Source organism: Kordia aestuariivivens (genome assembly GCF_014397005.1).
Classification (GTDB): Bacteria; Bacteroidota; Bacteroidia; order Flavobacteriales; family Flavobacteriaceae; genus Kordia; species Kordia aestuariivivens.
Genome location: NZ_JACGWS010000013.1, coordinates 57672 through 115342 on the forward strand (window position 1 = coordinate 57672; position 57671 = coordinate 115342).

60 protein-coding genes and 1 pseudogene (1 of these 61 only partly in view) are annotated in these 57671 nt (G+C 36.1%); 25 read left to right on the forward strand and 36 right to left on the reverse strand.

Going from position 1 to position 57671, the window contains the following annotated elements:
- The 4 genes from H2O64_RS18640 to H2O64_RS18655 all read right to left on the reverse strand — a co-directional run.
- On the reverse strand, nucleotides 1-1786 hold the 5' portion of the coding sequence (locus H2O64_RS18640) for a T9SS type A sorting domain-containing protein (protein ID WP_187563739.1). The gene continues 1082 nt to the left of window position 1, outside the view; only the first 1786 of its 2868 coding nucleotides appear in the window; it begins with the start codon at nucleotides 1784-1786; its stop codon lies beyond the left edge, outside the window.
- Nucleotides 1787-2438: 652 nt separating this feature from the next.
- Nucleotides 2439-4511: an alpha-ketoacid dehydrogenase subunit alpha/beta gene (locus tag H2O64_RS18645; RefSeq protein ID WP_187563740.1), complete on the reverse strand. Its 2073-nt coding sequence runs from the start codon at nucleotides 4509-4511 to the stop codon at nucleotides 2439-2441.
- Nucleotides 4512-4747: 236 nt separating this feature from the next.
- Nucleotides 4748-5806: a branched-chain amino acid aminotransferase gene (locus H2O64_RS18650; RefSeq protein ID WP_187563741.1), complete on the reverse strand. Its 1059-nt coding sequence runs from the start codon at nucleotides 5804-5806 to the stop codon at nucleotides 4748-4750.
- Between the two features lie 178 nt (nucleotides 5807-5984).
- Complete coding sequence (locus tag H2O64_RS18655; RefSeq protein WP_187563742.1) at nucleotides 5985-7277, reverse strand: dihydrolipoamide acetyltransferase family protein; 1293 nt, start codon at nucleotides 7275-7277, stop codon at nucleotides 5985-5987.
- 176 nt (nucleotides 7278-7453) lie between these two features.
- On the opposite strand from H2O64_RS18655, the gene H2O64_RS18660 reads away from it, so the two are divergent.
- The 4 genes from H2O64_RS18660 (at nucleotide 7454) to H2O64_RS18675 (ending at nucleotide 10147) form a co-directional block, all read left to right on the forward strand.
- Complete coding sequence (locus H2O64_RS18660) at nucleotides 7454-7921, forward strand: Lrp/AsnC family transcriptional regulator (RefSeq protein ID WP_187563743.1); 468 nt, start codon at nucleotides 7454-7456, stop codon at nucleotides 7919-7921.
- A 181-nt stretch (nucleotides 7922-8102) separates the two neighbouring features.
- A complete protein-coding gene (locus tag H2O64_RS18665) occupies nucleotides 8103-8513 on the forward strand; it encodes a VOC family protein (protein WP_187563744.1) in 411 nt (136 codons plus the stop codon).
- 58 nt (nucleotides 8514-8571) lie between these two features.
- The gene (locus H2O64_RS18670; protein WP_187563745.1) at nucleotides 8572-9525 is read left to right on the forward strand and encodes an ATP-grasp domain-containing protein; all 954 of its coding nucleotides are present in this window, start codon (nucleotides 8572-8574) and stop codon (nucleotides 9523-9525) included.
- 121 nt (nucleotides 9526-9646) lie between these two features.
- Nucleotides 9647-10147, forward strand: a complete 501-nt coding sequence (locus tag H2O64_RS18675; protein ID WP_187563746.1) for a hypothetical protein — start codon at nucleotides 9647-9649, stop codon at nucleotides 10145-10147.
- A gap of 18 nt (nucleotides 10148-10165) precedes the next feature.
- Here the strand turns inward: H2O64_RS18675 and H2O64_RS18680 are convergent, their stop codons facing one another.
- From H2O64_RS18680 to H2O64_RS18760, 17 genes are all read right to left on the reverse strand, one after another.
- A complete protein-coding gene (locus tag H2O64_RS18680; protein WP_187563747.1) occupies nucleotides 10166-10762 on the reverse strand; it encodes an acyltransferase in 597 nt (198 codons plus the stop codon).
- A gap of 86 nt (nucleotides 10763-10848) precedes the next feature.
- A complete protein-coding gene (locus H2O64_RS18685; RefSeq protein WP_187563748.1) occupies nucleotides 10849-11601 on the reverse strand; it encodes an enoyl-CoA hydratase/isomerase family protein in 753 nt (250 codons plus the stop codon).
- 100 nt (nucleotides 11602-11701) lie between these two features.
- Nucleotides 11702-11992 (reverse strand): GIY-YIG nuclease family protein, encoded by a 291-nt coding sequence (locus H2O64_RS18690; RefSeq protein WP_187563749.1) that lies wholly within the window; start codon nucleotides 11990-11992, stop codon nucleotides 11702-11704.
- 110 nt (nucleotides 11993-12102) lie between these two features.
- On the reverse strand, nucleotides 12103-14595 hold the full coding sequence (paaZ, locus tag H2O64_RS18695; RefSeq protein ID WP_187563750.1) for a phenylacetic acid degradation bifunctional protein PaaZ: 2493 nt from the start codon (nucleotides 14593-14595) through the stop codon (nucleotides 12103-12105).
- Nucleotides 14596-14878: 283 nt separating this feature from the next.
- Nucleotides 14879-16087 (reverse strand): acetyl-CoA C-acyltransferase, encoded by a 1209-nt coding sequence (locus H2O64_RS18700; RefSeq protein WP_187563751.1) that lies wholly within the window; start codon nucleotides 16085-16087, stop codon nucleotides 14879-14881.
- A 91-nt stretch (nucleotides 16088-16178) separates the two neighbouring features.
- Nucleotides 16179-16541, reverse strand: coding sequence for a four helix bundle protein (locus tag H2O64_RS18705; RefSeq protein ID WP_187563752.1), 363 nt, complete (start codon nucleotides 16539-16541; stop codon nucleotides 16179-16181).
- Between the two features lie 36 nt (nucleotides 16542-16577).
- Entirely contained in the window at nucleotides 16578-16982 is a 405-nt protein-coding gene (locus H2O64_RS18710; RefSeq protein ID WP_187563753.1) for a PaaI family thioesterase, read from the reverse strand.
- Nucleotides 16983-17035: 53 nt separating this feature from the next.
- Complete coding sequence (locus H2O64_RS18715) at nucleotides 17036-17296, reverse strand: hypothetical protein (protein ID WP_187563754.1); 261 nt, start codon at nucleotides 17294-17296, stop codon at nucleotides 17036-17038.
- Nucleotides 17297-17355: 59 nt separating this feature from the next.
- Nucleotides 17356-18528, reverse strand: coding sequence for a 3-hydroxyacyl-CoA dehydrogenase NAD-binding domain-containing protein (locus H2O64_RS18720; protein ID WP_187563755.1), 1173 nt, complete (start codon nucleotides 18526-18528; stop codon nucleotides 17356-17358).
- 84 nt (nucleotides 18529-18612) lie between these two features.
- Nucleotides 18613-19398, reverse strand: coding sequence for an enoyl-CoA hydratase-related protein (locus tag H2O64_RS18725; protein ID WP_187563756.1), 786 nt, complete (start codon nucleotides 19396-19398; stop codon nucleotides 18613-18615).
- A gap of 54 nt (nucleotides 19399-19452) precedes the next feature.
- Nucleotides 19453-19953 carry a 1,2-phenylacetyl-CoA epoxidase subunit PaaD gene (gene paaD / locus H2O64_RS18730; RefSeq protein ID WP_187563757.1) on the reverse strand — a complete coding sequence of 167 codons (501 nt, stop codon included), beginning with the start codon at nucleotides 19951-19953 and terminating at the stop codon, nucleotides 19453-19455.
- Nucleotides 19954-20031: 78 nt separating this feature from the next.
- On the reverse strand, nucleotides 20032-20784 hold the full coding sequence (paaC, locus tag H2O64_RS18735; protein ID WP_187563758.1) for a 1,2-phenylacetyl-CoA epoxidase subunit PaaC: 753 nt from the start codon (nucleotides 20782-20784) through the stop codon (nucleotides 20032-20034).
- Between the two features lie 189 nt (nucleotides 20785-20973).
- The gene (paaB, locus tag H2O64_RS18740) at nucleotides 20974-21258 is read right to left on the reverse strand and encodes a 1,2-phenylacetyl-CoA epoxidase subunit PaaB (protein WP_187563759.1); all 285 of its coding nucleotides are present in this window, start codon (nucleotides 21256-21258) and stop codon (nucleotides 20974-20976) included.
- 98 nt (nucleotides 21259-21356) lie between these two features.
- Complete coding sequence (gene paaA, locus H2O64_RS18745; protein WP_187563760.1) at nucleotides 21357-22313, reverse strand: 1,2-phenylacetyl-CoA epoxidase subunit PaaA; 957 nt, start codon at nucleotides 22311-22313, stop codon at nucleotides 21357-21359.
- 198 nt (nucleotides 22314-22511) lie between these two features.
- Complete coding sequence (gene paaE, locus H2O64_RS18750) at nucleotides 22512-23585, reverse strand: 1,2-phenylacetyl-CoA epoxidase subunit PaaE (protein WP_187563761.1); 1074 nt, start codon at nucleotides 23583-23585, stop codon at nucleotides 22512-22514.
- Nucleotides 23586-23730: 145 nt separating this feature from the next.
- On the reverse strand, nucleotides 23731-23910 hold the full coding sequence (locus H2O64_RS18755) for a hypothetical protein (protein WP_187563762.1): 180 nt from the start codon (nucleotides 23908-23910) through the stop codon (nucleotides 23731-23733).
- A gap of 121 nt (nucleotides 23911-24031) precedes the next feature.
- Nucleotides 24032-24607 carry a TetR/AcrR family transcriptional regulator gene (locus H2O64_RS18760; RefSeq protein WP_187563763.1) on the reverse strand — a complete coding sequence of 192 codons (576 nt, stop codon included), beginning with the start codon at nucleotides 24605-24607 and terminating at the stop codon, nucleotides 24032-24034.
- Between the two features lie 111 nt (nucleotides 24608-24718).
- Here H2O64_RS18760 and H2O64_RS18765 point away from each other — a divergent pair, with 111 nt between their 5' ends.
- Entirely contained in the window at nucleotides 24719-26458 is a 1740-nt protein-coding gene (locus tag H2O64_RS18765) for an aromatic amino acid hydroxylase (RefSeq protein WP_187563764.1), read from the forward strand.
- Nucleotide 26459: 1 nt separating this feature from the next.
- Here H2O64_RS18765 and H2O64_RS18770 read toward each other — a convergent pair whose 3' ends face one another.
- From H2O64_RS18770 to alaS, 6 genes are all read right to left on the reverse strand, one after another.
- Nucleotides 26460-26657: a GldL-related protein gene (locus H2O64_RS18770; protein WP_187563765.1), complete on the reverse strand. Its 198-nt coding sequence runs from the start codon at nucleotides 26655-26657 to the stop codon at nucleotides 26460-26462.
- Nucleotides 26658-26986: 329 nt separating this feature from the next.
- Nucleotides 26987-27169, reverse strand: coding sequence for a hypothetical protein (locus H2O64_RS18775; protein ID WP_187563766.1), 183 nt, complete (start codon nucleotides 27167-27169; stop codon nucleotides 26987-26989).
- 167 nt (nucleotides 27170-27336) lie between these two features.
- Complete coding sequence (locus H2O64_RS18780; RefSeq protein WP_187563767.1) at nucleotides 27337-27522, reverse strand: hypothetical protein; 186 nt, start codon at nucleotides 27520-27522, stop codon at nucleotides 27337-27339.
- Nucleotides 27523-27636: 114 nt separating this feature from the next.
- Nucleotides 27637-28590 carry a GSCFA domain-containing protein gene (locus H2O64_RS18785; RefSeq protein ID WP_187563768.1) on the reverse strand — a complete coding sequence of 318 codons (954 nt, stop codon included), beginning with the start codon at nucleotides 28588-28590 and terminating at the stop codon, nucleotides 27637-27639.
- 5 nt (nucleotides 28591-28595) lie between these two features.
- A complete protein-coding gene (locus H2O64_RS18790) occupies nucleotides 28596-28994 on the reverse strand; it encodes a hypothetical protein (RefSeq protein ID WP_187563769.1) in 399 nt (132 codons plus the stop codon).
- A gap of 31 nt (nucleotides 28995-29025) precedes the next feature.
- Nucleotides 29026-31638 carry an alanine--tRNA ligase gene (gene alaS / locus H2O64_RS18795; protein ID WP_187563770.1) on the reverse strand — a complete coding sequence of 871 codons (2613 nt, stop codon included), beginning with the start codon at nucleotides 31636-31638 and terminating at the stop codon, nucleotides 29026-29028.
- A gap of 175 nt (nucleotides 31639-31813) precedes the next feature.
- Between alaS and H2O64_RS18800 the strand changes: the two genes are divergently transcribed.
- From H2O64_RS18800 to H2O64_RS18820, 5 genes are read left to right on the forward strand one after another with little or no spacing between them, the layout of a single operon-like run.
- The gene (locus H2O64_RS18800; protein ID WP_187563771.1) at nucleotides 31814-32788 is read left to right on the forward strand and encodes a M23 family metallopeptidase; all 975 of its coding nucleotides are present in this window, start codon (nucleotides 31814-31816) and stop codon (nucleotides 32786-32788) included.
- A complete protein-coding gene (locus H2O64_RS18805; RefSeq protein ID WP_187563772.1) occupies nucleotides 32788-33117 on the forward strand; it encodes a MerR family transcriptional regulator in 330 nt (109 codons plus the stop codon). The genes H2O64_RS18800 and H2O64_RS18805 overlap by 1 nt, the downstream gene beginning before the upstream one ends.
- Before the next feature lie 49 nt (nucleotides 33118-33166).
- Nucleotides 33167-33757: a LemA family protein gene (locus H2O64_RS18810; protein WP_187563773.1), complete on the forward strand. Its 591-nt coding sequence runs from the start codon at nucleotides 33167-33169 to the stop codon at nucleotides 33755-33757.
- Between the two features lie 9 nt (nucleotides 33758-33766).
- Complete coding sequence (locus H2O64_RS18815; protein ID WP_187563774.1) at nucleotides 33767-34207, forward strand: TPM domain-containing protein; 441 nt, start codon at nucleotides 33767-33769, stop codon at nucleotides 34205-34207.
- Nucleotides 34207-35025: a TPM domain-containing protein gene (locus H2O64_RS18820; protein WP_187563775.1), complete on the forward strand. Its 819-nt coding sequence runs from the start codon at nucleotides 34207-34209 to the stop codon at nucleotides 35023-35025. Before H2O64_RS18815 ends, H2O64_RS18820 begins: the two co-directional genes overlap by 1 nt.
- Before the next feature lie 129 nt (nucleotides 35026-35154).
- Here H2O64_RS18820 and H2O64_RS18825 read toward each other — a convergent pair whose 3' ends face one another.
- From H2O64_RS18825 to der, 7 genes and pseudogenes are all read right to left on the reverse strand, one after another.
- On the reverse strand, nucleotides 35155-37542 hold the full coding sequence (locus H2O64_RS18825) for a T9SS type B sorting domain-containing protein (RefSeq protein WP_235982942.1): 2388 nt from the start codon (nucleotides 37540-37542) through the stop codon (nucleotides 35155-35157).
- 166 nt (nucleotides 37543-37708) lie between these two features.
- A pseudogene (locus tag H2O64_RS18830) lies at nucleotides 37709-38314 on the reverse strand (alpha/beta hydrolase); the annotation flags it as partial.
- An 18-nt stretch (nucleotides 38315-38332) separates the two neighbouring features.
- A complete protein-coding gene (locus tag H2O64_RS18835) occupies nucleotides 38333-38605 on the reverse strand; it encodes a hypothetical protein (RefSeq protein ID WP_187563778.1) in 273 nt (90 codons plus the stop codon).
- Nucleotides 38606-38626: 21 nt separating this feature from the next.
- Complete coding sequence (locus tag H2O64_RS18840) at nucleotides 38627-39172, reverse strand: hypothetical protein (RefSeq protein WP_187563779.1); 546 nt, start codon at nucleotides 39170-39172, stop codon at nucleotides 38627-38629.
- A 185-nt stretch (nucleotides 39173-39357) separates the two neighbouring features.
- On the reverse strand, nucleotides 39358-42120 hold the full coding sequence (locus H2O64_RS18845; protein ID WP_215907193.1) for an outer membrane beta-barrel protein: 2763 nt from the start codon (nucleotides 42118-42120) through the stop codon (nucleotides 39358-39360).
- A gap of 283 nt (nucleotides 42121-42403) precedes the next feature.
- Nucleotides 42404-43021, reverse strand: coding sequence for a hypothetical protein (locus H2O64_RS18850; RefSeq protein WP_187563780.1), 618 nt, complete (start codon nucleotides 43019-43021; stop codon nucleotides 42404-42406).
- A gap of 1 nt (nucleotide 43022) precedes the next feature.
- Complete coding sequence (der, locus tag H2O64_RS18855) at nucleotides 43023-44327, reverse strand: ribosome biogenesis GTPase Der (RefSeq protein ID WP_187563781.1); 1305 nt, start codon at nucleotides 44325-44327, stop codon at nucleotides 43023-43025.
- A gap of 192 nt (nucleotides 44328-44519) precedes the next feature.
- Between der and H2O64_RS18860 the strand changes: the two genes are divergently transcribed.
- Both H2O64_RS18860 and H2O64_RS18865 read left to right on the forward strand, forming a co-directional pair.
- Entirely contained in the window at nucleotides 44520-45077 is a 558-nt protein-coding gene (locus tag H2O64_RS18860; protein ID WP_317173846.1) for a GTP-binding protein, read from the forward strand.
- A 132-nt stretch (nucleotides 45078-45209) separates the two neighbouring features.
- Nucleotides 45210-45470 carry a hypothetical protein gene (locus H2O64_RS18865; protein WP_187563782.1) on the forward strand — a complete coding sequence of 87 codons (261 nt, stop codon included), beginning with the start codon at nucleotides 45210-45212 and terminating at the stop codon, nucleotides 45468-45470.
- Between the two features lie 72 nt (nucleotides 45471-45542).
- Here H2O64_RS18865 and era read toward each other — a convergent pair whose 3' ends face one another.
- Nucleotides 45543-46424, reverse strand: a complete 882-nt coding sequence (gene era, locus H2O64_RS18870; RefSeq protein WP_187563784.1) for a GTPase Era — start codon at nucleotides 46422-46424, stop codon at nucleotides 45543-45545.
- Nucleotides 46425-46683: 259 nt separating this feature from the next.
- On the opposite strand from era, the gene H2O64_RS18875 reads away from it, so the two are divergent.
- From H2O64_RS18875 to H2O64_RS18925, 11 genes are all read left to right on the forward strand, one after another.
- Nucleotides 46684-47352 carry a TetR/AcrR family transcriptional regulator gene (locus tag H2O64_RS18875; protein WP_187563785.1) on the forward strand — a complete coding sequence of 223 codons (669 nt, stop codon included), beginning with the start codon at nucleotides 46684-46686 and terminating at the stop codon, nucleotides 47350-47352.
- Between the two features lie 6 nt (nucleotides 47353-47358).
- Nucleotides 47359-47679, forward strand: a complete 321-nt coding sequence (locus H2O64_RS18880; protein ID WP_187563786.1) for a hypothetical protein — start codon at nucleotides 47359-47361, stop codon at nucleotides 47677-47679.
- Between the two features lie 174 nt (nucleotides 47680-47853).
- Nucleotides 47854-49449: a SulP family inorganic anion transporter gene (locus tag H2O64_RS18885; RefSeq protein ID WP_187563787.1), complete on the forward strand. Its 1596-nt coding sequence runs from the start codon at nucleotides 47854-47856 to the stop codon at nucleotides 49447-49449.
- Between the two features lie 28 nt (nucleotides 49450-49477).
- Nucleotides 49478-50296, forward strand: coding sequence for a universal stress protein (locus H2O64_RS18890; protein ID WP_187563788.1), 819 nt, complete (start codon nucleotides 49478-49480; stop codon nucleotides 50294-50296).
- A gap of 11 nt (nucleotides 50297-50307) precedes the next feature.
- Complete coding sequence (locus tag H2O64_RS18895; protein ID WP_187563789.1) at nucleotides 50308-50934, forward strand: carbonic anhydrase family protein; 627 nt, start codon at nucleotides 50308-50310, stop codon at nucleotides 50932-50934.
- Between the two features lie 47 nt (nucleotides 50935-50981).
- The gene (locus tag H2O64_RS18900; RefSeq protein WP_235982944.1) at nucleotides 50982-51632 is read left to right on the forward strand and encodes a DUF2490 domain-containing protein; all 651 of its coding nucleotides are present in this window, start codon (nucleotides 50982-50984) and stop codon (nucleotides 51630-51632) included.
- Nucleotides 51633-51979: 347 nt separating this feature from the next.
- The gene (locus tag H2O64_RS18905; RefSeq protein ID WP_187563791.1) at nucleotides 51980-52141 is read left to right on the forward strand and encodes a Lacal_2735 family protein; all 162 of its coding nucleotides are present in this window, start codon (nucleotides 51980-51982) and stop codon (nucleotides 52139-52141) included.
- Between the two features lie 134 nt (nucleotides 52142-52275).
- On the forward strand, nucleotides 52276-52911 hold the full coding sequence (locus H2O64_RS18910; RefSeq protein WP_187563792.1) for a Crp/Fnr family transcriptional regulator: 636 nt from the start codon (nucleotides 52276-52278) through the stop codon (nucleotides 52909-52911).
- A 71-nt stretch (nucleotides 52912-52982) separates the two neighbouring features.
- Nucleotides 52983-53780, forward strand: coding sequence for a sulfite exporter TauE/SafE family protein (locus H2O64_RS18915; RefSeq protein ID WP_187563793.1), 798 nt, complete (start codon nucleotides 52983-52985; stop codon nucleotides 53778-53780).
- Between the two features lie 171 nt (nucleotides 53781-53951).
- Entirely contained in the window at nucleotides 53952-55358 is a 1407-nt protein-coding gene (locus H2O64_RS18920) for an MBL fold metallo-hydrolase (protein WP_187563794.1), read from the forward strand.
- A 90-nt stretch (nucleotides 55359-55448) separates the two neighbouring features.
- Nucleotides 55449-55793 carry a rhodanese-like domain-containing protein gene (locus H2O64_RS18925; RefSeq protein WP_187563795.1) on the forward strand — a complete coding sequence of 115 codons (345 nt, stop codon included), beginning with the start codon at nucleotides 55449-55451 and terminating at the stop codon, nucleotides 55791-55793.
- 165 nt (nucleotides 55794-55958) lie between these two features.
- Here H2O64_RS18925 and H2O64_RS18930 read toward each other — a convergent pair whose 3' ends face one another.
- Nucleotides 55959-56540 carry a class I SAM-dependent methyltransferase gene (locus H2O64_RS18930; protein WP_187563796.1) on the reverse strand — a complete coding sequence of 194 codons (582 nt, stop codon included), beginning with the start codon at nucleotides 56538-56540 and terminating at the stop codon, nucleotides 55959-55961.
- A gap of 140 nt (nucleotides 56541-56680) precedes the next feature.
- On the opposite strand from H2O64_RS18930, the gene H2O64_RS18935 reads away from it, so the two are divergent.
- Both H2O64_RS18935 and H2O64_RS18940 read left to right on the forward strand, forming a co-directional pair.
- The gene (locus H2O64_RS18935; protein ID WP_187563797.1) at nucleotides 56681-57238 is read left to right on the forward strand and encodes a YeeE/YedE family protein; all 558 of its coding nucleotides are present in this window, start codon (nucleotides 56681-56683) and stop codon (nucleotides 57236-57238) included.
- A gap of 3 nt (nucleotides 57239-57241) precedes the next feature.
- The gene (locus H2O64_RS18940; RefSeq protein ID WP_187563798.1) at nucleotides 57242-57658 is read left to right on the forward strand and encodes a DUF6691 family protein; all 417 of its coding nucleotides are present in this window, start codon (nucleotides 57242-57244) and stop codon (nucleotides 57656-57658) included.
- Nucleotides 57659-57671: the final 13 nt, after the last annotated feature.

Genomic DNA, 57671 nt, shown 5'->3' on the forward strand with positions numbered 1-57671 from the left:
CTGTTCCTGTTACAGTTCCTCCGCCAGTTACATCAACTAGTTCAACATTCCATAAGGTAGCTGAACCTGATTCAGTCCATCCTAAATCAGCACTAGCATTTGTAATGTTTGTAGCTGTTAACATTGATGGATCTGGACATGTTGGTAATTCTTCTACTGAAACATCATCAATAGCGATGTCATCATAGAAACTTCCTGAATCCGCAATAGAGAAACGTACTTGTGCGGCTCCTGTAAATGTTAATCCACTTAAGTCAACTATTTTTTGTTCCCATCCATCTGCGATAGTGTTTGTATTGTATGTTCCAACTACATTCCATGCAGCTCCATCCCAAACACTAGCTGTTAAGGTAGCATTAGGACGACCTAGTCCTTCATTATTACTAATTTCATAAAAAATAAGTGCTGGTGTAGTTAATCCAGAAACATCTATAAAAGGTGATGTTAATTCAGCATTTGCTGCATCTGGCACAGAATCATCTACTACTGCGTAGAAATTACCTGAAGGCGTGCTTCCTGAAAGTACGCCACCGTTCCCAACATGGTTAGGTCCTGCAGTATTAAATTCCCAATCATCATCTCCTCCAAGTGTCCAACAAGCTGGCAATGCGCCTCCATTTTCGAAATCTTCCGAATATGGTGCAATAAATGCATTACATAATGTTGTAAATGCAAATGGTCCAGTCCATGTAGACGTCCCATTTACAGTACAATCGGCTCTTACATAGAATTCATAATTATTATTATCTGTCAAGCCAGAAGCACCATATGGATTTGCAACTCCAGAAGCTGTAGGTGTTCCTGTTGCAGTTCCTCCACCAGTGATGTCTACGATTTCAACATCCCAAAGTGTTTCTGCTCCTCCAGCAGTCCATCCAAGGTCTGCAGTAGTTTGTAAAATATTTGTAACATTTAATGCCGTTGGTTGTGGACAGGCAGGTAACGTTGTAAATGCAAAAGGTCCAACCCATGTAGAAGTACTTACTGCACATTGAGCTTGTACATAAAATTCATAATTATTAGAAGGCGTTAATCCTGTAGCCATATATGGATTTTCAACGCCAGAAGCAGTCGCAGTTCCTGTTACAACTCCTCCACCAGTAATGTCTACTAACTCAACATTCCATAATGAAGCACTTCCTGTTTCTGTCCATCCTAAATCTGCTGAAAAACCGTCAATGTTAGTTGCAGTTAATGCCGATGGATCTGGACATGCCGGTGGCGCCGCAGAAACAATTGTTGGTGAAGTTATACACCAACCCCATTGCCATCCACCAGTATCGTCATACGTAATACGATATTGGAAGCCTGACAACTGTGTTGCAGTATATGCTGAAATATTAATTATAGGTGTTGTGTATGTTACTGTTCCAGCACATGTTTGAAAATCTGTATTTATAGAGTTATTTCCAAACGTTTGTACTGCAGACCAAGTCATTGCATCCGCATCATATATTTCTATATTTAATACATCTCCAAGTGCTCTGTATACAAAGTCACCACTAATGGTAATCCATACTTCTCCAGCAGTACTTGCAGCCGTCAAATCGATTACTGGTGATGTCGCTTGAAGATCATCTGCAGAACCGTTACCGGCTGCATCATCGTCAAAACCAAATGTAGCGTCTATGGTTGGATCTCCGAGTAATCCTCCAGCTGTATAGGTACCAGATAAAGTCCAGTTAGCATTAGGCCAACTTGCCGCTTGGTTTAGTGTTTGTGAGACACCAATATAGGTGCCTAACAAGAATACAATCATGAAAAGTTTAAGTGTAATTTTTTTCATCAATAGTTTGATTAGTTATTAGTAAAAATCGCATTCAATGTACAACCTTATACTTGCTATACATGAATATTAATTCGTTATTAGTATTGATTACGTATATAAACCTACATTTCCTTTTTTCTTTCTTACGAATGTGTAATCTTTACTTAGAAAGTCTGTTTTTTTGTAGTGATTTGCACTACTTTTATTTAGATCGCTTTGCTCTTAGATTGTTGGACGCGGCTTTGCCTTTTTGATCGCTTCGTTCTTGGATTCGGCTTTGCCTCTTGGTATGTTGGATCGCTTTGCTCTTGGACTGCTTCGCAGTTAGACGCTATACATGTCGGATGTCATTCCTGCGGAGGCAGGAATCTATTATAAAACATCTTATCTTATACATAAAAAGGTATCTCGACTGCGCTCGATGTGACAAATTCAATACCTCATCATTCTAAATTTTCACACAAAGTACAGACAGGAATCTCTCATAAAAACACCTTAATCTTATATATAACAAAAAAAGCCAGCGAAATGAACTTCGCTGGCTTGATTGGATTTATATAAAAATGAATCTCGACTTTAGTTTATCTTGAGTAATCGTCGAAAGGCTCGATGTGACAACTTGAATCTGTGGATTCCCATCTTCATGGGAATGACACCTGTATACATAAATTTAATAATTCATCAACTCCTCAATCTTAGCTTTTACTTTTTCCGTGGATGGAATCATAGTTTGCTCCAAGGTACTATTTAGTGGAATAGCTGGCATGTTTTCTGAACCAATAATCATTACGGGCGCATCTAAGTATTTGAAGCATTTTTCCTGAATCATACCACACAAAGCTCTTGCAAACGAATTGTTTACTGGCTCTTCCGTGACTACTAAACATTTCCCTGTTTTCTTTACAGAGGTTATAATAGCTTCTTCATCTAGTGGAAATAAGGTTCGCAAATCAATGATTTCAATATTTTTACGTTGTCCTTGTGAAGCATTCATTGCCCAATGCGTTCCCATTCCGTAGGTAATGATTGTCATGGTTTCTTTTTCGTCTTGCTTCCAGATTTCTTGTAACACATTCGCCTTTCCAAACGGTAATGCATAATCCTCAGATGGTTCAATAGATGTTGCTCCTTTGGTTCCAGGTACTTTTGACCAATACAATCCTTTGTGTTCTAAAATCACCACAGGATTTGGATCGTGATAGGCAGCTTTCATCAAACCTTTTAAGTCAGCTCCATTACTTGGATATGCAATTTTGATTCCTCTAATGTTTGTTAAAACAGATTCTACCGACGATGAATGATACGGTCCGCCACTTCCATACGCACCAATTGGTACACGCAAAATCATGGAAACTGGCCATTTTCCGTTCGATAAATAACACGAACGACTTACTTCCGTAAATAACTGATTGAGTCCAGGCCAAATATAATCTGCAAACTGAACTTCCACAATTGGTTTTAGTCCAACAGCACTCATTCCTACCGTAGAACCTACAATATAAGCTTCTTGAATTGGCGTGTTGAATACACGATCGTCTCCAAATTTTTGTGCTAAGGTTGCCGCTTCACGGAAAACACCACCTAAACGTCCACCAACATCTTGTCCGTATAGTAAACATTCTTTGTGTTCTCGCATGATTTCTTCCACTGCAAATAAAGCACAATCAACCATCACTACTTTTTCTTCACGTTCAGGAGTTCTGTCTCCTACTTCGGAAGTGATTGGTGTTGGTGCAAAATCGTGTGTGAATAAATCTGCTGGCGTTGGATCTTCCGCTTTTAAAGCTTCCGCGAAATCTGCTTTTACTTTTGCAATGGCGTCTGCTTCTATTTTTTCAATGGCTGCTTCTGAGAAACCATTATCTCGTAATTGTTGTTTGATTACTGGATACGGATCACGCGAACGTGCTTCTTCCAAATCGTCACGATACCATTCCATACGCACACCAGAAGTATGATGATTTAGTAATGGAACTTTAGCGTGTACTAAGATTGGACGACGTTCTTCACGAATGGTTTTGATGACTTTTTCGAGCGTTTCATAACTCTCAATAAAGTTTGCTCCGTCGATAGAAATAGCATCTAATCCGATGAATCCTTCTGCATATTCTGCGGCATTTTGCGCTCTGGTTTCTGCGGCATTCGCCGAAATGTCCCAGCCGTTATCTTGTACTAAGTATAATATTGGCAATTGCTTTAGTGCTGCCATTTGAAACGCTTCTGCAATTTCTCCTTCCGTTACCGAAGCATCACCTAAGGAACAGACTGTGATTGGTTTTAAATTACGTGTTTCATCAAACGGAGAATCTTTTGCTGCCTGGTCTTCAATGCCTTGCAATTCTTTGTATTTCATTCCCATCGCAGCGCCTGTTGCGGGAATGGTTTGCATTCCTGTGGCAGAAGATTGATGTGGGATTTTTGGCTTGTCTGCCTCTTTTAAACTTGGATGACAGTAATAGGTGCGTCCGCCCGAAAAAGGGTCGGATTTTTTTGCTAGTAATTGCAACATTAAATCATACGGACGCATTCCGATAGAAAGTAACATAGAATCATCACGGTAATACGGAAACGCATAATCTTGCGGTACTAATTGCATTCCCAACGCACATTGAATGGCTTCATGCCCACGTGAAGTTGCATGTACATATTTTGATACTTGCTTGAAATTGTCTTCGTATAAAGTTGTCATTGCTTTGGCAGTGCAGAGCAATGAGAATCCTTTTTGTAATGTTTCTTTGTTCATAAGATTGAAATTTCCTATTCGTCATTCCGAACTTGATTCGGAATCTTATTGTCTGTAACTCTTACTCTGATGTGATGCTGAATCAAGTTCAGCATGACGTATGATTGTTATTTCTGCGTTAGGGATTGAGGCTTTGTTGGAGCTCTTTTCTAAAGTGGATTCCTGCCTCCGCAGGAATGACAGTTTGGAAAAAGCGACTGCCGAAAGCCCGACCTTTAGGTAACGCCCAACTAATTTTATTCTGAAACAGCAACCATCCAGTTGTGTTTGTCTACTAGTTTCCCTGAACGAATTCCGTTAAGCGTATCCATAACCATTTGTCCCACAGGACTTTCGTCAGACACATGAATTTCCTCGTCATTGTATCCAATGGCTTGTATCATGGCAATTCCAACCGCAGTTCCTGTTCCGAACGCTTCTTCTAAACTTCCGTTTGCAGCCGCTTCTTTGACTTCTGTCAACGTAATTGGACGCTGCTCAACTTCATATCCGTTGTCTTCTAAAATCGTAATTACTGTTTTGCGCGTGATTCCGTCCAAGATAGCGCCATCTAAACCTGGCGTGATAAATTTTCCGTTGATTTTGAAGAAAATATTCATGGTTCCAACTTCCTGAATGTAGTTGAATTCATGTGCATCTAACCACAATACTTGATCGTATCCTTTTGATTTTGCAATTTCCGTTGGACGAATTGCTGCTGCGTAGTTTCCTGCCGCTTTTGCTTCTCCTGTTCCGCCTTGTGTTGCTCTAATATATTTTGTTTCCGCATATAGCTTGATTCGCTTCGTAAAGAATGGACCTGCTGGCGATGCAATGATGATAAAGTGATAGCTTGTTGCTGCGCGCATTCCAATGAACGGTTCGGTTGCATACATAAACGGTCGCAAGTACAACGCACTTCCTTCTTGTGGTGGAATCCAACCGCGTTCCATGTTTACAATTTCTTTTAATCCTGCTACAAATAAGTCTTCGGGAAATTCGGGCATTCCCATACGACGTGCACTAAAGTTCAAGCGTTTTGCATTTTCTGCTGGGCGAAATAGTAACGGTTCTCCAGCTGCATTTACCGTAGCTTTCATTCCTTCAAAAATAGCTTGTCCGTAGTGTAATGCCATTGCTGCTGGATGCGTTGGAATCATTCCCAAAGGTTGAATTTTTGGTGTTTGCCACGCTCCATCTTCATACGAACAGATAAACATGTGATCGGTAAAGGTTCTTCCTAATGGAATGTTGTCGAAGTCTAATTTTGAAACGTTAGATTCGGTTGCTTTTGTGATGTGAATATCTTGGACCATAATTTCGTTGTTGGTTGTTAGCTTTTAGGGGATTTCTTTTTTGTTGTGTGTTGTGTGTTGTGTGTTGTGTGTTGTGTGTTGTGTGTTGTGTGTTGTGTGTTGTGTGTTGTGTGTTGTGTGTTGTGTGTTAATTTGTTTTTTTTACTCTTAACGCTGCACTTTTTAACTCTTAACTTTTTTATATTTTTCTATTTGGATCGAATGCTTCTAGGTAATCACCCACTTTTCGCAAGAATGATCCGCCGAGATATCCGTCGACAACTCTATGGTCAAAGGATAAAGACAGATACATCATGCTTCTGATAGCGATTTCGTCACCTTTTTTAGTGGTAATCACTTCAGGACGTTTTTTGATGATTCCTAATGCAAGAATTGCAACTTCTGGTTGATTGATGATAGGTGTTCCCATCAAACTTCCAAACGTTCCTACATTGGAAATTGTGAACGTACTTCCTTGAATTTCCTGCGGTTTGAGTTTGTTTTCGCGAGAAGCTTTTGCTAAGTGATTTACCTCAGCGGCTAATCCTTTTAGGTTTTTTTCATCCGCATTTCTTACTACAGGAACGATTAGATTTCCACTTGGTAAAGCTGTTGCCATTCCGATATTGATGTCTTTACGCTCAATCACTTTTTTGCCGTCTTCTGATACCGAAGCGTTGATGCCAGGGAAATCAATGACTGCTTTTGCGACTGCTTCTACAAATAATGGTGTGAACGTTAAGCGTTCATTATATTTTTCTTGGAATGGTATTTTGTGTGCATTTCGCCAATTTACCATGTTCGTCACATCTATTTCGATGTACGCTGTAACGTGTGGCGATGTGTGTTTGGAATAGACCATGTGATCCGCGATCATTTTTCGCATGCGATCCATTTCTATTACCTTATCATGTCCTTCCACATATTTGATCGGTGGCGGATTGTAACTGCTCTTGGCTGCTTTTGGCTGTGCTTGTGGGCGACTCGCCAACGGATAGTTTCTGTTTTTGAGATAGTTGAATACATCGCTTTTACGAATGCGTCCGTCTTCACCAGTTCCCGGAATGCTTTGCACTTCCTCAATGGTCATGTTTTCTTTTTTGGCAATGCTTACAATTAATGGCGAAAGAAAAGCATCAGGATTTCGAACATATTCTGAATTAGTTGGTGCTTCAGCCTTGAAGGTTTCCTGTTTTTTAGGAGCTTCTTTTTTTACTTCATCATTCGCTGTTTCAGAAACTTCTACTTCACCAGTAGCGTCAATCAACGCTATGATTTCTCCAACAGGAACAACATCATTTGGTTGAAAGCGAATTTCTGTAATCATACCTGTACATGGCGATGGCACTTCCGAATCAACTTTATCGGTTGCTACTTCTAAAATGGTTTCATCTATTTCAATGGTATCTCCAACATTTTTCAGCCAACTGATAATGGTGGCTTCCGAGATACTTTCTCCCATTTTGGGCATTTTCAACGGTATGATAGGCATGAGCGTGTATTATTTTAAGGAGAACAAAAATACTCTTTTATAGCCTTATAAAAACAAATACACTACAATAGGTTTTTATTAATAGTGTTTTTTTCTTTATTTTTGATTTTTAATTGTTATTTTTTCTTTTATAAACTACTTGACACAGTTTTTATATAATTTTTATCTGAATAGTTATGAGATTAGATGAAATCGATTTGAAGATTTTGAAGTTATTGCAAACGAATAGTAATCGTACAACGAAGAGTTTAGCTGAGGAGTTGCAAATGTCAACTACGCCAGTTTTTGAACGCATTAAGAAGCTTGAAAAAGAAGGTTATATTGATGATTATGTAGCACTGTTGAACGCGAAAAAGTTAGGTATGAAGCAAACTGTTTTTATCGGAATCACGTTGCAAGGCCATACACGAAGTTATTTGGAAAAGTTTGTGAAGCAGATTAACGATTTTCCTGAAGTGGTGGAATGTCATCGTGTGACAGGAAATTTTGATTATTTATTAAAGCTAATTGTGGAAGATGTGGAAGCTTACGAGAAATTTATCATTACGAAATTGACTTTATTACCATATTTGGGAAGTGTACAAAGTTATATTGCTTTGTCGAAAGGAAAACAGACGCATGAGTTGAATTTGAGAGATTTGTAATTTTGTTGTTTGTTAAGTTGCCTACTTTCTTTTTTGTTTCAAAGTATAAACTGTTAAACTCATAAACCCTTAAATTTCAAAACTTGTGTATTTGTTTTTTCTTGGCTCTTGGTTGAGTTCAAACTGACAAAAACAGGTTTTTAAATTCTTGTTAGATTAGAATAAATAGTATTTTTAAGTTATGGTAAATTTTAAACTCGATTTTTTAGATCATGTTGCGATTCTCGTAAAAGACATCGATGCTTCGGTTGCTTGGTATGAAAAGGTTTTAGGCTTGAAACGCTATCAACTTGAAAAGTGGGGCGAGTTTCCTATTTTTATGTTATCGGGAAAAACAGGAATCGCGTTGTTTCCGGCAAATACAAATGATCCAAAACTTGAACCAACTTCTAACAATGTAAAGATTGATCATTTTGCGTTTCAAGTTAGTAATGAAGCATTTGCAAAAGCACAACAACATTACCAAAATTTAGGACTTACATATTCCTTTAAAAATCATCATTATTTTCATTCGATATACACTAAAGACTTAGATGGACATGACGTAGAATTGACGACTTTGGTGGTAGATGAAGATGCGTTTTATTCTTAATCACATTGCCGCTTCTTAATCTTTAAACTATCTTTATTTTTTAATAATTTTATTGCTAATGACAGCTATTTCCAACAACCAACGAAACTTAGTCCGAATCGTTTATGACATTGCCAATGATCATGAAATTGACATTGAATCTTTTTCGTATGACTGGATCTTGAAACTTTCCAAAAATGGTCGTAACAGCCATATTTTTGGGTATAATTTTGAGTTAAACTCATCTACTTCCAAAATGATTGCTGGTGATAAAAGTGCGGCTTCCGATTTATTACATGCCGCTGGCGTTTCTACCGTAATGCATCAATTGTTTTTGAATCCGAATATGGAAAAGTATGTCAGCAGCAATGGTAATTGGCAAAATATCCTTAAATTCTTCCATGATAACGACCAGCATATTGTGTGTAAACCTGTGGATGGCACTGGCGGAAATGGAGTATTTATGGCTAACTCTATTATAAAATTAGAACAAGCAATTCATTCGCTTTTCTCCAAACATAGAAGTATTTGTTTGTCGCCTTTTTATGATATCAAGAAAGAATATAGAGCTGTTATTTTAGATGGAGAAGTTCAGTTAATGTATCAAAAAGATATTCCTTTTGTAGAAGCTAATGGTTCAAAAAATATATTAGAATTGTTACAATCAAAATTTTCAGGGGAAACGTTAGACAGCGTGATTGCTACTTTTTCTACTAAAAAAGATAGAAACTTTAGTGACATTCCACCGAAAGGAGAAATCATAGAAGTGAATTGGAAAAGCAATTTAGCAGAAGGTGCAGAAGCAGCATTGACAGAGAATGAAACGGTAAAAATTCTTGCCGTAAAAGCTGCAAATGCGATTAACATTCGATTTTGTTCTGTAGATATTACAGAAACAACAACTGGTGATTTTTATGTGATGGAAATTAATTCTGGCGTGATGATTGAGCATTTCTTGAATAGCAATCAAGATAAATATCAAATGGTCAAAAGTATTTATGAGAAAGCGGTTTTGAAGATGTTGGAAATGTAATATTTGTATTGGATGAAGGTGAAATTTCAACAAAATTACACTGATTACGGAAAGCCGTAATAATGTTTTAGTGAAGTAGGATATTTTTACTAAATATTAATATTCTAAATAACTAAAACTTATGAAAAAGACATCCTTTCTTATTTTAATTTTACTCGTTACCATTTTAACTTCTTGTGGCTCTTATGTTCGAATTGGTGATTTAACAGGTATCAGTAATCGCAATTTAGATGATAGCGAAACTTATGTTTTATTAAAAAGAGATGTGCAAGCGATTGCGAAATCTAAAAATGATGATGCGTTAGAGCAAGCTGTGGATAATCTGACCCGAGAATATGAAGGTGAATTTCTGAGAAATGCTAAAATCTATGTAAAAAGTAATGGAGCAAAAGTAAAAGTTATTGGTGATGTTTGGGGTGTTCAACGCACTAATGTAAATGTAACAACCAATGCGAATGCTAAAATTGAATTAAAAATAGGAGACAAAGTTGTTTTTAGAAGAAAAGGTGACTTAACAGACGGAAAAATTATTGGCTTGAATGCAACCTCTGTTATTGTAGAATATGGTCGTAAAAAGAAGAAAATAGAGTTAAAATATGATGAAGTTATTAAGACAGAATAGTATTAGTTTTAATAAAAATCACTCACCCATAAAATCACGTAAGGTATCATAAAACGCTTCCTGAGTTGGACGCTCTTTTGGAACTTCACGCAACGGTTCCACTTCGCGTAAAGTTTCGTGACAATCCGTCGGTAATTGTTGATAGAGTTGCGTGCCTTTGGTTTTCCATACAATCATTTCATCGCTTACTTGCTTGATCACTTTTGCAGGATTTCCAACTACTAAACTACGATTCGGAATGACGGTTTTTGCTTTTACAAACGTCATTGCACCAATGATACTTTCATCACCGATTTCCGCATCATCCATGATTACTGTGTTCATTCCGACCAAGACATTTCTGCCAATATTTGCACCGTGAATAATAGCACCATGACCAATATGCGCACTTTCTTTCAACACAATCGATTTTCCTGGAAACATGTGTACGGTACAATTTTCTTGCACATTTACGCCATCTTCCAAAATAATTTCGCCCCAATCACCACGAATCGCAGCGCCTGGACCGATGTAACAGTTTTTACCAATAATCACATTTCCCGTCACAGCCGCCAACGGATGCACAAAACTACTTTCGTGTACGACTGGTATGTATCCTTTGAATCCGTAAATCATATTTAGCTGTTATTAAACGTCAGTTCAAGTTGAAGCGAAATGACGTTACTTTTACATTTTATATTTAGAGTTTTACATTTTGCCTTTTAAGCAAACCGTTTCAGCGTTTCCTTAGTAAATTCCGAAAGCACTAATCTTCCAGAAATTGCTGCGCGTTCTGCCAATAGGTTGTCCCAATCTTCCGTTCCTGCCCAAAATGCTTTTTTCATTTCGGCCATTGCTTCAGGATTATAGGTACATAAGTGATTCGAAAACGCAGTTACTTGTTCGTCCAGTTCTTCGTTAGTTTCGTAGACTTTCATGTACAAACCTTTGCTTCTCGCCCATTCTGCATCGTAAAAACTATTGGCGTCAATGGCAATTTGTGACATTCCGCTCAATCCTAATTTACGCTCTACAGCTGGTCCAACGACAAAAGGTCCAATTCCAACATTCAATTCACTGAGTTTGATCGATGCAAATTTAGAAGCCATGCAATAATCGACTGCAGAAGCCAATCCAACGCCACCACCAACAGTTTTTCCTTGCACACGTCCAATGATAAATTTTGGACATTTACGCATTGCGTTGATTACGTTTGCAAATCCTGAAAAGAAAATTCTTCCCGTTTCTGCATCGTTGATATTAATCAATTCTTTGAAACTTGCGCCTGCGCAGAAAGTACGATCTCTTCCACTCTTAAGAACAATTACTTTGATGTCGTCATTCGTCCCTGCATCAGTAATCGTTTGTGCTAATTTGGCTAAAATATCTCCTGGCAACGAATTGTGCGCTGGATGAAAAAATTCAATCGTGGCAACTCCGTTGTGTATGTCTTGTTTTACGTATGGATCTGTCATATTCATTTCCCACGAAAGTGGGAATCTTATTAATGGTTACACTTTATTTTCTTGGGATTCCCAATTTATTGACAAACTAATAGGAATCTTATTAATGGTTCTACTTTATTTTATCTGCTAAATCTTCCCAATTAGGATTTTCCTTTTCAATCAACTCAATTTTCCAATCACGATTCCATTTCTTCATTTTCTTTTCTCTGAGAAGTGCGTTTTCTTTTTCTTCGTGATTTTCAAAATATACCAAAACATTCAAATTATATCTTGCTGAAAAAGTGTTTGGATGAACTTTGTTTTTATGCTGTTGTATTCTTCTTTTTAAATCTTTTGTAACTCCAATATATAAAACACCTTTTGGTTTGTTTGTGATGATGTATACTGAATATGTTTCCAAATTGATTCTATATTTAAATTCCACTTTCGTGGGATTCTTCTCTTAATTTAATATTTTATTGACTTTGTGAGACTCCCGATTTCTCGGGAGCTTTGAACAATTCGGTTTGCCTAAAGCAAACCGAATTGTTCAAAGTGATGATTGAAATGCTTAGTATTCATCAAACTCCACTCAAATTTGTCTAAAGCTCCAAAAACTGCATTTTTAGTCGTTGCTTCAGGGTTTTCTTTGAAATACAATTCGAATGCGTGGTATGCTTCTATCAATTTTTGTTTGGCTTCCGCCAGATTTTCGTAGCGTGCTTCTGATATTAGATTTTGTAATAATTTTGGTGCTTCAAAGTTTCTAGGCATTTTATCGTGCGTGTACAAACTGTCTTGCACTTTTTCTAGATATTTCTCTGGAGTTTCTATTTCAAAATCTTGAATTTCTCCAGATGCTACTCGTAGTGAATATTCCAAATGCTCTACCATTTGTTGTGACGACATGTTTCCCCAAGCTGGTTTTGTATCTTCAGTAAGTTTGCCTAAATAGTTTTGAATCGATTTTTTGTCTATTGTTTTGAACGGATTGATTTTCTGAACCATTGTCAAAATTGTCGCAATTGCCACCAATTCGTCTTCCTGATCAAATACCTCAACAAACCATTTTACAATTCCGCTTGGTAATTCTTTTCCTCTAGAATCACGATCTATTTTTTGCTTACAGGTCAATCGTACATAAATCGTATCATTGTGATAGATTGGACGCAAGAAACGACATTCTTCCAAACCATAATTTGCCGCTACTGGACCTTTGTTTGGATAGACAAACAACCCTGCCGCTGCGGCAATGATGAAATATCCGTGCGCCGTCCGTTTTTCAAAAATACTTCCTTCCAACGAAGTGATATCTGTATGCGCATAGAAATGATCCCAAGTTAAGTTTGCAAAGTTGATAATATCCGTATCTGTAACGGTTCGTTTGTGTGTTTTTAAAGACATTCCTGCTTCGATATCTTCCCAATGATATGCAAACGGATGTTTTAGAGTTTCTTTATATTCGGCATTCGCCTGATAGATTCCTGTAACTTCGGTTAGTGTTGTCGGCGAACCTTGAATAGCGCAACGTTGCATGTAATGTTTGATGCCGCGCATTCCGCCCATTTCTTCACCTCCACCAGCACGTCCTGGACCACCGTGAACTAATAGTGGTAATGGTGAACCGTGGCCTGTACTTTGTTTTGCCATATCACGATTTCCGACTAAGATTCTTCCGTGATGCGATGCTGCTCCAACTACATATTCTTTGGCGCGTTTGTCGTCATTTGTAAAGATGGAAGATACTAATGAACCTTTCCCCATTTGGGCTAATTCAATAGCTTCATCCATGTTTTTGTAAGGCATAATGGTACTCACAGGACCAAATGCTTCTATTTCGTGAACCGCTGTGTTTTTGAACGGATTGTTTTCTCTTAATAAGATTGGACTTAGGAACGCTCCTTTTTCTCCATCTGCGCCAACTGCGTCAATGTTATCTAGACTTCCATACACCATATCAGCCGTTTGTACTAATTTGGAAACCTGATCTTTTACCGATTGCACTTGTGCTTTGTTGATTAATGCGCCCATGCGAACTTCTTTGAGTCGCGGATCACCAATGGTCACTTTATCTAATTGTTTTCCAAGTGCGATTTGTACATCTTCTACTAAGTTTTCTGGAACGATGATTCTTCGGATTGCGGTACATTTTTGACCAGTTTTTACCGTCATTTCTTTTCGAACTTCTTTGACGAATAAATCAAATTCTGGAGTTCCTGGCACTGCATCTTCTCCTAATACTGAACAGTTCAGTGAATCGGCTTCCATGGTGAATGGAACTGCTTCTTGCACTAATCTTGGATGTGCTTTTAAGATTCTTCCTGTATGTGCCGAACCTGTAAATGTTACTACATCTTGAGATTCTACTGTATCTAGAATACTTTTTGTCATTCCACTTAAGAGTTGCAATGCGCCTTCCGGCAAGATTCCAGAATCTATAATGACTCTTACAACTGCTTCTGTTAAGTAGGATGTTTGTGGTGCTGGTAATACTACTGCTGCCATTCCTGCCATCCAGTTTACGGCACATTTTTCTAACATTCCCCATACTGGGAAGTTGAATGCGTTGATGTGAACTGCAACGCCACGTTTTGGCACTAAGATATGATGCGCCATGAAACGTCCGCCACGCGACAAATCGATTGGATCGCCTTCTACATGGTATGGTTGATTTGGAAATAGTTTACGAAGTGAAGCATTTGCGAATAGGTTTCCGAATCCGCCTTCGATATCAATCCAACTATCCACACGTGTTGCGCCCGTTTTGTAACTGATGTCGTAGAATTGTTCTTTTCGTTTGTTGAGATATAAAGCTAGTGTTTTGAGCATGTTTCCACGCTCTTGAAAAGTCATTTTTCGAAGTTTTTCGCCTCCTTTTGTTCTTCCGTACGCAAGTGCTGACGGAATATCGAGTCCTTCTGTGGTTGCAAATCCGATGGTTTCTCCTGTTACGGCATCAAACATTGGTGAACCTTCTCCGGTTCCTTGCGTCCATTGTCCGTTAATATAGCTTTGTAGAATCATATTTCGTTGTTGGTTTCTTGTTGTTGGTTGTTGGTTGCGTCGCTTTGCTCCTAGTTTTTTTGTTTATTTGTTTTTCTGTTGATTTGTTTTACTCTTAACTCATCACTTTTTAACTTTTAACTTATTTTGTTGATTTATTATTTCGGCTTTCTCAATACTCAATTCTCATATCTCAATTCTAGCTCCGCGTTAGGGATTGAGGCTTTGTTGGAGCTCCTCGCAGAGAGCGACTGCCGAAAGCGCGACCGCCATTTTTCATGGTGGGAACGCCCAAATTTATATTTTAAATAGTTACATTTTCAATGATTGCCGCATAGCCTTGTCCGACACCGATACACATGGTAATGAGCGCGTAACGCTTGTTGGTTTCCTGTAATTGCAACGCCGCCGAATACGCAATACGTGTTCCGGTAACGCCCAATGGATGACCGATTGCGATTGCGCCACCATTTGGGTTGATTCGTGCATCATCGTCCGCCAATCCCCATTCGCGAATGCACGCTAAACTCTGCGCTGCAAAGGCTTCGTTGAGTTCGATAACGTCCATATCATCCATCGTTAATCCTGCTTTTTGTAAGGCTTTGTTGGACGCATTTACAGGACCAATTCCCATGATGCGTGGTTCTACACCCACAACTGCCGAACTTACGATGCGTGCCATTGGTTTTAGATTGTATTTTTTGACAGCTGCTTCCGAAGCGATGATTGTTGCCGCCGCGCCATCATTTAGACCCGAAGCATTTCCTGCGGTAACACTTCCGTTGCCTTTGAAGGCTGCTCTTAGTTTTCCTAAGATTTCTGCCGTCGTTGTTGGTTTTATGAATTCATCATCCTTGAAGATGATTGGATCTTTTTTACGTTGCGGAATTTCCACAGCTACGATTTCTTTGGCTAAACGTCCAGATTTTTGTGCTGCCGTCGCTTTCATTTGACTTCTGTATGCAAATGCATCTTGATCTTCGCGAGAGATATTGTATTTTTCGACTAGGTTTTCTGCCGTCATTCCCATGCCGTCCGTTCCGTACGCATCGTGCATTTTTGAGTTGACGAATCGCCAACCGAAACTTGTATCGTACATTTTAGCATCCGAACCATACGCACTTGTAGGTTTCGCAATTGCATACGGACCACGCGTCATGTTTTCCGTTCCACCAGCAATGAATACATGTCCGTCACCAGCTTTGATTGCACGATTGGCGTGAATGATTGCTGATAATCCAGAGCTACACAATCTGTTTACCGTTTCGCCAGGAACCGTGAATGGCAATCCTGCAAGTAGTAACGACATGCGTGCTACATTACGATTGTCTTCTCCCGCTTGATTTGCACAACCGATGATGACATCGTCATACGCGTCTTTTGGAATGTTTGGATTACGATCTGTGACTTCTTTGATCACCAAAGCGCCCAAATCATCTACACGTTGCGTAGCGAGTGTTCCTTTGAATTTTCCTATTGGAGTTCGAACTCCGTCTATGATGTATGCTTCCATGTTTGAAATGTAAAATTTAAAACTCTAAATGTAAAATGTAAAAGTGTTTGTTTGGATTACCAAACTGTATTTAGAACTTTTTCATTGATGCTTATTTTTTGTTTGATGTTTTTATGCTTGTTGTAAAGATAGCAACCAATTCGCTGCATTCTTTCTCTATTTTCTTAAATTCATTGATGTCTTTAACCAAGTTTGCTTCTATCATAATCTGCATGTTTACTTGAGATTCTCTCAACTCTTTTAGACATATTTTCATTTTATGAATAAAATCTCTTTTTGATTCAGCTGCTTGCGCTTCTCCATAATTTAATGCTGACGATGTTACTGAACGAATGAGCTGTTTTAATAAATGTTCAGATGCAAATTCTTTTTTTAGTGTCGAAGCATTTATAATTATGCTTGCAGAGAATTTTACTAATCGTTCCTGTAAATTGTATTGTTTCCGCGTCTCCACTTTTACATTTTTAATTTGAAATTTTACATTTAGAGTTTATTCCCAATCTTTTTGTGTTCGGTACACAACTCCTTTGAATAATGCGATGAGTTCGTCACCACGTTTGACTTCAATGATGTTAAAACCGAGTTTGTTTTTTACTTTTTCTATGACAGATTCTGCATAAATATAATCACCTTCTTCTAATGCTTCAATGTGATTGATAGATGTTTCGATAGAAACCGCATATTTACCATGTGTGTTTGCCGCGAATCCAAAAGCCGTGTCTGCTAGCGAGTAACTGATTCCGCCATGTGCTTTTGCCATACTGTTGAGCATGTCTTTACGAATGGTCAATCCAACTTTACATCTTCCTATCTCACATTCCAAAATTTCAATTCCCAACCACGTACTGAACGGATCGAGACTGAGCATTTTGTGTGGTATTTTGTTTCCTTGCATGTTTGAATTTTAAATGTTGAATTATAGATTTTAAGTTATAATCCTTTGCATTTTTATTTTTCACTCTTATATATTATTGCCGTTTGTCTTATTGATTTCGCGTCTAAAATTTGAATTAATTCTTCATCATTATCACATTCAATTAGCAATCCTGCATGTCTGGTTTTTACCTCGTCATAGTCTAAGTAATGTGGAGGACGAAAATAATCAACACCAATAATTTTTCTAACTAGAATAACATCTTCTAAATTAAATTCTAAATAATTTCCTGCTTCTATCTGTCCATGATGTTTTACATCGATATTTCCCGTCAAGACAAGACCCAATTTGACTTTAAACTTATCTTCAATATCAATTTCCAATAGTTTTTCCATTAAAAGAAATTCTTTCCTTGACGATTTAATTTTCTAAGCAACGGCGAACAACGATATCTGTCTTCATGGTATTCGTCGTAAAGTTTGTCTAAAGTTTCCACACACCAATCGATTCCTTTTTCATCTGCCCAAGCTAATAATCCTTTTGGATAGTTTACGCCTTTGGTCATGGCGTTGTCGATGTCTTCTGTGGAAGCGATGTTTAAGAATAAAGCATCTGCTGCTTCGTTGATAAGCATTACAAGAACTCGATCGAAAATTTGATTTGCTAGTTCTTCATCATAAGGCTTCTCGACTGCGCTCGAAGTGACACGTCCGTTTTCATCGTAATCATAATATCCTTTCCCAGTTTTTCTACCTAAATACCCAGCTTCTGACAAGCGTTTTTGCGTGAATGAAGGTTTGTATCGAGCATCGAAATAGAATGCTGTAAATACAGTTTCCGTCACGGTATAGTTTACATCATTTCCAATGAAATCCATCAATTCAAATGGTCCCATACGGAATCCGCCCAATGTCTTTAATGCTTTGTCGATGGTAGCGAAATCAGCCAATCCTTCTTCATAGATTCGTAACGATTCTCCATAGAAAGGTCGTGCAACTCTATTTACGATGAATCCTGGCGTATCTTTTGCCACAGCGACTACTTTTTTCCAATCGGCAATAGTTTTGATTGTTTTGTCTAAGACTTCTTGCGACGTTTGAATCGCAGGAATTACCTCAACCAATTTCATTAATGGTGCTGGATTGAAGAAATGAATTCCAATACAACGCGCAGGATTTTTTAATGCAGAAGCAATGGAAGCTATTGATAATGACGAAGTGTTTGAAGCTATGATTGCTTCTTCAGAAAGATATGTTTCTAATTCTACAAATACTTTTTGCTTGATGTCTAGGTTTTCTATAATTGCTTCGATAGTTAGGTCCGAATCGCCTAAATCCTTGAGCGAATCTACATAGGAAATGTTTCCTTGAATGCGTTTTTTTTCAGCGGTATTGATTCGTCCTTTTTCGACCAATCGATTTAATATTTTTTCTAAAGCTGCTTTACTTTTGTCTAAAGCCGCTTGTTTTGTATCGTATAGTTTGACTATGCATCCAGCAGTTGCTGCAACTTGCGCAATTCCGCTTCCCATAGTTCCTGAACCTATTATTCCTACGTTTTTGATCATAAATTATAAATGTTGAATTATAAATGTTAAATGTGAATTTCTTTACCTTTTACATTTAAACTTTTACATTTTGCTGTTTTATATTTATTTCCCTTTAAAGTTTGGTTTTCTTTTTTCAACAAAAGAAGCAACTCCTTCTCTGTAATCTCCCGATTCACTTGCTTCAATTTGATGTTTTGATTCTAACGCAAGTTGCGCATCAAGGTCATTTGAAAGTGATTGATTTAATACTTTTTTCGTGAGACCTAATGCTTTTGTTGGCATTTTCGCTAGTTTTTCAGCCAACGCCGTTACCTCTTCTTTGAATGTTTCTAGTGGTAATACTTTGTATAGCATTCCTAAACGTTCCGCTTCTACAGCACCAACTTTGTCGCCTAATAACATTAAGGCAGATGCTTTTTGGAATCCGATTAATCGTGGTAAGAAAAACGTTCCCGCACTGTCTGGAATTAATCCGATTTTACTGAAAGCTTGAATGAAACTTACTTTTTCATGCGCTACGACAATGTCACATGCTAATGCAATGTTTGCGCCTGCTCCAGCTGCAACACCATTGACAGCAGCAACAATTGGCTTTTCAATGGAACGAATTCGCTTGATAATCGGATTGTAATGTTCTTCGAGTATTTTTTTGAATCCAGGATTGAGTTCAGGCTGCGTAACTTCTTTTAAATCTTGACCTGCGCAAAATGCTTTTCCTTCTCCTGTGAGTACAACAGAACGTACTTCATCATTTTGTTCACACTGATCTAAAGTGTCTTGCAAACGCAATGCCATTTCGCGATTGAAGCTATTGAATACTTCTGGTCGATTGAGCGTTATGTGCGCTACATTGTTTTCAATTTTTAGTTCAATTGAATTATTACTCATACCTTATTTTTTTATTTCTACTATAAATAGAGATTCCTGCTTGTGCAGGAATTATTATTTTAAACATTTAAAGTAATCAAAAGGTTCTAAACAGTCTTCGCATTTGAATAATGCTTTACATGCTGTGGAACCAAATTGACTGACTAATTTTGTGTTGGATGAATTGCAATTGGTACATTTTACAATGCGTTTGTCTCCAAGCAAGGCTTCTTTGTCTGCATCAGCTTCCAACGGCGGCGCAATTCCGTATTCGCGGAGTGCATTTCGTCCACGTTCTGTAATCCAGTCCGTTGTCCATGCTGGCGACAGAATTAGTTTTACGCTGGATTTATAACCGTTTTCTTCGAGTGCTTTTGTGATGTCTTCGCCAATAACGTCCATTGCAGGACAACCTGTGTACGTTGGTGTAATTTTAACTTCCACGATTCCATCAACAAGTATCGCTGAACGCACAACGCCCATATCCATGATAGAAAGTACTGGAATTTCAGGATCGGATACTTTTTCCAGTATTGGAATGAGGTCTTCGTCTATGTATTGATTGGTTGTGATCATTTTGATTTGTAATACGTTTGATGAGATCCTGAATCAAGTTCAGGATGAAGTGGTAACATTTCTGATTTCTCAGAAATGTTACCACTTCATGTTTGGATACGCTCTTTGCATGTATTGCATATCAGCCAATATATAGCCCATGTGTTCTGTATGAATTCCAGATTTTCCTCCTTTTTGGAAGTATTTTGATGCTGGAACCGTAAGCGTTGCTTCTTGTAGTAATGCCGTTACTTTTTCGTAATACACATCTTTTAATACTGAAACATCCACACCAATTCCTTCTTCTGCCATGATTTTTGCATCTTCCGTCACTTCAAATAGTTCGTTGGTATATGTCCAAAGTCCATCAATAGCATTTTGCATTTTTTCATGACTAATCTCAGTTCCATCGCCCAAACGCTTTACCCAATCGCCAGTGAAACGCACATGATACGATACTTCTTTGATAGATTTTTTTGCAATCGCGCTTAGCGTCATATCTTGACTGAATTGTAATTTTTCGAGCAGCAATAAGTGATATACATCAAATAGATATTGTCTTGCAATTGTATATGCAAAGTCACGATTTGGTTGTTCTACTAAGAGTACATTTTTATATTCACGTTCTATACGTAAGAACGCGATATCGTCTTCTGTTTTGTCTTCACCTTTTAGTTCGGCTGCATATTGAAAATACCCACGTGTTTGCCCAAATAAGTCTAAAGAAATGTTTGTACACGCAATATCAGTTTCCAAGTTTGGTCCGTGACCGCACAGTTCTCCCAATCGCTGACCTGCTATTAAGCAGTTGTCTGCCAATTCGAGTATGTAGTTGTATAGGTTTGTTTTCATAATCATTTCCCGTGAAAACGGGGGTTTTTTAATGATAGCTTACTGTTTTTTGAATTCCTGCTCACTTCGACTCCGCTCAGTGAACATGTTTAGATTCCTGCCTTCACTTCAACTTCGTTCAGTGCAAGCGCAGGAATGACAAAACTTGCATTAGTGAGATTCCCGCCTACGCGGGAATGATGCTTTGCATCACATATGCTTTATTTCATCCGGCAACGTATAAAACGTTGGATGACGATATACTTTGTCGTGTGCTGGTTCAAATAATTCTCCATTGTTTTCAGGATTTGAAGCTGTGATATCTTTCGATTCTACAACCCAAATACTTACACCTTCGCTTCTACGCGTATACACATCTCTTGCATTTTCTAGTGCCATTTCTGCATCAGCAGCATGCAAACTTCCAAAGTGTCTGTGTTCTAATCCGTTTTTACTTCTGACGAATATTTCCCAAAGTGGCCAATTTTTTTCCATATTTATTGCCCACGAAAGTGGGTAACTTTTAGTTATTATTACAATGTTTGTAGACTTATTGCATCTCGACTGCGCTCGATGTGACAAAGCCAATACTATTAAACAGCTTTACTGATTTTTCTTACTTTTTTCTTTTCTGCGTAACTCATGGCTGCATCACGAACCCAAGTTCCTTCTTCCCAAGCACCAACACGTGCATTCATACGTTCTTTGTTGCATGGACCGTGCCCTTTGACTACTTGCCAAAATTCATCCCAATCGATTTCTCCAAAGTCGTAATGACCAGTTTCTTCATTCCATTTTAAGTCTGGATCTGGGATTGTTAATCCTAAGATATCTGCTTGTGGAACTGTTTGATCAATGAATTGCTGACGTAATTCGTCGTTTGTTTTACGTTTTAGTTTCCACTTCATCGATTGTTCTGTGTGCACAGATTCTGCATCTGTTGGCCCTAACATCATTAATGATGGCCACCACCAACGATTGAGTGCATCTTGCGCCATTTCTTTTTGTTCTGGTGCTCCGTTACAGAGTTTCATCATGATTTCGAATCCTTGACGTTGGTGAAAGCTTTCTTCTTTACATACACGAATCATTGCGCGTGCATACGGTCCGTACGAAGTGTTGCATAATGGCACTTGATTGATAATTGCTGCACCATCTACTAACCAACCAACTGCGCCCATGTCTGCCCAACTTACCGTTGGATAGTTGAAAATGCTTGAGTATTTAGCTTTTCCAGAGTGTAATTGTTCGTATAATTCTTCGCGAGAGATTCCTAAAGTTTCACATGCGCTGTATAGGTACAAACCATGTCCGGCTTCATCTTGCACTTTGGCTAACAATGCAACTTTTCTACGGAGTGAAGGTGCTCTGGTAATCCAGTTTCCTTCAGGTAGCATTCCTACGATTTCAGAATGTGCATGTTGCGATATTTGCCTGATGTGTGTTTTTCTATATTTTTCGGGCATCCAATCTTTTGGCTCAATTTTTTCGTCATTGGCGATTCGTTGCTCAAAGATTTCTTCCAAGTTTTTTAATTGTGCTTCACTCATGATTATGAATTTTAAATTAAAAATGCTAAATGTAAATTTTGATAGTTTTCATTTAGACTTTGTTGTTTTTTTCTTTTTCTTTTTTAGTTTCCCATTTTCATGGGAAGTTCCGCGTTAGGGATTGAGGTTTTGTTGAAGCTCCTCGTAGAGAGCGACTACCGAAAGCCCGACCCAAAGGGAAACGCCCAAATTATTTTTCTATACATCAAAGTCAACAATGACTTTTTCTGTGGTTGGAACGGATTGACATGATAATACTAATCCGCTAGCAACTTCGTGATCTGATAGTGCATAGTTGATTTTCATTTCCACGGAACCTTCTACAACTCTACATTTGCACGTGCTACAAACGCCTCCTTTGCAGGCAAACGGCAAATCGGCTCCAGCGGCAAGTGCACCATCGAGAATGTTGTCATATTCGTCTTCCATAATGAAGTGAAATTCTTTTCCACCATCCATAATGGTTACATCGGTTCCTTCTACTTTTTTTTCTAGTATTTCTGCGATGTGTGCATTGGAAGCTTTTTTGTCTCCTGAAAAGAATAGTTCGTAATGAATGTTTTCTTTTGGCAATCCGGCAGCTTCGAGTTCATCTCTGATCAAAAAGATCATTTCTTCAGGTCCACAAATGAAACAATCGGCAGTATCATTGATATCAATGAACGTTTTTGTGAGTGTTTGAATTTTTTCTGTGGTAAATCGTCCGTTTAAAAATTCAATATCTCGTTGTTCTTTTGTTAAGAAATAGAACACATTAAAACGCTGTAAGTATTTGTTTTTCAGTTGCTCTATCTCTTCTTTAAAGATAATAGATTTTACCGTGCGATTCAAGTAGAACAACTTAAAAGTGCTGTTTGGCTCTAATGCTAAGTGTGTTTTTATGATGGATAGCATTGGTGTGATTCCACTTCCAGCGGCAAATGCAATGTAATTTTTGTGTGCGTTTGGATCAACTTCCACATAAAAGTTACCTGCTGGTGCCATTAGTTGAAGTGTATCTCCAGCTTTTAGTTCTGTGTTTGCGTATGTTGAAAATACGCCTCCAGGAATTTGCTTTACCGCAACTTTCCATTGCTTGTCTACTGGACTTGAGCATAACGAATACGATCGGCGAACATCTTCGCCATTAATCATTTTTCGCAAGGTTAGGTATTGTCCTTGAATATAGTTGAATTCTTCCTGAAGATTTTCAGGAATATCGAATGTGATTACAGTACAATCTGAAGTGTCTTTGTATACTTCAGCAACTTCAATTTCATGAAACTTTGCCATGCAGTTTTTTTAGTTCTTTTTACAAAACTAACAATTGTTAGTTTTACTTGCAACTAAAGTTATGTTAAATATTATGGTTCAATTATTTACCAAAGAAAAAGAGCGCTTTAGAGGCGCTCTTTTATGTTTACAATTACTTACAAGATTAGCATGTTCGATCACAGCTTTGCTCTTGGCAGGTTTGTTCTCCACATGTTAAGCATGTTTCTTCTTGGATACAAGAATTACTTCCTGGCGGTACTGGCGGTCCGCCTGCGACAATAGTTGTAAGATTTGAGATTACATTTTTTTTTAATCTTAAATGATTCGTAGGTTTTGTTTTCATTATGGTAGGTTTAAAAGTTCTATACACATAAAGATATGTATGATTATCTGTTTTAGTGAAAGGTTTTACATTAGAACTTTTAGTGTGTAAGTACTTGAAAGGTTATATTTATTCTTGTATATTAGAGAGCTACACCTGTAAGCAATACTTTGCTCAATTTACCTAATAAATCTTCTTTTAGAATGTCTTCTCTTTTAGGAATCCACAGATATAATGAACGCAAGGTAGAAAGAATAGAGAATAAGATGATTTCAGGATCTACTGTTTTGAGTTCTCTGCTTTCAATACCTTGTTTTAGAATTTGACGAAAACTTTCTTCGTAGTTTCTTCGTAATGTTAGGTAATATTCTATTTGTTCTTCTAGGTGCATCCAATCATTATTCATGGTTGCCATTCGTGAAGGGTTTTCCATAGTAATTTGCACATGAAGCGCAATGATGCGTTCTAGTTTTTCGATACTTGATATTTCGGCGGCAACTATTTGAGCCATTCCTTGTGTAAATTGTTCGCCAATGGTGATAATGATATCTGAAAGTATTTCTTGTTTTGACTGAATGTGATTGTATAAACTGGCTGCTTTGATTCCCATAGCTTTTGCTATGTCACGCATCGTCACCGCACTGTATCCTTTTTGCTTGAAAAGCATTTCGGCAGTACGTACAATTTCTTCTTTTCGAGTTTCGTTTTTTTGTGTCATGATGTTGCCCTAATCAGTTTGTGAATATACATATTTTATAAAATACGTTGAATATTTGCTTTTTATTGCTTGAATATTTTAGGTTTTAATAGCTTTGTCAAAATTTGCCGCATGAACCAGAATATTGAAACGAATCCTTTGTTGGATAGACTTCCTCCGCATTTACAACAGTATATTAAACCGCAGAATTATGACGATTATACCGCCATTAATCAAGCAGTTTGGCGTTATGTGATGCGAAAGAGCGTTTCATATTTGGGTACAGTTGCACACGATTCGTATTTGGATGGTTTGCAAAAAACAGGAATTTCTATTGATGATATTCCAAGTATGTACGGCATGAATCGGATTCTGAAAGAAATTGGTTGGGCTGCTGTTGCCGTAGACGGATTTATTCCGCCAAATGCGTTTATGGAGTTTCAAGCGTATAAAATATTGGTGATTGCGAGTGATATTAGACAGTTAGAACATATTACCTATACGCCAGCACCTGATATTATTCATGAAGCAGCTGGACATGCGCCAATTATTGCCAATCCTGATTATGCTGAATATTTAAGACGTTTTGGAGAAATTGGAGCGAAAGCCATTTTATCTGCGCATGATAATGATATGTATGAAGCAGTTCGTAAGCTTTCTATTGTGAAAGAAGCAGCTGGAAGTACAGCAACAGAAATTGAAGCCGCAGAAAATCGTGTAAACGAATTGCAAGCCAAAAAAGTAGATTTGTCTGAGATGGCAATGATTCGAAATTTACATTGGTGGACTGTAGAATATGGCTTGATTGGCAGTGTAGATACTCCAAAAATTTATGGCGCAGGGTTGCTTTCTTCTATTGGCGAAAGTAAATGGTGCATGACTGATGAAGTGAAAAAGATTCCATATTCCGTTGATGCCGCTTATCAAGAATTTGATATTACAAAACCGCAACCGCAATTGTATGTAACACCTGACTTCTCCTATTTAATGCAGGTTCTGGAAGAGTTTACCAATACCATGGCATTGCGAAAAGGTGGATTTAGAGGTTTGCGAAAGTTGATTGAATCTAAAAAGATTGGAACGATTGAACTGAGTACTGGTTTGCAAATTTCAGGAGTTTTTACAGAAATGATTACGAATGAAGATAATGAAGTTGTCTTTTTCAGAACCGAAGGACCAACCGCATTATCGAATCGTGAAAAAGAATTGATTGGTCATGGTGTATTGACACATCCGCATGGATTTAGCTCACCTTTAGGAAAGTTGAAAGGAATCAATTTGGCGATTGAAGATATGAGTCCGAGAGACTTGAAAGCATATAATTTTTATGACGGCGAACGCATTGCATTTGAATACGAAAGTGGTATTAAAGTAGAAGGTTTAAATGTTACTGGAATTCGAAATATCAATGGGAAATTGATTTTAATTCAGTTTACAGATTGTACGGTTACGTACCAAGATAAAGTATTATTTAAACCCGAATATGGAACGTTTGATTTAGCTTTAGGGAAAGAAATTGTTTCTGCTTATGCTGGCGCAGCCGATTACCGATCGTTTGATGCTACACATTTTAAGTCAGAAATAGTAACGGTAAAAGTTCCAACATCAAAAGCAGCTAAAGATTTAGATATTTTGTATGCAAAAGTGCGTGATTTTAGAACTGGAAAAAATACTGCAATTTCGCTTGAAACTATTTTTGAAACACTTTCCAACGAACACCCAAAAGATTGGTTATTGTTGGTTGAATTGTACGAACTGACAACTAAAAATACTTCGTTACAAACAAAGGTTTTAGAACGCTTACAAACGATTCAAACTACACGACCAGAAGTTGCGCAGTTGATTGCTGATGGAATTGAGTTGGTTGTTTAGTTTAACTATTCAAAAAGTCTTTGAATTTTTTATTCGTCAATAATTTCCAAATTCCTAGTAAAACTGCCAATCCTTCTGTAAAAGAACCTATAGTTAAAACTATTGCACCATACGGCCAATGTTGAATTTTGAATAAAGCGCCAATAATTGTAAAAAATACGCCTAAAAGGAATAATGTAATGATGTGTTTTACTTTCATAACTATTGATTTTTAGCTCGATCTTTTTTGTAGTCTATAAAATCTTTTATAATGATTAAAATATCTACGATCAAATATGTACTCGCGATTAAAACTATTGCTATTCCACTAGGGAGTTGTTTTCCACCATGAATTGAATCGTTGAAAATCTGATAATTTTGTATCATCTCAATTCCAATGTATATTAGAAATACACAAAATGGGTATGCAATCAATCGTATAAAGAAGCTTTTTATCATTTTAGAAGTACGTATGAATCATGAGTATGCTTTTCGAGGTAAAAGTTACAAAAAAGCGAGCCGAAGTTCGCTTTTACTATCATGCACTTTCTATAATGGACAACAATGTGTTGCTTCTACTTGCGAAATACACGTTGCTTGGTTTGTATTTGCACATAATTCACAGTTGGATCTTCTTTCTGATTTTTCTGCTCGTAATGGTACACTTCCACCGAAAGCCAAATTAGAAATTGATTTCTTGTTCAGATGTAAACTTTTAATACTTTTTTTCATGATATTTAATATTTGATGTTTCTTAAAAGTAGACATCATTATATCATCAAAAAAATATAACCTATCGAAATTTATGAATAACGAGTACAAAAAAAGCGAACCGGAGTTCGCTTAGTTTTCTATGGTATTACATTTCTTGTCCATCTAGTTTCAATATTGCATAATTATTAACGTCTATTAATATTACACCAACATTCTGTGTGGTTTAATGTATCGGTTGGACATACAGCAATCATTGTTTGTGGATCCCATGGAATTCCTGATGGTTGTGCAGGACTAGAACTTAATCCTCCTACTAAATTTGAAATTGACTTTTTGTTAAGCGCTAAGCTTTTAAAATTTTTGGTTTTCATAATATATATTTTTTAAGATTATATATACTAGGGTTAGATTTTAAAATTCATTACCCAACAAAAAAATTACAACTTTATTATAGCTAACTACAAGTCAACAAGTTAAATTTAAAATTATTGAAATTTCATAAAAGAAAACTGCTGTTGAAGCTTTTCAACTTTAGCTTGAAGTTTGGCTAAAAATTGTTGATGCGCTTCCGAATTTGGATTGAATGGCTTGTGCGCCAATCCTTTTTGAATGGTTGCTACTTCTTCTAAGGTTTGTTCACTTTCGTGAGAAATCCACGCGAGTTGAAACTTTTCCCAGATATATTTAATTGCCGTTGTATTTGGATGAATCATGTCTTCGGCATAAAAACGATAGTCACGCAATTCGTCCATCATAAGTTCATACGAAGGAAAATAATGCACTTGATGTCGCGCAGATATAGTTTGATGAATTCCGGCTAACAAATGTGCTTTGCTTTGCTGATTTTCCACAAATCCATCTTTTAAATGTCGCACAGGCGAAACGGTATACAGCATCGTAATTTTTGGGTTGATGCTTTTGAGTAACGCAATACAGTTTTCAACACTTGCAATTACTTCATCAACGGAAAGTAATTCTTTTAAGAACTTTTTTTGCGGCACTTTATGACAATTGGCAACTGTTGTATCTGTTTCAATATGTCGATAGGTCCACGCTGTTCCTAACGTGATGATAATATGAGAAGCTTCAAGCAGTGCTGTATGCGTTTGTTGTATTGCCAAATTCAAATTTGATAACAATACAGTTTTATCTGTGTGGCTCAACTCAGAATGTGCTTCAAAACAATGCCAACGTTCGTTTAAATAGAAAAGATCGGCTTCCGTAAATTCATCTTGATTGATGGCTCTCAGAATTAAATTTTCAATCGCTTTCGGATGAAATAGAATTCCCAACGGGTTTTGAAATGTGTCAAATTTATAATACGCCAACTTTTCGCTTATATTTTCAGAAAAACAAGAACCCAATAAACATACTTTAGAACTGTATGTTATTGGGTTATACGTTTCTTTTACGAACGGAATGTTGGTTTGCAATATCATAAAAATTATTGCTTAGCTTTTTTTTCTGCGGCTCTTTTAGCGGTGTGATACATAAGGTTCAATCGGTTTTTCATTCCTTGTGTAAACCCGACTAATTCTTTGCTATCATAGGTTATTCCTTTGATACGTTCTAATTTCAAAATAGCATCACTTGTAGCTCTATCTAGCTTTCCTGGCTCACTAATATCACTTGGCTTTAATAACTCAAGATACGTTAATTTTGTTTGAAAATCCATCACAACAGCTGGTTTTGGTGCTTCTAAAACTAACCATTCTCCTTTTTGATTTGGCATTACACACCAAACATATACACCTTTTTCAGAATCATCTTTTGCTTCTTTTTCTTGTGCAAACATTGGTACTGCAAGAAACAGTGCCAACACTATCATATATACTTTTTTCATCTGTTTGTTTTTATTAATATTACTACTAAGTTTATTTTACATATTCTATAACACGTTCAAGTGCTTTTGGAATTCCACCAGGATTTTTTCCTCCTGCGGTTGCAAAAAATGCTTGTCCGCCGCCGCCGCCGTGAATTAGCTTACCCAATTCTCTTACTACTTTTCCTGCGTCATAACCACGTTCTGCGGCTAATTCTTTGGAAATATAGCACGTTAACATTACTTTGCTTTCATTCGCGGTAGCAAAGAACAAAAATAAATTATTCATTTCTCCACCAAGTTCAAACGCTAAGTTTTTTATTCCGTTTTGGTCTAAATCTATTTTAGTTGCCAAAAACTGTACGCCATTCACTTCTTGCAATTGCCCTTTGAGTTCTCCTTTTAGATTTTTTGCTTTATCCTTTAACAAGTTTTCAATTTGCTTACGCAGCTGAGCGTTTTCGTCTTTCAAGTCCGAAACTGCTTTTACCGCATCTTTCGGATTGTTCAATACATCTTTTATTTCGTAATATGCTCTGTTGTTTGTAGCGTAAAATTCTCTTGTTGCATCAAAAGTAATTGCTTCTATTCTTCGAATTCCAGCTGCAACCGCACCTTCCGATTTTATTTTAAAATGCCAGATGTCACCTGTGTTTTGTACATGTGTTCCGCCACATAATTCAATGGATTGCCCAAAACGAATCGATCTTACTGTATCGCCGTATTTCTCGCCAAATAGTGCCATTGCTCCATCTGCCATTGCATCTGCTACTGGTCTGTTTCGTTTTTCTTCTAGCGGAAGCTTCCCTTCTATTCTAGCATTTACAAAATCTTCAATATCGCGTAACTCTTCTACCGTTAGTTTTGAAAAGTGAGAAAAGTCGAAACGCAAATATTTTGAATGCACCGCCGAACCTTTTTGCTCTACATGCGTTCCTAAAATTTCGCGCAATGCTTGATGCAATAAGTGTGTTGCGGTATGATTTGCCGCTGTACGTTGCCGTTGTTTTTCATCTACGACCGCTTTAAAAGCAGCATTTACATTTTTTGGTAGTGTTTTCGTAATGTGAATAATCAGGTTGTTTTCCTTTTTAGTATCAATCACATATACAATATCACCATCTTGTGTTTGTAAATATCCTTTATCACCAACTTGTCCACCGCCTTCTGGATAGAATGGCGTTAGATTGAATACTAATTGATATTGAACACCATCTTTTTTGGTTTCTATTTTACGATAGCGCGTTAATTTCACATCAACTTCTAAGGTATCATATCCTACAAATTCTTCGTCTTCATCTTCTAAAACAGTCACCCAATCGTCTGCAACAATTGCAGTTGCTTCACGACCTTTTCCTTTTTGTTTTTCTAGTAATTTTTCAAATTCTTCTTTGTTGTATGATAAATCGCGTTCACGCAAAATCAATTCCGTTAAATCTTCTGGGAAACCATACGTATCTTTTAGTTCGAAAACTTTTTTACCCGATATTTCGTTTCCACTTGTGTTTTTAATCACACGATCCAACAATACCAATCCTTGATCTAACGTACGTAAGAATGAATTTTCTTCTTCTTTAATTACGTTTTGAATGAGTTGTTTTTGCTCTTTCATTTCTGGAAAAGCGATCCCCATTTTTTTATCTAGTACATCTACCAAACGGTAAATGAATGGTTCTTTTTTGTTTAAGAACGTAAATCCGTACCGAATAGCTCTTCGTAAGATTCTACGAATTACATATCCTGCGGCATTGTTGCTTGGCAATTGTCCGTCTGCAATTGAGAAAGATACCGCACGCACATGATCTGCAATGACACGAATAGCAATATCAACTTTCTCATCTTTTCCGTATTCAACATTTGTAATTGCTTCAATTTCTCTAATGATCGGTGTAAAAACATCCGTATCATAGTTCGATTTTACATCTTGCAACACCATACACAGGCGCTCAAATCCCATTCCTGTATCTACATGTTGTGCAGATAATTTTTCTAGTGATTTGTCTGCTTTTCGATTGTATTGCATAAATACCAAGTTCCAGATTTCCACTACGTGTGGATGATCCATATTGACTAACTCAGCACCTGGCGTTTTTGCTTTTTCTTCGTCCGAACGAATGTCTACATGAATTTCAGAACAAGGTCCGCAAGGTCCTTGACTTCCCATTTCCCAGAAATTATCGTCTTTATTTCCCATCAAGATGCGATCTTCTGGAATAATTTCTTTCCATAAATCGTACGCTTCTTGATCAAGTTTCAAACCATCCTCATCACTTCCTTCAAAAACCGTTACATACAAGATATCTTTATCAACTCCGTAAACTTCCGTCAATAATTCCCATGCCCAAGCAATGGCTTCTTTTTTAAAGTAATCACCAAAACTCCAGTTTCCAAGCATTTCAAACATGGTGTGATGATAGGTATCATATCCAACTTCTTCCAAGTCATTATGTTTCCCACTCACACGCAAACATTTTTGCGTATCGGCGATACGATTGCTTTTTGGCGTTCCATTCCCTAAGAAATATTCCTTAAATGGCGCCATTCCAGAATTGATAAACATCAATGTTGGATCATTTTTCATGACCATTGGCGCAGAAGGCACAATTTGATGTGTTTTAGATTCAAAAAAGTCTAAAAACTTAGCTCTAATATCCTGAGATTTCATGTCTTGTTCTTTTATATTGTACAGGTAAGATAATTCTTGGACAATTCTTAAATTTATCTTAACCTACTTTAAAATTCCTAAAAACTGTAAAACAATAGCTATATTTGTTCGTTTCACAGGTTTCTCATTAAATTATTTCATTGAGAATCTGTGCAAAAATAGAATTTTTTAAGGAATGAGTAAGGTAAAATATTATTACGATTCAGAAACATTGTCATATCGAAAGATTGAAGGCAAGCGTGGACGCAAAATTGGCTATATATTTTTATACGTTGCTTCGGTTGTTTTGTGTTCAATTTTACTGGTAACAATCTTCTTTTACACAGCACTAGAAACGCCTAATGAAAAGGTATTGAAGCGCGAATTGACCAATATGCAGTTTCGGTATGATTTGCTAAATAAAAAAATTACGCAAGCCCAAACTGTACTAGAAAACGTTGAAGAAAGAGATAATAATATTTATCGTTTGTATTTTGAAGCGAATCCAATTCCTGAAGAACAACGAAAAGCAGGTTTTGGTGGTGTGAATAGATATGAAGAGATGTACAATTATGAAAATGCAGATTTGATCATTTCGACCACAAAACGCTTGGAAGAGTTACAAAAACGATTGGTTGTACAATCGAAATCACTAGACGAAATAGCAATATTAGCAGAAGATAAAGAAGAATTTTTAGCTTCTATTCCAGCAATTCAGCCTGTAAATAATGAAAATTTAACACGCATGGCTTCTGGTTACGGAATGCGAAATGATCCATTTAATAAAACCCGAAAGATGCACTGGGGAATGGATTTCACTGCACCAAAAGGAACGCCTGTATACGCCGCTGGTGATGGAAAAGTAGTGCGTGCAGACAATTCTGCTGCTGGTTTTGGAAAACACATTCGTATTGATCACGGATATGGATATGTGTCGTTGTATGCACATTTGAGCAAATACAATGTACGCAAAGGTAAAAAGGTGAAACGTGGTGATTTGATAGGTTTTGTGGGAAGTACAGGCCGATCGCAAGCACCGCATTTACATTATGAAATTCGCAAGAATGGCGACAAAATAAATCCGATTAACTTCTATTATGGGAATTTATCGCCTAAAGAGTTTGAAGAATTACTTAAAAACGCTGCTAAACAAAATCAATCGCTCGACTAATGCACATTAATTTACCTGATAAATTATACTACAGCATCGGCGAAGTTGCCAAGGCTTTTGACGTAAATGCTTCTTTGATTCGCTTTTGGGAGAAGGAATTTGATGAAATTCAACCCAAAAAAAACGCGAAAGGAAATCGTAAGTTTACTCCTGAAGATATTAAACATATAGAACTCATCTATCATTTGGTAAAAGAGCGTGGCTTTACACTTGAAGGCGCAAAAGTTCATTTAAAAGAGGAAAAGAAGAAAATACTTTCCAATTTTGAGATTATTCGTAAATTACAACATATTCGAGCTGAACTTGTAAAGATTAAGGATAACATGTAACGCTTTTATATTATCAATAACTAATAACAATAAATAACATTTTAGAATTATGAAAAAATGGTTAATCCCTTTAGTGATTGTAGCCCTTCTTGCTTTTGGTATTTTTAAATGGGGAGTTGGAGTTAACAATGAAATTATTGAACAAGAAGGCCTAGCGAAAGCACAATGGGCAAATGTTGAAAGTTCTTATCAACGAAGAGCGGATCTTATTCCAAATTTGGTTGCAACTGTAAAAGGATACGCAGCACACGAAAAAGAAACATTGGAAGGTGTAATTAAAGCACGTTCTGAAGCTACAAAAACAACTATTGATGTTGGTAACTTAACACCAGAAAAAATGGCAGCTTTTCAACAAGCACAACAAGGACTTAGTGGAGCTTTATCAAGATTATTAGTAACCGTAGAACGCTATCCTGAGTTAAAAGCAGATCAAAGTTTCTTAGAATTACAAAGTCAATTAGAAGGTACAGAAAACCGGATCAATGTAGAGCGCAATCGCTTTAATACTATAGCTGGTGCATATAATATATTTATTGCTAAGTTCCCAACAAATATAGTTGCCAACTACATAGGTAAAGAAGGAATGTCATTGTTTAAATCTGCTGCTGGAAGTGAAAATGCTCCTAAAGTAGAATTTTAATTTTCTCATATGTCTGAAGTAGAAGATTTCCTAACGGCTCATCAAGAACAAGAAATCATAACTGCCATTAGAACGGCAGAACGAAATACTTCTGGTGAAATACGAGTTCATCTAGAAACACATACCGATATTGATGCGTTTGAGCGTACATTGGAAGTATTTCATTTACTTAAAATGGACAATACTAAACTTCGTAATAGTGTTTTAATTTATGTTGCCGTTCATGATAAAACATTTGTAATTTATGGTGATGAAGGCATTCATAATGTGGTTCCAACTAACTTTTGGGATAGTACACGCGATGTGATGCGCAATCATTTTCAACAAGGAAATTTTACACAAGGAATGATTGAAGGTATATTGCAAGCCGGATTGGAATTGCAAAAACATTTCCCTTGGGATGTTGATACGCATGAAGACGAACTACCAAACGAAATTTCAAAAGGCTAATGCTGAACACCTCAACAATATATTTTAAAACGTTTATTTGCATCGTTGGATTGTTTTTTCTGAACGTTTCATACGCTCAGTTTAAAATTCCGCCAAAACCTACAAAAGCAACTCCTGATGCAGTATACGATTATATCAACTTACTTTCTATTGGTGAAAAAAATGCCCTAGAAAATAAACTTATCAAATATTCTGATACGACTTCTACGCAGATTGTTGTTGCCATCATTAAATCGACAAAAGGAGAAAATATTGATTATTTAGCTTCAAATTGGGGGCATGAATGGCAAGTTGGTCAAGAAAATCATGATAATGGAATTTTTATATTATTAGCCAGAGACGATCGTAAAATTAGCATTCAAAACGGATATGGCGTTGAACATTTAGTGACCGATGCACTTTCCAAACGTATTATTGAAACACGTATAATTCCACATTTTAAAAGAGGAAATTATTATGACGGATTAAACGCTGGTGTAGAAGCTATTTTTCAAGTGATGAATGGTGAATACACAGGATCTCGAAGTCGCTCAGGAACTGATGAAGGCATTCCTTCTGCTGTTGTCATTTTCTTAGTAATCTTCTTTTTTGTGTTACTTTCTATTTTATCAAATAACAAACGTAACGGCGGTAATAATCGCGGTGGCAGACACGGCACAGGAGGCGGTTTACTAGATATTATTATTTTGAGTAGTTTGGGTAAAGGCGGATTTGGCGGTGGAAGCAGCGGTGGATTTGGCAGCGGAAGTAGCGGCGGATTTGGTGGTGGCTTCGGCGGCGGCGGATTCGGTGGCGGTGGCGCGAGTGGAAGTTGGTGATTTCGACTACGCTCAATCTCCTTTGAAATTGTTTTTTAGACTTGTTGGATTGTTTGGACTTCTTGGAGTTTTAGATTATAGCACACTGAACGAAGCCGAAGTGTAGACTTAAACAATCTCAATACTAAACTATCTCTTTAATGTAAAATGTCCCGTAAAGGTTCGTCCGTCTTCTAGCGCAACGGAAAACCAATAATCACTTGACGGCATTTTTGCGCCTTTATTTGTTCCATTCCAAGCGTCTTCAGCGTTGATTAAGATTCTGAGTAATTTTCCATAACGATCGTATATAAACACTTGTGTTCCAGCTTGAAATTCCGCAGAAATTCCTTTAAGTTGCCAAGTATCGTTTGCACCATCATTGTTTGGTGTGAAGAATTTTGGATAGCCAATGACAGCAATATCTTCATTTACAATTCCACAATTATTTTTGATGTCTTTGATATATACCGTGTGAAATCCTGCTGCTACGTTTTGAAAAATGTTTGATTCTTGGTAAATTCCATTTGGATTGTCTAATGCAAATACATACTCACCTTCCCCAGAAACGATCACTGTTACCACATTAACATCTGAAATATCATCAATTAAAATATTCCCAATAGTTGCAATGTTTGACGGTTGCACAGCAATTGTTTTTATTTTTGAACAAGCTCCAATTTCAGTTACTTCAACCGTATAATTCCCTAATTGATTTACTTGAATTTCAGGCGTGGTTTCTCCTGTTGACCAAGCAAACGTATAATCACTAAAGTTATTCGTAATTCCGCTTTCAAGTGTGATGAGTTGCGGTGAAAAGTTTACACAATAATATACTAATTCTTCCGAAGGAATATCGGGCAAACCGATTACATTAAGCATCACCTCTCCAATTCCAAAACAATCTCCATTCTGCTCAACCCGCGCATATATTGTCTGTGAATATGCTATTGTATTCGTATATTGATTTGCTAATGGATTTATTAAAAGTAACGCATTTTCCAGCGTTTCGTAATAGGCAACCGTAACACCTGACGGCAATCCGTTTGTAATTTGCAAGTCTGCTAATGACAAATCAAATTGTGTGATTCCAACTTCTTCAATTGCATCGCAAGCAGTTAAAACAGGATTACTTACTGCGTTAGAACTTACTTCCAAACGTACTTCTGCCGTGTTTACACAACCCGAAACTAAGTCAGTAACTTCCGCATATACTGTTTGCGGATTTGACGTATTTGTATACGCACTTGTCGTGATTTCTTGCGTCAAGCCACTATCAATATAATACCGAACTTGTCGATCGGCTAAAATTCCTGCGGCAACTTCTTCATTGTTTTCAAATAGATTAAACACAGTAATTCCACTTGTAGCACCACATTGCACAATGTTTATATCTTGCGTTGCTGGAAGCCCAAAAACGGAAGCAGTAATTGCACTTCTTGCGCCACCAGTACATCCTGAAAATGCTGGCAATACCCAAAATGTGGTGGTTTGGGTTACAGTTATTGTGTAACTTGTTCCTGAGTGAATTGGCGTTGTGGACGTTTCTGTTTCAAACCATAAAACACTATCCGTATTGGTATCTACACTTAGCGTGATTTCACTCGGATCGCAATTTCCATCTTCGTTTAGTGTAAATTTTGGTGTTTCAATTTGTGTACTTGCCGATAGATTTATGGTTGGTTCGCCTGGCATTCCACCATATTCAATGATATATCCTTGTGGATGATACGGATTGTTTGGATCTGTTGATCCTACATTTGGCAAATCGTTCCAAGAACCTAATAATCCAATACTTGGATCAGTGATGTGCGCATAATGTTCTTCTCCAAAATTATTGGGTTCGCCAGAATTCCAAAAAGAATATTCTCCATTTTGTGGTGTTCCATTGACTTCTCCAATCCAGAAAACAGTTCCTGCTTCTGGTCCAGTAACCCATTGCCACGTTCCTTCTTGATCTACATCTGTAGCACCAATCCAACCTGTTCCAGAGCTTTGCGAGCCTGCCAGCTCTGCTTCTTCTACGGTGGTTAGTGTAGCTAAATACCCTTGTAAACCGAAATACGTTTGCGTTGCTGCCAAATCGCGTGCTTGCGTCCATGTAATTCCTGCGTTTTGCACATAGAAATAGTAATGACCTGTAGATGGCAAATAGTTGGCATCACCTAAGTTGATAGAGAAGAATTTATCTTCGGTAAAATTGGTTTGTGTGGTTTCAAATACAATGTCTTGAATTGCTGCTTCATATTCGGCAAATGTTGCAGGACCAACTAACGCCATTCGTCCCAAAGCTGGTGTCCAAAATCCATTAATATTTGGATGCGTTCCTGTTAAGGTTAATTGATCTTGTCCATTGGAATATCCTTCTGAAATTTGAACATATACAACTGGCAATGTTGTATCCGTAGGATCAGGATCAGTGATTGATACAGAAGTCACAATATTCATCGGCATATCTCCGCAATACTGCTGATTTCCTGTTGCTGTAATGGTTGGCGGCGTGTTTTGCGCATGCGCGATTGCGGAAGCTAGAAGCAAAAAAGAGAGTTGTATCAACCGAGAAAAACTGCGCATATCGTTATGAGTCTGACTTTAAAAATAAGCCTTTTTCTTTTCAATTTCCAATGCGAATCAGTTTTTTAACAACTACAACGTTGTAGTTATTGCGATTTGATTTTTACAACTCTTTAGCGCTATTGTATTATTACTTTTCAAGCTGTTTTTTAATAAAGTTCATCAACTTATTTTCATAGTCTTTTCCACCTTTTGCATACACATCAAAATGTCCTGCGCCTTCTACTAAAACGAATTCTTTTTCTGCGGAAGCGAGATTTTCATAGAGTTGTTTTCCATATTCAAAACTGATATTTTCATCACTATCGCCATGCGCAATGAACATTGGTTGCTCAATTTTTGCCACAGAAATAATCGGTTTTACTTCATCAGGATTGAAGTTTGCGATGTTTCCAGCTTCTTGTAATGCTGCATCTGACATGAAACGCAATCCGAAACCTTTAGCCATCTTCTTTTGGTAATCGTATACAATTTGATCTAATTCCGTAAATGTACTTTCCACAATCCCAAATTCAATACGTTTCTCTATTTCCAAAGCTTGAATCGCGATAGCACCACCTAAAGAGTTTCCCCAAATTCCAATTGGTAATGACGAATTTCTCTTTTTGAGTTCATCAACAATGGCGATAATGTCTTGTTTTTCATGAAAGCCATAGGTGCAATATTTTCCGCCACTTTCACCATGTGCTCTACCATCAAATAATACAGAAGCAATTCCGTTGTTTGCCAAGTTTCCCGCTAAGTTTAAGAAATGCTATTTACAACCGCCAACTCCATGAATTAAGATGATGATTCCTTTGGTTTCTGACGTATTAGATTGAATGTAATACCCTTTTAAGGAAATACTGTCTTCTACATTCACCGTTAGTTTTTCGCCCTGTAATCCAAGTTTTTGTGGTGTTAGTGCCAGGTTTATTTTTTGCGGTTGTACAATCGCATACGGTAATACATGAATGGTAAGAATGTATCCTGCAATTCCTATTAATAGTGCAAAAATTAAAAATACGTATAGAAGTTTCTTTTTCATTTTAATTCTATTGTACTATCACTATTTTTTTTTGGAAGCATTGTATTTATCTAGTAGTGAAAACGTGAGATATTTATAGAAATCATTTGTAAAATCTTTTACTTCAAAGACTGCCAATAATTGACTTGCTAATACTGAAATTTTAGGATTGTTTCCAGAAGTAGATAGCTTTATAAATTTAGCTAATTTTGAATCTTTATAGCTTGGATCTGTCAAAATTCCATTCATACAAGTTGCGTACGTTTGCGCATTTTCACCACCTTGAAGTGCAGCTACGATAAGGTTACTAATTCCTAAGTTTTCAAGTCTACCATCAACTGCTGTTTCAATATTTTCATAAAACGCCATATAACTTTCGCCACTCGTGTCTTTTAGCAATTTTGCTTCTATGAGCTTTTGTTCTGATTTTTGAATTAACTCTTTTAGTTTTGCTCCTTCGTCATCTAGTAAATTATAGATACAATCCATGAATCGTGTTTCTAATTCGTAGGTATTGTTTTGTGCAAAACTTGCGCATGAAGTAAATAATATTAGGGCGCAAATAAATGGTTTTAGTATCTTATTCATCTATATCTGTACTTTTAATTTTTAATGGATAGGTCTTTTTTATTTCTTCTTTTTCAGTTTGACGATCAATTGTCCTGATCCGTTACATTTCGTTTTTTTTACTTTTCCAAGATACAAAGTTCATTCCACAAAAAAAGCTTTTGAGAATATTCAAAAGCTTTTTTTTAATGAGTTCGTAATTACGATTAGAAATATTCTATGTTACTTTTCTTGCCACCAACTTTGCTAAGTTTATAGGTAAATCCTAGCATGAAATACCGTTGCAATACGGTACTTTGTGAATCCTGAATGTAATCTGCCGTCACACTTCTACGTGTGTTAATGTTTTGATCTAATAAGTCATACGCTGTCAACTTGATGGTTCCTTTGTCGTTGAGAATTTTTATACCTAAACTCATGTTCCAAAATAAAGCACTTCGCTCAAATCCTGGCGCAACATTGGTTCGATAGGTGTATCGTAAGTCGTTTCCAAATACAATCTTTTTTGGCCAGAAAGTTGTCGTTTTTAAACCTACATTATGATTTTGAAACGTTTCATTCTCAAGATTTTCCAAACTGTATTGTATGGTATTAAACGACATTGAATATCTAGGTTCTATTTCTAATAATTCTCTATAATTGTATGTCATTCGTACACTTGGCGTCAATCTGTTTTGTTTTGTGGAGAATTTTACACTGTTGCTAAAGTTAAATTCTTTAGTGTAATTATTGTACAAGCCAACTCTGAAACGCACCGAACTACTATCGCGTTTGATGGTTTTACTGTAGGATACACCACCATTTCCTCTAAAAACTCCATCTACGTTTGTGTAGGTTGTAGTTCTAATTCTGTTTTCGTCTGTTGTAGAAAATGGAACAATTTTGTCATTGGTTAATGTTGCCGAAAACCATGCAAAGAATCCGCTTTTACTTTTGAAATCGTAATTGTTGAAATTCAAATACATACTTTGATTGAATTCTCGATTCAAATTCGGATTACCGACAACAATGTTTAATGGATTACTTACATTGGCAACAGGCTGTAATTGTTGCGCACTTGGCGATTGCGTATTGGTATTATAGTTTACATAAACGCTCATTCCTTGTTTAATACTATAGCGCATGTAACTGTTGATACTTATATCTGAAAAACTTGATGTAACCGAGGTATTTTGAATTAATTCTTCATTTTTTAATTCAGAGAATAGTAATCCTGTATTGAAACTTAGGTAGAGTTTTTCACCTTCATAATTGATTCCAATTTTTGGTGTATGTGTTTGGAAGTTTACTTTTAAATCTGAACTTAGGGTTTGATTGAAAGCGTCGTATTGATTCGTTGTATTGTCAAAATCAAAAACACGTCTGTCATTGCGTTCGCGTCTGTTAGCAAAACGATAATTTAAGTCTAAAAATAGTTTTTCTTTTAGTGGAATCCGATATTCTATGTCTGCTGATATTTGATTTTGTTTGGATTCCGTATCCGTCAATTGATCTCTAGTTTCTGTTGAAGGTGTTGTCCCAAATATTTCGTTGGTTGTGTTTAAGAAGTTGTCTGAAACATTATTGATGAAGCTATTGTTGATTCCAAGACTTATATACGAACCTTTGCTTCCAAACTTTTTGATAACATCTATATTGTTTGCAAAGTTTCGACGTTCAGAATCAGTACTATTTTGTGAATCTCCTCGGTTTAATAACGTTCCTTCATCGTCTAACGATTCTTCATTTCGCGAAGAAAAATTTTCACCTTCTGTATATCTAAAACTTGGCGCAACTATAATTTTGAATGTTGAATCTATTTTAAATTGGAGTTCTGAAGTTGCTCTGTGACTGTCGTTTACATTCATGGAAGTACTGGTCGAATTTGTAAAGAAACTTCCATCGGGGAGAATGTTTTCGCGTTCTACTCTACTTTCATTTTCCGAATCGGAACGCGAGAAAAAGTAATCTGCAAGAATTTCTGTTTTGTCCTTGAATTCATCTACAAAACTTGCGCCTGCATTACTCGATGTGGTAATTCCTTGTCCGCCGCCACCTCTTAATCCGCCAAAACCTTGACCGTCTCCGAAATAGACATTCCCACCAGAATTCCCCATCATGTCATAGATTTCATCATAACTAAATCCTGAACTGTTAATGTTGTTTTTACTTGCCAAAACACTAATTCGCTGATTTTCATTGAAATAATTTCCAATTCCACTCATGGCATAACGTTCATCCGTTCCGCCGCTGACAGTGGCTCGCCCAAAGAACCCTTTGTTTTGATCTTTTTTGAGTTCAATATTAATCGTTTGTTCTTCAGAAGTCCCTTGTTTTCCTGTGAATTCTTCCGATTCGCTTTTCGTGGCCATTACTTGAATTTTGTCTACGATATCTTTGGTTAAATTTTTTGTAGCAATGTTAGGGTCGTTTCCAAAGAATGGTTTTCCGTTTACCAAAATTTTATTGACTTCTTTTCCGTTGACTGTTATTTTTCCGTCACTATCAACTTCAACACCTGGCAATTGTTTGATTAGGTCTTGTACTGTAGCATCTGGTCGTGTTTTGAACGAGTCTGCATTAAATTCTAAGGTATCTTTTTTGACTGTAATTGGCGCACGTATGGCAACAATTTGAACCGCATCCAACTCATTGGAAGCTAGTTCTAATCCAATATCTGGCAATCTTATTACAGATGTATCAAGTGTTACTTTTTGCTTGTATGTCTGAAATCCGTTAAAGGTTACAAATAGGTTTACTTCTTTGAGTTTTGTTCGTGTTGATAATTCATAGTTCCCTTTTCTATCGCTAATTGTATAGGTAATGAGTGTACTATCTTTTATAGATTCTATGTAAACAGTTGCAGATTCTAGAGGAGTTTTTGCAGTTTTGTCTATAATTTTACCTGTAATTTCAAATTCTTGTGCGCAAAGTGAAGATGTAAATATACTGGCTATTAATACCAGTATTACAATAAATGGTTTAGTCATTTTAGATTTTAATTGATGGTGAATCGGTTCAACACACAAACAAACATAAAAAATGATGATTTATTATTAAAATAATCATAAAACCCTTTTTGTAAATCTTAAAATATAGAAACGCTTTAAATTAGATTACTGATTTAGAATAATTTAGAACTATGTAGATACATTCTAATTATGACTGCTTATTAATTCGCTACGAGTACCATCTAGCGAAAGCTGAAAAAACTACTACTTCCTGAATTTTCAAGTAAAGAAATGACATTTTAATTAAATTGAAGAAAGTAGACTAATCCTTTAATACTGCGTTAAAGATGATCTCTTTTTTATTTTTAATATCGTTTTCCATGGTAGTTAATTTCACATAAGATGCTATCACAGGAAAGCCCTTAAAGTTGTAGCTTAACCAATCTTCGTTTTCTCTTATGTCCGTCCGTAGTTTAAATTTCTGTGTGTTTGTTTTCGGAAATTCAAGATGGATGATTGCTACTATGTTTTCGTAGGCTTCTATTTTGGCAAGAAATTGTGATGCTTTTTCGGAATGTTGCCCATTTTCTAAAAAGAATACTACATTATTTTTTGCGATTTCAGGATCTTCGTAGTTATAATCCGTAAGACCATTTGGAATGAGTTCTTTTTTTATGAGTAGAATGTTTGCCAATAATTCATCAGCTTTTGCATTGAATTGTAGCACGATTTCTGGTATAGCTTCTGTTGATGTTTCTAGTTGTTTTTGAAGCGAATCTACTTTTGCGGCTACAGATTCATTTGCTTCTATAAATTTCTCTTCTATCGTTGAAAAACGCTCTAAAACATTAGTACTTCTTGCATCAGCAACTAATAACATCAGTCCAATTAATAGTAGACTAACAATGAGAACCGTTACAAGAAATACCTTTTTAGACATTTTATTTTTTCCTAAAATAGACGGTTACTGGAACTCCAGTAAAGTCAAATTGTTCACGCAATTGATTTTCAATAAATCGCTTATAAGGATCACGTACATATTGCGGCAAGTTTGCAAAGAATGCAAATTGCGGATATGCAGTTGGTAATTGTGTACAGAATTTTATTTTTACATGTTTCCCTTTGTATGCTGGCGGCGACATGCGCTCAACTATTGGCAACATGATGTCGTTTAACTTACTTGTAGAAATTCTTTTCGTACGCTTTTGATACACTTCAACCGCAGTTTCAATAGCTTTGAAAATACGTTGTTTTGTCAATACAGAGATGAATACAATTGGTACATCTGTAAATGGTTCTATTTGTGAACGAATGTGTTTTTCAAATTCTTTTACTGTAGATGTATCTTTTTCTACTAAATCCCACTTGTTTACTAAAATCACGATTCCTTTGTGATTTTTTGCTGCCAACCAGAAGATGTTTTGTACTTGCGAATCAAATCCTCTTGTAGCATCAACAATGAGTAAACATACATCACTGTGTTCAATAGCACGCACGGAACGCATTACTGAGTAAAATTCTAAGTCTTCTTTTACTTTGGCTTTTCTACGAATTCCAGCAGTATCTACCAAGTTGAATTCAAATCCAAAACGGTTGTATTTGGTATCAATAGAATCACGTGTAGTTCCAGCAATATCTGTTACGATATAGCGATCTTTCCCAATTAAGGCATTGATAAACGACGATTTTCCAGCATTTGGTCTTCCAACAACTGCAAAACGTGGTAAGGTTATTTCTTCAGCTTCTACAGCTTCTGGTAACGCTTCAATTAATGCATCTAACATTTCACCTGTTCCACTTCCGTTGATACTTGCAATTGGATAATATTCTCCTAATCCTAATGAATAGAATTCGGCAGCATCATGCAAACGATTGGCTGCATCTACTTTATTTACAACGAGTAAAACTGGTTTTTTTACTCTACGTAGCAATTTTGCCACATCTTCGTCCATTCCTGTAACGCCAGATTCTACATCTACTACAAAAAGAATTGCATCTGCTTCATCAATTGCCAATTCTACTTGCTTATCTATCTCTTTTTCAAAGACATCATCACTTCCAACGACATATCCACCAGTATCGATTAACGAAAATTCTCTTCCGTTCCAATCTGATTTTCCGTAATGTCTATCTCTTGTTACACCACTTACCGCATCAACAATCGCTTCTCTACGTTTAATCATTCGGTTAAACAAAGTCGATTTTCCAACATTTGGACGTCCTACTATGGCTACTATATTACTCATTTCATTCTATTTGTGCCTGCAAAGGTACATTTTCTGTTTATGAGTAAAAAGTTATTTTGTGTAAGTATTCTGTGAATGTTGCTTCTAGCTTTTCTTTTCTTTGCTTTCCCAAAGAAAAGAAACAAAAGAAAGAGAGCTTTTATGAGGTGTTTTTAATCTTTTTCTAGCGAAAAGAATATACTTTAAGCGCAGATGATAATTATCAGTTTTTGTTTTGATGAGAACTTGTATTTTGGAATACTTAAAGAAATTGTGATGCATATAGGTGAAGAAATTGTTTTACGGCCGCGTTTTAAGAGAACGATACCAGAAGCGAGCGAAGTTGTGCTTGATCGTTTGGAAGTGACTAAAGGAACACAAACCGATTTTGTGGTTTCTCGTATAGACAATCATGTTTTTATCCGAATTCCGAAGAGCAAGCAACATTTTTGGTCGCCACAATTGCATGTAGAAGTCGATGAAATAGACGAACAAAACTGTGAATTGCACGGATTGTTTGGTCCGAGTCCGACCGTTTGGACATTTTTTATGTTTTTACACTTTTTAGTTGCGTGTCTTTTTATCGGATTTGGCGTTTGGGCATACACCAATGCCACTTTGAAAACTTCTTATGGAATTCAACTTGGTTTAATGGTATTGATGATCTTCGTTTGGTTTGTGCTTTATGTTGCAGGTCGCATGGGAAAAGCCACAGGAAAACCTGAAATGATTGAGTTGAATCATTTTTTGAATCGGACTGTTGGTTTGTAATTTTCTACTTAAATCACTTACAATTGCCTCAACTTTTCTGCAGCTACGGGAAACCACATTTATATGTGTGATCTTTATTTTACTTTTATAAAACTTATTTAATCCTCAAATCGGTAAACAAAAACTTCAATCATGAACTATAAATTATTAAAAATAGGATATGTATCGTTAGGAATTATTATTTTGATTTCTTGCGTATTGGGATTTATATTTATTGATGAAGTGTTGCAAAAAGTTTCTGTAAATACGCTAATAATTATTTCTGCATGTTTATGTTTTCCGATGTTTGTCTTGAAAATTCTGCATGAACAAAAATACCCACCGACTAAGAAAGATAAGATTATAGGCGCAATTATAGCTATGGCTACACTGATATTGATTTTTATAATATAATTGTGTGAATCTATACCAGTAAATTTAATTTTCACTCAATACTCACTACTAAAATCTCAAAACTAAAAAAACCTAATTATTATACCCAAAACGTTTCAACTGTCGCGAATTGCTACGCCAGTTTTTGTTGACTTTTACATACAATTCAATGTGAATTTGCTTTCCGAAGAATTTCTCTAAGTCTTTTCGTGCTTGGATTCCAACAGTTTTTAACGCGCTTCCTTTGTGACCAATGATGATTCCTTTTTGCGTTTCGCGTTCTACCATAATGACAGAACGAATACGAATGATGTTTTCTTCTTCAAAAAATTCTTCCGTTTCTACTTCAACCGCGTACGGGATTTCTTTTTTGTAGTTGACCAAGATTTTTTCGCGAATTGATTCGTTTACGAAAAAACGCTCTGGTTTGTCTGTTAATTGATCTTTTGGATAGAATGCTGGCGACATAGGAAGCAACTCAATAATTCTTGAAAATACTTCGGTGACATTGAAGTTTTCAAGTGCTGAAATTGGATAGATTTCTGCCGTTGGCACTTTCGCTTTCCAGAAGTCCATTTGCGCTTCTAATTCTTCTTGTGAAGACTTATCAATTTTATTCAATAATAATAATACAGGAATTTCACTGTTGATGATCTTATTGAAAAAGGCTTCATCTTTTAGATCTTTTTCGCCAATTTCTACCATATAGATTAACACATCGGCATCTTCAAAAGCAGATTTTACAAAGCCCATCATAGATGATTGCAATTCGTACGCAGGTTTTATAATTCCTGGTGTATCAGATAGAATCACTTGAAAATCGTCTCCATTGACAATTCCTAAGATTCTGTGACGTGTTGTTTGCGCTTTTGAGGTAATAATCGAAAGTTTTTCCCCAACAAATGCGTTCATTAAGGTTGATTTTCCAACGTTTGGATTTCCGATAATATTAACAAATCCTGCTTTGTGTGTCATATATAGTATTGATCATCAAGAATATTCGTCAACTGTGATTTTTTTCACACAATTGAATTTTACTTGAGAAATTAAAGTGCAAAAATACACATAATTTCCCAAAATCATTGACTTTACACTATTTTTCATAGACATGATTTTCAGGCACTTTACCTTTAATTTTTAAGATGAACTATAAAATTAATTTACATTTTTTTCAAAAAAAATAGTTAAACTTTTAGTTTTTAATAGTAATACTATTATATTTGCTACTATTAGTATGGAAAATTTACAAATACATATTGTCATCAGCGAAGAGCTGTACACTAAGAATCCTGAATCGTCAGAATTAGGAAAGAAGATTGTATCGCGCAGTATTGAAATGATTGACGAATTGGGTTTTGAAGCGTTTACGTTTAAAAAATTAGGACAATCTATTGGTTCTAACGAAAGCTCTATTTATCGTTATTTTGAAAGCAAGCATATATTGTTAGTGTATTTGATATGTTGGTATTGGAGTTGGATTGAGTATAAATTAGTATTCGCTACGACAAATGTTAAGTCATTTGAAGAAAAATTGTCAGCTGCTGTTGAAATTTTAACTCGAAAAACGGATGTTGATAATTCATTCTCGTACATCAACGAAGTGATTTTGAATCGAATTATTATTGCAGAATCTTCAAAAGCATACCATACTAAAGATATTGACAGCGAAAACGAAAAAGGATATTATAAAGTGTACAAACGTGTTGTACAACGTGTAAGCAATATGGTTACTGATATTAATTCTGATTTTGAATTTCCTCACATGTTGATATCAACTGTGATTGAAGGCGCACATCAGCAACGTTATTTTTCGGAGCATTTACCTTCCTTAACAGATGTAAAAGCAGGAAAAGATACTATCATTAAGTTTTATACAGATTTAGTTTTTAAAGTAATCAAATAAATGTCATTGGAACGTAAACACATATTGAACCTTATAAAGCAAATTCCTTTTTTGCTGGTTTTGTGTGCGATGTTGTTACAACCAATTGCAAATACATTTTCTATTTTTTCTGACACTTCTTTTGAGCTGGTTGATTATGATTTTGAAGATGATACCGAAGAAGAAGTCGAAGATAAAACAGAGAAAGACACTAAAATAGAACCTCAACGTATACATTCTACCATAGCGTATTGCGATCTTAGCAATATAAACGCAAATCATTATTTACAACAATCAAGATGGTCTTGTAATCTCGACATCCTAATTCCGCCGCCAAGGCACGCCTAATTTTACATTTCGTACATGCTATTATTCCGAGAATAGCTAGAATATTCTTCTAACTAACAACTACAGAAGAACCATTCTATTTTTTACAACAACAAAATAATCAAACTAACTGTGAATTGAAATTCATGCAGGGTTTATATACATCTTTTTCAATTCAAAAAAATTATTGCTATAATGAATAGTTCAAATCCATTCAAAAATTTAAAAGCGGATTTTCCCGCAAGTATTGTCGTTTTCTTCGTTGCACTTCCACTCTGTTTAGGAATTGCTTTGGCCAGTGGCGCACCTTTATTTTCAGGACTAATTGCTGGAATTGTTGGTGGTATTGTCGTTGGTGCTATAAGTGGCTCACAAGTTGGAGTTAGTGGGCCAGCCGCAGGTTTAGCAGCAATTGTCCTAGTTGCCATTACTTCGCTAGGAAGTTTCGAAAACTTCTTAGTTGCCGTGGTACTTGGTGGTGTTATTCAAATACTTTTTGGTGTTTTAAAATTCGGAATTATTGGATATTTTTTCCCTTCTTCTGTAATTAAAGGAATGCTAACAGGTATTGGACTCATTATTATCTTAAAACAAATTCCACACTTTTTCGGATACGATTCAAATACTGAAGGAGAACTTCCCCTTTTCCAATCAGACAGTCAAAATACATTTTTAGACATTTTCGACTCGGTCAATCACATCAGTCCTGGAGCAACGATCATTGCAGTTATTGGATTGGCAATTTTAATTCTTTGGAATACCGTTTTATCCAAAAAAGGAAAAATATTTCAATTGGTACAAGGACCATTGGTTGCCGTAGTTATAGGTATTATTTACTTTTTATTAACACAAGGAAATGTGGCATATGGAATTTCTGCAGATCACTTAGTAAAAGTGCCTGTACCAGATGATTTTAGTTCTTTTCTCGGACAGTTTAGCTTTCCGAATTTTTCTGCCATCGGAAATCCTGCTATATGGGTAACAGCTTTTACAATTGCCTTAGTTGCAAGTTTAGAAACCTTATTATGTGTGGAAGCAACTGATAAACTAGATCCACGAAAACGTGTAACACCAACAAACAAAGAATTATTTGCACAAGGAACAGGAAACATTCTTTCTGGATTAATTGGTGGATTGCCAATTACACAAGTAATTGTTAGAAGTTCAGCAAACATTCAATCTGGTGGAAAAACAAAAATGTCTGCGATTATTCACGGTTTCTTATTATTAATTTCTGTGATTTTGATTCCAACATTATTAAACATGATTCCACTTTCAGTATTGGCTGCAGTTTTATTAATTGTAGGATATAAATTAGCAAAACCTGCCTTATTCAAGCAAATGTATAAAGCTGGTTGGAAACAATTTATTCCATTTACAATTACTGTTTTAGGAATTGTTTTTATCGATTTATTATGGGGAATTGGATTAGGACTTGCCGTTGGTATTGTCGTAATATTAATTAAGAGTTTCCAAAATTCTCACTTCTTGCATATTGAAGATAAAAGTAACGGAAAACATAGAATTAAAATGACTCTTGCCGAAGAAGTAACATTCTTTAACAAAGGAGCTATTTTAAAAGAATTAGACAGTTTACCAAGAGATACATTCTTAGAATTAGATGTACGTAAAACACGTTTCTTGGACAATGATATTATAGAAATATTAGAAGATTTTTCAGAAAAAGCACGCAACAGAAACATTGATATTAAATTGATTTCAGAACGTGGAACTGTGGAAAATCCAACTAGTTTTCTTGAATTTTTTCAACTTAGACCAAAAAGCGCTTAAACACACTAACCACTAAAAACTTAAAATCATGAACACACCAAAATATAAATTACTAGTATTAACAGATCTTTCTGAAGCATGTAACACAGCTCTGGAAAACGCGGTAAATCTTTCAAAAATCATCAATGGAAGCGTTGAAGTTTTTCATGTATTGAAACCTTCTGACATAGCAGAATACGAAAATCAATTATCTGCCATGCGTTCTATTGATGAAGAACGTGTTAATAAGAAAGCAAAACTAAAAACATTGGTTCGTGAAATTTCTAAAAAGACGGGCGTTACCATTACGGCAAGTTCCATTTTAGGAAATTTGAAAGACGAAACCATGGAACGCATTGAAGCGGTAAAACCTGATATTGTTGTATTAGGAAAACGCACACAAAAATTGATCAACTTTTTAGGTGACGGATTCACAAAATTTATTTTAGACACTTTTAATGGTTCTGTATTAATTTCTGGAAAAGACAAAATAATGAGTCCATCGGAAGCAATGTCCATAGGTTTATTCAATACAACTCCAGAAGAATTATCATTAGAACTCACAAAAGATTTGCGCAAGCATACTAAAAACCCTATCAAACGTTTTAAAGTACGTACGGATGCTGAAAAAGCAGAAGCAATTGCTGAAAACGTAATAACGTATGAGTTTGAAAACGGAAGCAATACGATGAATAATATCGCATCGTATGTTGCCAAAAATAATATTGGACTCTTATGTATGAATCCGCACACGAAGAAAAGTACTGGACCATTCCAAGGACTGAGATCTAACATTAAACAAGCGATTCAAAAAATCAACGTGCCAATTTTAATCGTGAATAACCAAGCATCAATTCAATTACAATAAATACAAAAGCTATGAAAGCACATACAAAAGAAACACAAGAGATAATGACTCCAGAAACATCTTTACAAGCGTTAAAAGATGGAAACGAACGATTTATAAACAACACACAAGTAACACGTGATTTACTCGATCAGGTTTCAGATACAAGCACAGGACAATATCCGTTTGCTACTATACTGAGCTGTATTGATTCTAGAGTTTCTTCTGAATTAATTTTTGATCAAGGAATCGGAGACATTTTCAGCGTTCGTATTGCAGGAAACTTTGTCAATGAAGACATCTTAGGAAGCATGGAATTTGCGTGCAAACTTGCCGGAACAAAATTAGTGCTTGTTTTAGGACATACGGCATGTGGCGCTGTAAAAGGTGCTTGCGATCATGCAAGACTTGGAAACCTAACTGCATTAATCAACAAAATAGAACCTGCGGTAGAAGCAGTTACTGAACCAACAGACGAAAGTTTACGCAACTCAGGAAATATAGAATTCGTAAACAATGTTGCGGTTAAAAATGTAGAAATGACCATTGAAAACATTCGCAATCAAAGTCCTGTGTTAGCCGAACAAGAACGCAACGGAGAAATCAGCATTGTCGGTGGAATGTATGATATTAATAATGGTAAAGTAACGTTTTTATAGGAATGAATTTTAAACAGAAAATAAGTGCCATTTTACTAACACTTTTCATGATTCCACTATTAAGTTGGAGTCAAGACGAAACTGGAAATTGGTTGATGTATTTTGGAACCAACAAAATCAGTGAAAAATTTAGTATTCATACGGAAGTTCAATTTCGTAATCACACGATTTTTCCTAACAATACGGAACAATGGTTGTTGCGAACTGGATTAAACTATCACTTTGCCAAAAATGCGTTTGCAACTGCTGGATATGCTTATATCGGAAGTTTTGTATACGATAGCGAACGTGATAGTCCAGAAACGGAAGAACATCGTATTTGGCAACAATTGATTACCACAAATAATCTAGGACGCGTAAAATTTGAACATCGATACAGAGCTGAACAACGTTGGGTTGAAGACGATTTTAAAACACGTTTTCGTTACCGATTGATGCTTTTTATTCCCGTAAACAAACCCGTAATAGAAACAGGAACATTTTTCTTTGGTGTCTACAATGAAATCTTTGTCAACGGAGAAGAAGAATTTTTCGACAGAAATCGATTGTACGGCGGTATCGGATATCAATTAAACAAAAACCTAAACTTACAAACTGGAATGCTATACCAGCGTGTAAGTACAACAGGAAAAGGATATTTACAATTTAGTGTGATTTACAATACAGACTTACGAAAAAAAGAAAAAGAAAAAAATTAGTTAGTTTATTTTTGTTGTTACGAAAAGCTACAATGTCATCAAGTGACATTGTAGCTTTTCTATTTTAAAATGTAAAGATTGGAAGATAAAAAAAAAACCCTTGCTACTTTTCAATGTTACACAGGAAAAACCGTCAATTTGTCGTATCTTTAATACCATTTCTGATGTTAAATTACACATAAGAAAAATGATGAGTTTTTGCGTTAGATAAAAAAAGAAAAAATATTCATAGCAGTAGCTACAACTTATTTCTATTTTGAAATATAACGTGAAAAGGTGTATTTTAATTGAGTGATTTAATATTGGAAATGGTATAAAGTGCTAAAAAACCAAGAAAAAGAAAAAACATGTTCGGATTATTCAAAAAGAAAACAGAAAAAGAAAAACTCTACGATCAATACGGAAAGCTCACTAAAGAAGCTTTTGATCTCTCAACCTCAAACAGAAAACTAAGCGATCAGAAAGCTGCTGAAGCCGAAGAAATCATGAAAAAAATTGAAGCCTTGTAACAAAATCTTCCGTTAGATATTGTTTGTTAAAAAAGTTCTGTGACTTTTGTTACTGAGCAACGCTGTGGAAAACAATACTTTTGCTTTCTAAATACTTTCTTTACCTTTAAAGACGAAAAACTGCTAATCCAATTATGATTCAGGAACTCAAAAACAGCTACGGACATCTATTTGAAGATGAACTACTGAATGAAATAGCGCAAGTAGGAACTTTTAAAGAAGTCCCAGCTGGCTTTACGCTGATGTCCATTGGCGATTATGTACGTGGAATGCCGTTGCTAGTTTCTGGAGCCATCAAAATCATGCGAGAAGACAAAGAAGGAGACGAATTACTACTCTACTATTTAGAACAAGGAGAAACCTGCTCTATGACGATGAACTGTTGCATGGGACAAACCAAAAGTGAAATTAAAGCAGTTGCTGAAAAAGACACAAAACTCATCATGGTTCCTGTTCAAAAAATGGAAGAGTGGACTGCAAAATACAAATCCTGGCGAAATTTTGTATTCCAAAGCTATCATACACGTTTAAACGAAGTATTACACATTTTGGATAGTGTGGCTTTTGAAAAAATGGATCAGCGTTTACTCAACTATTTAAAAGAAAAAATTCGAGTAAACAAAACAAATACAATTCACAACACGCACCAAGAAATCGCGTATGATTTACACACTTCCAGAGTTGTAATTTCACGACTTCTAAAAAAATTAGAACAAATGGGGCGCATAGAATTACACAGAAATCATATTAAAATCATAAATTTAGTCTGATTATGTAACTTTTGTTACTGTGTGATCATTCCATAAAATGGTACTTTGCACTAACAAATATCTGAACAACTATGGAAATACTTGGCTATGTTAGTGCCTTGATTATTGGAATTTCATTAGGACTTATTGGCGGCGGCGGCTCTATACTAGCCGTTCCTGTACTTGCATATCTATTCTCTGTAAACGAAAAAGTAGCTACTGCATACTCACTATTCATCGTGGGAACAAGTGCGCTAGTTGGCGGTTTAAAGCAGCACTTAAAAGGCTATGTAGATTGGCGTACTGCTGTCGTATTCGGAATTCCTGCCATTATTGGTGTCACCTTAGTTCGTTACTATGTCGTTCCTGCATTACCAGATACACTATTCACTATTGGAAATTTTGACTTCACACGCCGAATGGGAATGTTTGGTTTATTTGCTGTATTAATGTTTCCCGCTGCATTTTCGATGCTAAAAGAACGTAAAGAAAAAGTTGCCGAAGGAACGGTTCATTACAACTATCCATTAATATTAATTGAAGGATTAGTTGTCGGTGCTATTACAGGTATGATTGGTGCTGGCGGCGGATTCTTAATAATTCCTGCTTTGGTTTTACTAGCAAATGTAGACATGAAAATTGCCGTTGGAACTTCACTCATTATCATTGCGTTTAAATCATTACTAGGTTTCTTTTTGGGCGATGCACTAACGATGGAAATCGATTGGGAATTTTTAGCAATATTCACGAGTATTTCATTGGTTGGAATCTTCATCGGAAGCTATCTAGGGAACTTTATTGACGGAAAAAAGCTCAAAAAAGGATTTGGCTATTTCATCTTTATCATGGCAATCTTTATCTTCTACATGGAATTCTTCGTGAAACAATAATTCCCTCAAAAAAAGTACACACAGTGGATTCTTTAAATTTCACAAAAGCTATATTTAGCTCAAATTAAATAAAAAACTCACTCAAAAAAACTCACGCTACTGTAACAAAAGTTACTGTGTACGTAGCAAAAACAGCCTAATTTTGTTCCTGTAATTATAAAATAAGAAATCATGAACATTGAACAAATATATACAGGCTGTTTAGCACAAGGTGCTTATTATATAGAAAGTAATGGCGAAGTTGCTATTATTGATCCATTACGTGAAGTACAACCATATTTAGATAAAGCTACAAAGCAAAACGCAAAAATTAAATATATTTTTGAAACACATTTTCATGCAGATTTTGTAAGCGGACACGTAACACTTGCCAAAAAAACAGGCGCGCCAATTATATACGGACCAAATGCAACACCATCTTTTGACGCTATCATTGCGGAAGACAATCAAGAATTCAAATTAGGAAATATTACAATTATTGCATTGCATACGCCTGGTCACACGATGGAAAGTACCACGTATTTATTACGTGATGAAAACGGAAAAGATCATGCTATCTTCAGTGGTGACACCTTATTTTTAGGCGATGTTGGAAGACCCGATTTGGCTCAAAAACTTGGAAAGATTACTATAGACGATTTAGCAGGTTATCTATATGATAGCTTACGCGAAAAAATCATGCCGTTAGCAGATGATGTCATTGTATATCCTGCACATGGAGCGGGTTCTGCATGCGGAAAAAACATGATGAAAGAAACCATTGATACGTTGGGAAATCAGAAGCAAATGAACTACGCGTTACGCGCTGATATGACCAAAGAAGAATTCATCAAAGAAGTGACAGACGGATTGCTTCCACCACCAAGTTATTTCCCAGACAATGTAAAACTCAACAAAGAAGGTTATGCTGATATTTCCGAAGTATTACAACGTGGAACTCAAGCATTAACTCCAGAAGTATTTGAAACCATTGCCAACGAAACTGGGGCTATTGTGTTGGATGTTCGCCATCAAGATGAATTTGTAAAAGGACACATTCCACGTGCTATTTTTATAGGATTGGATGGAAGTTTCGCTCCTTGGGTTGGCGCATTAATTGCTGACATTCAACAACCTATATTATTAGTAACACCAGAAGGTCGCGAAAAAGAAGCTGTAACACGCTTATCAAGAGTTGGATTTGATCATACCTTAGGTTATTTAGAAGGCGGATTTGACGCTTGGAAAAAAGCTGCCAAAGAATACGATACAATGAGTTCAATTTCAACGCTAACTTTTCAAGAAGTATTCAATAAAAACAGTCAAGTTTTTGATGTACGTAAAGAAAGTGAATTCAAATCTGAACACATTCTAGATGCAAAAAATACACCTTTAGATTTCCTAAATAATCACTTAGCCGAATTTCCGAATGACCAACCGTTTTACGTGCATTGCGCAGGCGGTTACAGAAGTGTCATTGCGGCATCTATCTTAAAAAGTAGAGGAATTCATAATATGATCAATGTAGAAGGTGGTTTTAAAGCCATCAAGGAAACGAATATTCCTGTTTCTGCATACGTTTGCCCATCAACGTTATAAAAATAAAAGCGTTCTGTAACTTATGTTACTGTGTAGGATTTGTAACACACTTATTTTCGCTTCAAATTAAAAACCCCTAAATACGAATATATGTCATTTTTCACCTCTTTATTTGGCGACAAAACCAAATCAACTGATCAAATTGAAATTTTAGATGTTGACACATTTAACAAATTAATTACTGCTGAAAATGTACAACTCATTGATGTTCGAACTGGTTTTGAATACAAAGCTGGACATATTCAAAACGCTGTGAATATTGACTTTTTTGATCGTGCAAATTTTAATGAAAACTTTTCAAGTTTCGACAGAGAAAAACCGATCTATCTATATTGCAGATCAGGAAATCGAAGTCAACGAGCGGCAAAAAAACTACTTCAAATTGGGTTCAAAAAAATATACGATCTAAAAGGCGGTTATAAGGCTTGGAAGTAATTTTATTTAATGTGAGTTCGATATAAGAATTATCTAAATTAAATTTGAACTAACGGAGTAAATAGTTAATTCAAACTTCATTTTCTTTGCCCGTACAAAGAATACTGAATCAAGTCAGCACAGGCTTCAACAAAAGAAAATGTGCTTAGAAAAAAATATTGACTATTATTTGGAAAGCACCAACGTTGACATACTTCGTAAGTCGTTAACGTTGGTGCTTTTTACGAGTTCTAAAAATGAAAGCTGATGTGTTTCCATGAGTTCGTTTAGTAGACTTCGAGTTAATAAAAAACGTTCAGATTCATCTCTCAGGAAATAAACTCCATCTTGTAAATGCGTTGCTTTTCCTTCTACACCAATATCGGAAGTCATTCGGATAAACAAACTTCCTTCCTTTTTCAATACACGGACCAATTCTGCAAATAATTGTTTAAAATGTGTTTCGCTTCTCGCGAAATGCAATACGGCATTACAAATAATATGATGAAATGTATTTTCTGGAAACGGAATTTTTTCTATTGGTGCGACTTTAAAATTAGCTTCAAGTTCAGGATAGCGGTTTTTTAAATTTTCAATGTGAGTTGAATTAGTATCTATTGCATAAAACTGAAATCCACTTTCGTGAAAATACTGCAAGTTTCGTCCACTTCCGCAACCTGCATCCAATACAAGATCGTTCGCTTGATAGCGACCTTTTAAAATTTGATCGATCAAATAAATATCTGCATTGCCTAAAATTTCAATCAACTGTTTTTGTTTCATCAGGATAAAAATAAAACACTTTTAGCATACAAACACGTGTTCATCATAGAACTTTTTAAGACTTTGTAACAAAAGTTACTTCCGTTTTGAATAGATTTTCTTTTTTTTGCTTAAAAATTATAAATATGGAATGGATTTATGAACCGTGGCCGTGGTATATTTCGGGCTTTATGATTGCTTTGGTGATGTTTTTATTAATCATGGTTGGAAAAAACTTTGGAATGTCGGGAAATCTCCGAACGATTTGTACCATCTGCGGAAGCGGAAAGAAGGTTGATTTTTTTCGATTCGATTGGAAATCTCAACGCTGGAATTTAACAGTAGTTTTAGGTGCCATTATTGGCGGATTCATCGCGCATCAATTTTTAACGGTTGAAGCAACAGTTGCGTTAAATCCGGATACAGTTTCAGATTTACAATTGCTAGGATTTGAAAATGCTGGAAAAACGTATATGCCAGAAGAATTATTTTCATCTGCCGTTTTTACAGATCCAAAAAACATCATTTTATTAGTCATCGGTGGATTTTTAGTAGGTTTTGGTGCTCGCTACGCTGGCGGATGTACTTCCGGACATGCCATTTCAGGATTGAGCAATTTGCAACTTCCTTCTTTAATTGCCGTTATTGGTTTTTTCATTGGCGGATTGACCATGATTCATTTAATTTTCCCCTTACTTTTTTAAGCTATGAAAAGAACACTTATCTATTTATTGATCGGGATTCTGTTTGGAATCATCATGTTTAAGTCAGAAGCCGCTTCTTGGTTTCGTATTTACGAAATGTTCAAGTTTGAAGCTTTCCACATGTATGGAATTATTGGAACTGCAGTTTTCTTAGGAGTTGTCACGATTGCACTCATTAAACGTTTTAAAATAAAATCATTTTACGGCGAACAAGTTCATTTTCCTCCGAAACAGAAAAGTTTTGCGCGGTATGCAATTGGCGGAATTCTATTTGGATTGGGTTGGGCGTTGGCGGGCGCATGTCCTGGACCGATGTTTACGTTACTTGGCGCAGGATTTTTACCAATTATCATTGTGATTGTTGCTTCGCTTTTAGGAACCTTTGTATATGGTTTGTTGAGAGATAAGTTGCCGCATTAACGGATTGTTGGTA

What these genes read in the sequence shown, in the direction of transcription:
- H2O64_RS18840 (WP_187563779.1), bottom strand. Translation starts at nt 39,172, where the DNA reads ATGAATAAGATACTAAAACCATTTATTTGCGCCCTAATATTATTTACT.
- paaB (WP_187563759.1), bottom strand. Translation starts at nt 21,258, where the DNA reads ATGGAAAAAAATTGGCCACTTTGGGAAATATTCGTCAGAAGTAAAAAC.
- paaE (WP_187563761.1), bottom strand. Translation starts at nt 23,585, where the DNA reads ATGGCAAAGTTTCATGAAATTGAAGTTGCTGAAGTATACAAAGACACT.
- H2O64_RS18875 (WP_187563785.1), top strand. Translation starts at nt 46,684, where the DNA reads ATGGAAAATTTACAAATACATATTGTCATCAGCGAAGAGCTGTACACT.
- H2O64_RS18800 (WP_187563771.1), top strand. Translation starts at nt 31,814, where the DNA reads ATGAGTAAGGTAAAATATTATTACGATTCAGAAACATTGTCATATCGA.
- H2O64_RS18660 (WP_187563743.1), top strand. Translation starts at nt 7,454, where the DNA reads ATGAGATTAGATGAAATCGATTTGAAGATTTTGAAGTTATTGCAAACG.
- H2O64_RS18885 (WP_187563787.1), top strand. Translation starts at nt 47,854, where the DNA reads ATGAATAGTTCAAATCCATTCAAAAATTTAAAAGCGGATTTTCCCGCA.
- H2O64_RS18920 (WP_187563794.1), top strand. Translation starts at nt 53,952, where the DNA reads ATGAACATTGAACAAATATATACAGGCTGTTTAGCACAAGGTGCTTAT.
- H2O64_RS18665 (WP_187563744.1), top strand. Translation starts at nt 8,103, where the DNA reads ATGGTAAATTTTAAACTCGATTTTTTAGATCATGTTGCGATTCTCGTA.
- H2O64_RS18805 (WP_187563772.1), top strand. Translation starts at nt 32,788, where the DNA reads ATGCACATTAATTTACCTGATAAATTATACTACAGCATCGGCGAAGTT.
- H2O64_RS18760 (WP_187563763.1), bottom strand. Translation starts at nt 24,607, where the DNA reads ATGACACAAAAAAACGAAACTCGAAAAGAAGAAATTGTACGTACTGCC.
- paaA (WP_187563760.1), bottom strand. Translation starts at nt 22,313, where the DNA reads ATGAGTGAAGCACAATTAAAAAACTTGGAAGAAATCTTTGAGCAACGA.
- H2O64_RS18720 (WP_187563755.1), bottom strand. Translation starts at nt 18,528, where the DNA reads ATGATCAAAAACGTAGGAATAATAGGTTCAGGAACTATGGGAAGCGGA.
- H2O64_RS18895 (WP_187563789.1), top strand. Translation starts at nt 50,308, where the DNA reads ATGAAAGCACATACAAAAGAAACACAAGAGATAATGACTCCAGAAACA.
- der (WP_187563781.1), bottom strand. Translation starts at nt 44,327, where the DNA reads ATGAGTAATATAGTAGCCATAGTAGGACGTCCAAATGTTGGAAAATCG.
- H2O64_RS18785 (WP_187563768.1), bottom strand. Translation starts at nt 28,590, where the DNA reads ATGATATTGCAAACCAACATTCCGTTCGTAAAAGAAACGTATAACCCA.
- H2O64_RS18680 (WP_187563747.1), bottom strand. Translation starts at nt 10,762, where the DNA reads ATGATTTACGGATTCAAAGGATACATACCAGTCGTACACGAAAGTAGT.
- H2O64_RS18940 (WP_187563798.1), top strand. Translation starts at nt 57,242, where the DNA reads ATGAAAAGAACACTTATCTATTTATTGATCGGGATTCTGTTTGGAATC.
- H2O64_RS18645 (WP_187563740.1), bottom strand. Translation starts at nt 4,511, where the DNA reads ATGAACAAAGAAACATTACAAAAAGGATTCTCATTGCTCTGCACTGCC.
- H2O64_RS18675 (WP_187563746.1), top strand. Translation starts at nt 9,647, where the DNA reads ATGAAAAAGACATCCTTTCTTATTTTAATTTTACTCGTTACCATTTTA.
- H2O64_RS18915 (WP_187563793.1), top strand. Translation starts at nt 52,983, where the DNA reads ATGGAAATACTTGGCTATGTTAGTGCCTTGATTATTGGAATTTCATTA.
- H2O64_RS18670 (WP_187563745.1), top strand. Translation starts at nt 8,572, where the DNA reads ATGACAGCTATTTCCAACAACCAACGAAACTTAGTCCGAATCGTTTAT.
- H2O64_RS18700 (WP_187563751.1), bottom strand. Translation starts at nt 16,087, where the DNA reads ATGGAAGCATACATCATAGACGGAGTTCGAACTCCAATAGGAAAATTC.
- H2O64_RS18710 (WP_187563753.1), bottom strand. Translation starts at nt 16,982, where the DNA reads ATGCAAGGAAACAAAATACCACACAAAATGCTCAGTCTCGATCCGTTC.
- H2O64_RS18835 (WP_187563778.1), bottom strand. Translation starts at nt 38,605, where the DNA reads ATGAAAAAGAAACTTCTATACGTATTTTTAATTTTTGCACTATTAATA.
- H2O64_RS18910 (WP_187563792.1), top strand. Translation starts at nt 52,276, where the DNA reads ATGATTCAGGAACTCAAAAACAGCTACGGACATCTATTTGAAGATGAA.
- H2O64_RS18820 (WP_187563775.1), top strand. Translation starts at nt 34,207, where the DNA reads ATGCTGAACACCTCAACAATATATTTTAAAACGTTTATTTGCATCGTT.
- H2O64_RS18935 (WP_187563797.1), top strand. Translation starts at nt 56,681, where the DNA reads ATGGAATGGATTTATGAACCGTGGCCGTGGTATATTTCGGGCTTTATG.
- H2O64_RS18900 (WP_235982944.1), top strand. Translation starts at nt 50,982, where the DNA reads ATGATTCCACTATTAAGTTGGAGTCAAGACGAAACTGGAAATTGGTTG.
- H2O64_RS18905 (WP_187563791.1), top strand. Translation starts at nt 51,980, where the DNA reads ATGTTCGGATTATTCAAAAAGAAAACAGAAAAAGAAAAACTCTACGAT.
- H2O64_RS18850 (WP_187563780.1), bottom strand. Translation starts at nt 43,021, where the DNA reads ATGTCTAAAAAGGTATTTCTTGTAACGGTTCTCATTGTTAGTCTACTA.
- H2O64_RS18860 (WP_317173846.1), top strand. Translation starts at nt 44,520, where the DNA reads ATGATAATTATCAGTTTTTGTTTTGATGAGAACTTGTATTTTGGAATA.
- H2O64_RS18845 (WP_215907193.1), bottom strand. Translation starts at nt 42,120, where the DNA reads ATGACTAAACCATTTATTGTAATACTGGTATTAATAGCCAGTATATTT.
- era (WP_187563784.1), bottom strand. Translation starts at nt 46,424, where the DNA reads ATGACACACAAAGCAGGATTTGTTAATATTATCGGAAATCCAAACGTT.
- H2O64_RS18780 (WP_187563767.1), bottom strand. Translation starts at nt 27,522, where the DNA reads ATGAAAACCAAAAATTTTAAAAGCTTAGCGCTTAACAAAAAGTCAATT.
- H2O64_RS18865 (WP_187563782.1), top strand. Translation starts at nt 45,210, where the DNA reads ATGAACTATAAATTATTAAAAATAGGATATGTATCGTTAGGAATTATT.
- H2O64_RS18925 (WP_187563795.1), top strand. Translation starts at nt 55,449, where the DNA reads ATGTCATTTTTCACCTCTTTATTTGGCGACAAAACCAAATCAACTGAT.
- H2O64_RS18650 (WP_187563741.1), bottom strand. Translation starts at nt 5,806, where the DNA reads ATGGTCCAAGATATTCACATCACAAAAGCAACCGAATCTAACGTTTCA.
- H2O64_RS18770 (WP_187563765.1), bottom strand. Translation starts at nt 26,657, where the DNA reads ATGAAAGTAAAACACATCATTACATTATTCCTTTTAGGCGTATTTTTT.
- H2O64_RS18775 (WP_187563766.1), bottom strand. Translation starts at nt 27,169, where the DNA reads ATGAAAAAAAGTATTAAAAGTTTACATCTGAACAAGAAATCAATTTCT.
- H2O64_RS18755 (WP_187563762.1), bottom strand. Translation starts at nt 23,910, where the DNA reads ATGAAAACAAAACCTACGAATCATTTAAGATTAAAAAAAAATGTAATC.
- H2O64_RS18790 (WP_187563769.1), bottom strand. Translation starts at nt 28,994, where the DNA reads ATGAAAAAAGTATATATGATAGTGTTGGCACTGTTTCTTGCAGTACCA.
- H2O64_RS18765 (WP_187563764.1), top strand. Translation starts at nt 24,719, where the DNA reads ATGAACCAGAATATTGAAACGAATCCTTTGTTGGATAGACTTCCTCCG.
- H2O64_RS18655 (WP_187563742.1), bottom strand. Translation starts at nt 7,277, where the DNA reads ATGCCTATCATACCGTTGAAAATGCCCAAAATGGGAGAAAGTATCTCG.
- H2O64_RS18810 (WP_187563773.1), top strand. Translation starts at nt 33,167, where the DNA reads ATGAAAAAATGGTTAATCCCTTTAGTGATTGTAGCCCTTCTTGCTTTT.
- paaD (WP_187563757.1), bottom strand. Translation starts at nt 19,953, where the DNA reads ATGATCACAACCAATCAATACATAGACGAAGACCTCATTCCAATACTG.
- H2O64_RS18725 (WP_187563756.1), bottom strand. Translation starts at nt 19,398, where the DNA reads ATGAGTAATAATTCAATTGAACTAAAAATTGAAAACAATGTAGCGCAC.
- paaC (WP_187563758.1), bottom strand. Translation starts at nt 20,784, where the DNA reads ATGAAAACAAACCTATACAACTACATACTCGAATTGGCAGACAACTGC.
- H2O64_RS18890 (WP_187563788.1), top strand. Translation starts at nt 49,478, where the DNA reads ATGAACACACCAAAATATAAATTACTAGTATTAACAGATCTTTCTGAA.
- alaS (WP_187563770.1), bottom strand. Translation starts at nt 31,638, where the DNA reads ATGAAATCTCAGGATATTAGAGCTAAGTTTTTAGACTTTTTTGAATCT.
- H2O64_RS18685 (WP_187563748.1), bottom strand. Translation starts at nt 11,601, where the DNA reads ATGACAGATCCATACGTAAAACAAGACATACACAACGGAGTTGCCACG.
- paaZ (WP_187563750.1), bottom strand. Translation starts at nt 14,595, where the DNA reads ATGATTCTACAAAGCTATATTAACGGACAATGGACGCAAGGAACCGGA.
- H2O64_RS18815 (WP_187563774.1), top strand. Translation starts at nt 33,767, where the DNA reads ATGTCTGAAGTAGAAGATTTCCTAACGGCTCATCAAGAACAAGAAATC.